Source organism: Pseudomonas sp. CAN1 (assembly GCF_030462585.1).
Lineage (GTDB): Bacteria > Pseudomonadota > Gammaproteobacteria > Pseudomonadales > Pseudomonadaceae > Pseudomonas.
Window position 1 is genome coordinate 55700 of the sequence record NZ_JASMRU010000016.1, and the last position, 56177, is coordinate 111876.

Here is a 56177-nt window from a genome sequence, read left to right on the forward strand (position 1 = left end):
CACCAGCTCACCGAGCTTGGCCTGGTCGCCGTCGACCTTGATGTCGCCGGCGGACTGGGCGTCCTTCAGCGTGGTCTGCTTGAGCATCAGCTTGTTGAGGGTGTCGCGGCTGAGGGTGATGGTGGCGTCGGCGTCCTTGGCCTGCAGGCCCTCGGTGTGGTTGAGCACGCCGTTTTCCATCTGCACCAGGTACTTCTGCTTGAGGTCGGTGAAGTCGAAGTTCAGGGTGATCTTCTTGTCCTCGACTTCCGGGCCTTTCAGGCGCATGGCCAGGTAGTCGAAGAACAGGTCGAGGTCCATCGCCTTGACGGTGTCGGGGCTGGCGGTGTCCGGCGTCGGCAGCTTCTGCACGCCGTTGCGCAGCTCCTGCGCGCCGGTCAGGTAGAAGTTGCGCCACGGGCCGCTCTCGGCCTGGTAACCCATCTGCTCCAGGGCGTCGGCCTGCAGGTTCTTCGCCGCCTGGTTGCTCGGGTCGGCGAACACCACGTGGTTGACCACCTCGGCGACCCAGCGGTAGTCGCCCTTGTCGTAGTACTCCTTGGCCTTCTTCAGCACGGCGTCGGCGCCGCCCATCATTTCGACGTAGCGCTTGCCTTCCTCATCCGGCGGCAGCTCGTGCAGGGTCGCCGGGTTGCCGTTGAACCAGCCCAGGTAGAGCACGTAGGTCGCCTTGACGTTGTGGTTCAGCGAGCCGTAGTAGCCACGGTTGGAGAACTTGCTGGCGATCGCCTTGGGCAGTTTCACCTGCTCGGCGATCTCGGTCATGGTGTAGCCCTTGTTGGCCAGGCGCAGGGTTTCGTCGTTAATGTAGCGGTACATGTCGCGCTGCAGGCCGATGTGCTCGTTGACCTCCTTGTTGCCCCAGACCGGCCAGTGGTGCATGGCGTACATCACCTGGACGTCGTCGCCCCACATCTTCAGCGCCTCGTTGAGGTACTTGGACCAGGGCAGCGGCTCGCGGATCTTCGCTCCGCGCAACGAGTAGGTGTTGTGCAGGGTGTGGGTGGAGTCCTCGGCGGTGTTCAGCGCCTTGAGTTCCCTGATGTAGTACATCATCTCGGCCGGTGCCTCGCTGCCCGGCGCATAGAGGAACTCGTAGTGCAGGCCGTCGATGACGTGCTTCTCGCCGGTTTCGGAGATGATGTCGGTGGGCGGGATCAGCGTCACGGTGCCGGCGGAGGTGGTGGTGCCCAGGCCTGCGCCGAGCTGGCCGGTATCGGACGGCGGCAGCAGGTTGCCGTACATGTAGCTGGCGCGGCGGCTCATGGCGGTGCCGGCCATCACGTTCTCGGCCACGGCGTGTTCGAGGAAGCCCTTGGGTGCGTAGATCTTCACCTTGCCGGCCTTCACGTCCTCTTCCTTGACCACACCCTTGACGCCGCCGTAGTGGTCGACGTGGCTGTGGGTGTAGATCACCGCCACCACCGGTTTTTTCGGCCGGTGCTGGTAGTACAGCTCCAGCGCGGCGCGGGCGGTTTCCTCGGAGATCAGCGGGTCGAAGATGGTGATGCCGTCCTTGCCTTCGACGATGGTCATGTTCGACAGGTCGTAGTTGCGTACCTGGTAGAGGCCCTTGGTGACCTCGAACAGACCGGAGATGTTGATCAGCTGCGACTGCCGCCACAGGCTGGGGTTGGTCGAGTCCGGCGCGGTTTCACCTTCCTTGATGAAGTTGTACTTGGCCGGGTCCCAGATCAGGTTGCCTTTCTCGCCCTTGATCGGTTCGGTGGGCAGCGGCGCGATGAAGCCCTTGTGTGCCAGTTCGAACGAGGTCTTGTCGTTGAACGGCAGCTCCTTGAGCAGGGCGTCGTTGGCAGTCTTGGTCGCCTCGGTGGCGGGCTTGGGCGTCTCGGCGGCCCAGGCCTGGGTGCTCAGCGAGACGGCCGCGGCGAGGGCGAACGAGGCGCTGAATTTCCACAGGCTGCTGGCGGGCAGGTGGCCGAGCGGCTTCGAGGCTCTGGCAGTTGCTTTCATTTCAAGCTCCTTCTTGCGGGATGCGCTGTACCTGCGGGGCAACTGCCAGCGTTGTTTTTCGATGGTTTCCTCACGCTATGAGGCGGTGCGTCGGGGCCAGGGTAGCGGAGCCTGCCGGCGGCAGGCTCCGCCGAAGGATCACTTGTGCTTGAGCTGTTCGTAGGACTTGACCATGTCCCGCGCCCAGCCATCGAGCACGGCCTTGGCGTCGTTGGCGGTCATCACCTGGGAGGAGTTCTCCAGCTCGGTGCCGGCGCCCTTGCGTACGACTTCGGCGACCACCTTGCCGTCGCTGCCGTCGAGGAAGGCCGCTTCGGTGGCGATGCTGGTGTCCTGGTCGCGGATGCCGGTGGCGGTGCTGACGCCGGCGGCAATCAGCGCGATCGGGATTACCTCGTAGGGTTGCAGGCCCTTGGTCGCGGCGCTGACGGCGGTGATCGCCGGGCGCACGATCAGCACGCCCGGGCCGGGGCCATTGGCCAGCGGCAGGGCCTTGGCGAATTGCGTCTGCAGGGCCTGGTCGTAGTATTTGGTGATGCCGTCCAGGGTGCTCTGCGGGATCTTCTCGCTGGGCTGCGGTTGCGGGTAGAGCTGGCTCGGCTCGACGTAGACGCTGGTGAAGGTGCTGACGTCGATGCCGGGTTTGATCCAGCGCATCACCGGCGCGCCCGAGGGTGATTTCTCTTCCTTGAGGACGCTGTAGTCCTTGAGGAATCCGGAGTAGTTCTCCGGCTCCACGTATTTACTGGCGCAGCCGGCGAACGTCAGTGAAGCCAGGCACAGGGCCAGGAGTTTGACTTGCATGGTATTGCTCCTTGTGGATGTTGCAGTCGGGCGCGTTCTTGATCGACGCGTGGTTCAGAAACGCCAGGTCGCACCGCCGCCGATGATGTGCAGGGCAGCATTCTTGTAGGTGCCGGATAAGGTCTCGCCGGAGCGGGATTTGGTCTGCTCGACGTCCATGTCGCCGAGCCAGACCAGGGTGTAGGCTAGGTGCAGGTCGAGGCCTTCCTCGACCTGGTAGTTCACCCCGGTCGCCAGGCGCCAGGTTTCGGCCATGGGGTTGTCGACGGTGCGGTCCTTGTCGTCCACCGCCGAGCTGTCGTAGCCCAGGCCCAGGCTCCAGCGCAGCTGCCGGGTGGCCTGGTACTGGGTGCCGACGGAGGCGTGCCAGGTGTCCTTGTACTTGCGGTCGACGGTGCGGTCGACGCCGCCGGCGCTGGCATCCACGTCGACGCCGATCTCGCCGAACTCGCTCCAGTCCTGCCAGCCCAGGCTGCCCAGCAGCTTCCACTGCGGGTCGAGCTGGTGGGCGATGCTCAGGGTCGCGGTCTGCGGGATGTTCACGTCCAGCTCCAGCGAATTCACGTCAAGGCGGTTCAGCGCGGCATTGATGATCGGGTTGCTGACCTTGCTGACCTTGCTGACGTCCGGGCTGTCCTCGAACTCCAGTTTCACCTTGCTGGTATAGGCGAGGCCGATCTGCGTGCTGTCGTTGAGGTTGTAGAGCAGGCCCAGGTTGACCCCGACGCCGACGTCGGTGTCCTCGAACTCCAGCTGGCCGTCGGGGCTGTCGCGCAGGCCGAGCAGGTTGTTGTTGATCGCCATCTCGGTGCGGTAGTAGCCGTAGACGATGCGCGGGCCGATGCCGATGGAGAGGTCGTCGGTGAACTGGTGGGCGAGGGTGGGCTGGAAGGACACACCGATGATCGCCGTCTCCTGGCTGAAGTAGCGGCCGGCCCAGTCGTCGTCGTAGTTCAGCGCCAGGCCGAAGTTGCCGTACATGCCGAAACCGATGGCCGACTTGTCGTCGATCTGCTGGCTGACGAAGAAGCTGGCGCCGGGCAGCCACTGCAGGGCGTTGCCGCCTTCGTTGCCGTCGAACTGGTTGTTGTCGTCGCGGGAGAAGCGCAGGTCGCCGAGGATGACCTGGGCGTTGGCGCTGATCTGCGTGCCCTTGAGCTTCGCCATACCCGCCGGGTTGCTCATCAGCACGCTGGGGTCGCTGGCCAGGGCGGCGGAACCGGCGTTGGCCAGGCCCATGCCTTCCTGTCCGGCCTCGTAGATCATGATGCCGCCAGCGCTGGCCTGGGTGGAAAACAGGATACAAAACGATGTCGCGGTGAGGGCGGAGAGTGCCGCTGCGGCTGGCTTGCCGTGCTTGGTCATCGAGCGTCCCCTGCTGATCCCTGATCGGCTTTCACGGTGAGAAGACGCCGTGAAGGCATTCGCTCCGAATGCGCGCTGGAGACATCCGGCTCGCTACCCGTGGGGGCTGCAGGCCGTGAGGGAGAGCCTAGATAGCGATAGGGGATATGCAACCCGGATTGACGTCAAAATCGCGATCAATGCACTTTTGACGACACAATGGCTGGCATGAAACGTATCCAATTTTTTGACGGAGGGCGGCATTCGGCGCTCCTTCTGTGGTTGCGTGGCGGCGAGTTCGCCGTGCGCTCCGGCCGTTGTCGCGAAATGAGTGGTACTGACGTGCAAGGAGTGGGGTGCGCGGCGCGCCTTGCTTCAGCTCCGCCCCTCGGTCAGCATGCCGGCTGCCCGCCTTGCGCCTCATTTCCAGCGAAGAGACCGTCCATGCGCCGCCTGCCCTCGCTCACTGCCTTGCGCACCTTCGAATCCGCCGCGCGGCACGCGCATTTCGGCCGTGCCGCCGCAGAGCTGTGCGTCACCGACAGCGCGGTGAGCCACCAGATTCGCCAGTTGGAGGAGCAATTGGGGGCCACGCTGTTCGAGCGCCAGGGTCGCCAGGTGCAGCCTACCGCCCAGGCACGGCGGCTGTTGCGCAGCCTGCAGCAGGCCTTCGAGCTGATCGGCACGGCGTGCGACGAGCTGCGTGACCCCGGCTCCCAGGCGCAACTGCATATCGCGGTGACCGTCGAGTTGGCGCAGAAGTGGCTGGTGGGGCGGCTGGCGGATTTTGCCGAGCGCTATCCGGAGATCGTCCTGCACCTGCACGAGCAGCCGCTGGAAGCGCCGGGGCCGGCCGCCGAGATGGACCTGGCGATCACCTACGGCACCGGTCCGGCGGATGCCAGCACCTACTTCGTGCGGCCGCTGCCGACCCTGCAGTTCTTCCCGGTGTGCAGCCCCGGCCTGTTCAACCAGTCGCTGCTCAAGCACCCGCGCGACCTGGCCCGCCACTGCCTGCTGCACGACGACCAGGACGGCAAGTCCTGGACCGCCTGGCTGACCACCCACGCCAGCGACATCCGCCCCAGCCGCCACGTCTACCTCGGCCACGCCGGGCTGACCATGGAGGCCGCGGTGCGCGGCCAGGGCGTGGCCATCGGCGACAACCTGACCAGCGCCGAGGACCTGGCCAGCGGCCGCCTGGTGCGCCCGTTCGCCGCGCAGATCACCTCCCTGGGGCAGTACGCCCTGGTCTGCGAACGCCTGCGCCTGGACAAGCCGGCGGTGGCGCAGTTCATCGAGTGGGTGACGGATCAGCTCAACGACATGTGATGCAGGTGGGTATTGCGTAGGAGCGGACTCCGTCCGCGATGGTATCCGGCGCGATGCGGGGCCGATCGCGGACGGAGTCCGCTCCTACGATCCCGGTTAATTCATTGGTCATGCCTGTGATCGATGAATCCAATTCAGCTATTCCGCGAAATTCATCAATGGTTTCCCCTGCGGTGGGGCGGCAACCTTGCGCTCATTCCTGCCGCTGATTCTGGAGAACCCCCCATGTCCCGCACCCACTCGACAATGCCCAAGGCCGATGGCTTCCGCCTGCCCGGCGAATTCGAACCCAAGGCCCGCTGCTGGCTGGGCTGGCCCGAACGCTCGGATGTGTGGCGCAACGGCGGCAAGCCGGCGCAGAAGGTCTGGGTCGAGGTGGTCAGCGCCATCGCCAGCAGCGAGCCGGTGACTGTCTGTGCTTCCGCCGCGCAGTACGCCAACGCCCGGCGCATGCTCCCCGAGAATGTGCGCGTGGTGGAGATGACCTGCAATGACACCTGGTTCCGCGACAGCGGCCCGGCCTTCCTGGTCAATGACGACAGCGGCGAGATGCGCGGCGTGGACTTCCAGTTCAACGCCTACGGCGGCCTCGACGGTGGCCTCTACTACCCCTGGGACAAGGACGACCAGATCGCGCAGAAGATCCTCGAGATCGAAGGCTTCGATCGCTACCGCGCGTCCATCATCGCCGAGATGGGCAGCATTCGCAGCGATGGCCAGGGCACCCTGCTGACCACCGAGCAATGCCTGCTCAACCGCAACCGCAACGCCCACCTGGGCAAGGAAGAAGTGACCCGCCGGCTGTGCGACTACCTGGGCGCCGAGCAGGTGATCTGGCTGCCGCGCGGCTGCAAGTTCGACGAGACCGATGGCCACGTCGACGACCTGGCGTGCTTCGTGCGCCCCGGCGTGGTGGTGATGCAGTGGACGGATGATCGCAGCGACCCGCAGTGGGAAATCTACCAGGAGGCCTACGACGTCCTGCGCAGCGCCCGCGATGCCCGTGGCAATGCGCTGCAGGTGTACAAGCTGCCGCAGCCGCAGGTGCTCGAATGGACCGCCGCCGAAGCCGAAGGGCTGGACCAGGTCGACGGCAGTTTCGACCGCCAGGCCGGGACGAAGATCTGCGCCTCGTACATCAACTTCTATACCGGCAACTCGGCCATCGTCATGCCGTTCTTCGACGACCCCAATGATCGCATCGCCCAGGGCGTGCTGGCCGAACTGTTCCCGGACAAGCGAGTGATCGGCATCGACAACTCGCGGGAAATCCTCCTTGGCGGCGGCAACATCGGCTGCATCACCATGCCGCAGTACGCCGCGCCCGCGCGCAGTCGCTGAGCGGGCCCGCAGGCTTAGGCGCGGGGCGGCCGGTGCAGTAGACTGCCAGCCCCGCCCAGTGCCGGAAGCCCGTCATGCTCAGGAATTTCACCGACCTCGATCTGCGCCTGCTGCGCATCTTCGCCTCCGTGGTGAAGTGCGGCGGCTTCACCGCGGCGCAGGCCGAGCTGAACATGAGCCAGTCGAACATCAGCATGCACATCGGCAGCCTGGAAAAACGCCTGGGCTACCGGCTGTGCGAGCGCGGCAAGGGCGGCTTCCGCCTGACCGCGAAAGGGCAGCGCATCCTCGATGCGTCCCAGGCGATGTTCGACGCCATCGGCCTGTTCCGCGACCAGGCCCAGGCGCTCTCGGGGCGCCTGGTCGGCGAGCTGTACCTGGGCCTGGCGGACAATGTCACGACCCTGCCGCAGGCACGCTTCGACGAGACCCTGGCGGCCTTCCACGGCCGCGAGCAGGACGTGCAGCTGAATCTCTACGTGAACTCGCCCACCGAACTGGAACTGGCGGTGATCGACGGCCAGCTGGACCTGGCGATTTCCTACTTCAGCCGCACGCGGCCGACCCTGGATTACCTGCCGCTGTATACCGAGGAGATCGGCGTGTTCTGCGGCGAACGCCATCCGCTGTTCAGCGCGCGCAAGCCGACGCTCAAGCAGATCGGCGACTACAACTGGGTGCGCCACGGCTTCCTGCCGGCGGACCAGGAACTGCCGTTCCGCCCCGAACGCAGCAGCGCCACCGCGCATCACATGGAGGCGGTGGCGCACGCGGTGCTGGCCGGTACCCACCTGGGCTACCTGCCGACCCACTACGCGAACATCTGGGTCGAGCGTGGACGGATGAAGCCGCTGCTGCCGGAGAAGCTCTGCTACGATGTGACTCACAGCATGATCACCTACGCCGGGCGGCCCCGCAGTGAGGCCGCCCGCGCCTTCATCGAAGACCTGCTGAGCGTGCACGGCCTCGGCGGTTAGCCCTCAGCCGAGGATGCCGTTCACCGCGTTGAGGTAGATGCGCGAGTAATCCTCCGCCTGCAGTGGCAGGGCGTTGGTCTCGGAGGAGGAAATGTCTGCCACGGCCTGCTCGCCGACCCACTGTGCGTCCTCGCCATTGAGGTCCAGCTCCTTGAGGGTGTGGGGAATGGACACCGCCGAGCGCAGCTCCAGAATCCAGCCGAGCAGACCGTCGAAGCTCGCTTCCGGCAGCTCCAGGTAGCGCGCCAGACGCGTGGCGTCCGCCTCGATGGCCGAGCGGTTGGCCACCAGCACATAGGGCAGCAGCACCGCGTTGAGCAGGCCGTGGTGCTTGTGGTGTTTCGCGCCCAGCGGGTGGGCCAGCGCGTGCACGCCACCGAGGCCTTTCTGGAAGGCCACGGCAGCGCTGGCCGAGGCCACCAGCATGCCTTCGCGGGCGGCCAGGTCGGTGCCGTTGTGCACCGCGCGCTGCAGGTGCTCCTTCACCAGACGCACGCCTTCGATGGCGACGCCGGCGGACATGGGGTGGTAGAGCGGCGAGAACAGCGACTCCAGATGATGGGTCAGCGCGTCCATGCCGGTGGCGGCGGTGAGCGACTTCGGCAGGCCGACGGTCAGCACCGGGTCGAGGATCACCGAGCGCGCCAGCAACTCGCGGTGGCCGACGACGATCTTGATGCCTCTTGCGCTGTCGGTCAGCACCGCCTCGCGGCCCAGCTCGGAACCCGTGCCGGCGGTGGTGGGGATGGCGATCAGCGGCGGCAGGGCGAGGGCCGGGTGATCGCCCAAAGTCGGGTAGTGCTCGATCAGCTGCGACCACTCGAAATTGTGCAGACCATCGGCGTCGCGGCTGAGCAGGGCGATGCCCTTGGCCGCGTCCAGTGCACTACCGCCACCCAGGGCGATCAGCGAGTCGTGGCCGCCTTCGGCCAGGGCCAGGGCGCCGCTGGTGACTTCCTCCAGCGCGGGGTTGCTGGAGAAACCGTGGAACAGCGCGTAGTCGATGCCCGCGGCTTCCAGGCGTCGACGCACTTCGTGCAGCGGCGGCAGTTCGAGCATGCCGGGGTCGGTGACCAGCAGCGGCTTGCGCATCCCGGCGAGGCGGCAGCGCTCGGCCAACTGGTCGAGGGCGCCGACGCCGCAGAGGATTTCCGTGGGGTAGTTCCAGTAGTTCAGGGTGGACATGGGAAGCTCCGGATTGCAGGCATGAGCTGCCCGTGCCGGGGCGCAGGGCGGCCCGGCCGGGCAGGAAGGAAAGGAGGGCGCCGGTTACTGCCGGCGCCGCTGATGGACTAGCTGAGGTTCAGCCGACGGCGCGGCCGGCGAAGCTCAGGCTGGTGGCGATGCGGCGGTGCGGCTTGGCGATGAACAGGTAGGCCAGGCCGAACAGGGCGAGCACGGAGAACACCACGACCACCGCCCACACCTGGAACCAGGGCGCGCCGGGCGGGGCGAGCATTTCCCGCGGCCAGGCCACGTTGATCGCCTCGAACACCAGCCAGACCACGGCAATGACGTTGACCAGCAGGCCCTTGCGGCCGAGTTTCAGTGCGCCTTTTTCCGGGTCCCAGCGGCCGCTGAGGCGGGCATACAGCGCGCTGGCGGCGACGATCAGGAAGACGAAGAAGAAGCCGCCGCTGCCGAAGGCGATCAGCGTGCCGACCGCGGTGGCATTCAGCCCCAGCGCCAGGCCCAGGCTCGCCAGCAGGGTGCTGCAGACCATCGCGGCCATCGGCACCTTGCGCTTGTCCACCCGGCGCAGCAGGGCGGAGCCTGGGAGGATGCGGTCGCGGGCCATGCCGAAGATGGCGCGACCGATGTAGGTCTGCACCGACACCACGCAGGCCACGAAGGCGACCAGCACGATGGCCRMGAACGGCCGCTCGGCCCAGGCGCCGAAGGCGTCCACCACCGCCGGCGTTACCGGGTCGATGATCTGCCCGCTGACCACGGCGGCCGGGTCCTTGTACGACAGGGTGACGGCGAACGCGGTGAGCATCACGGTCAGCCCGACCACCAGCATCGAGCGCAGGATGGCGCGCGGCGTGGAGACGCGGGCGTCGGTGGTTTCCTCGGAAATCTGCGAGCAGGCGTCGAAGCCGAGGAAGGCCCAGCCGCCCACCGCCAGCGCAGTGAGGAAGCCGCTCCAGTAGGAACCGCCGGAAGCCTCCAGGGCGCCGAGGCTGCTGAACAGCATCTCGAAGGAATGGTTGCGGAAGAACAGCAGCAACAGCACGCCGATGCCGATGGAGGCGATGGCCTCGGCGAAGATACCAGCGTTGACGAAGTACTTCAGCGGGTTGATGCCCAGCAGGTTCACCCCCAGCCCCAGGGCCAGTAGCGCGGCGCCGCAGAGGACCTGGGCGTTGGCCGACGGCGGCTCGCCGATCACCAGCAACCCGAGCCAGAACCCGCCCAGGTAGGCGACCGTGGTCAGCGAGGCGAGGGCGGAAGCGAGGTAGAGGAAGCCGGTGAACCAGGCCGCGCGGTCACCGATCAGCCGGCGCACCCACTGGTAGCAGCCGCCGGCCAGGGGGAACTGCGAGGACAGTTCGGCGTAGACCAGCGCTACGGTCAATTGCAGCAGCAGGCACAGCGGCACGATCCACACCCAGGACGGCCCGACGCTCATGGCGCCGAGCGACATCACCGAGTAGATGCCGACCACCGGGGAAATGGTGGCGAAGCCGACGGAGAAGGACGACCACAGGTTCAGCCCGCGGTCCAGTTCCTGGCGGTAGCCGTGGCTGGCGAGCAGGCTTTCGTCGCCGTTTCCGGCGGTTGCGGTGGAGCTGCGAAGGTCAGACATGCCGGCCTCCGGTATTCAGTGCAAAGGGGAATTCACGGCCAGGCATGAGGGGGCGACGGCGCATGGGAGATCCTCGGGGCAGTTGGAGTTGTTATCGAGAACCCGCGTCTCTTTAGGACGGCTGAGTAGCTGGCGCTGTCAGTGCAGCGCGGAGCCAGAGTAGGGCGCTGCCGCATCAGGGAAAATTCATATTTGATTGTGCTGACATCAGTCATGGCTGATGTTTGAGTGGCGGTTGCCGGAATGATGCCAGGGTAGGCGGCGGATTGCCCTTTCAGAAACGCTGGCGAGGCGGTCGATGGGGGAAGTCGGCAAGGGCACGACGTAGGATGGCGTGGAGCGCAGCGATACCCATCAACGCATGCATACCCGCCAGCATGGGTATCGCTGCGCTCCACCCATCCTACTAAGCGGGCAGGCCGGTGCCCTGTGTCGGCCACTGTCCCGGCTGCGCCGGGATTTCGCGGAGAAGCTCCGCTCCTACGAAAGCTGCGGCGAACCGTAGGGCGAATAACCCGGAACGGGTTATCCGCCGGATGCCACCGCGGCGGATAACGCTGGCGCGTTATGCGCCCTACCAAAGCGGGCACGGCGTGCTCTTCGTAGGAGCGAGCTTGCTCGCGAAGAGGGTAGGCGCCCACAGGGATAGGAAGGAGGGATGCGGGTTCGCGAGCAAGGCGACGGGGTCGCCGGGAGGAACCGGGAGCGACAGCGCGCTCCCGGTGTACAGCGGTATCAGCAGTGCTTGTCCTGCTCGGCCTTTTTCTCGGCGTTGGGCTGGGCGTTCTGGGCGGTCTGCTGTTCGGCGTCGGCCTTGTCGCGGCTGGCCTGCATGGCCTGATAGTTGGCTTGGGTCAGGCGGTTGGCCATCAGCGGCGATTCTTCGGCCATGGAGGCCTGGCTGGCGAGCAGGGCGGCGACGGTCAGGACACTGGCAGTGAGCAGTTTCATGAAGGAATTCTCGGGTAGTGGACTTCTGATAGGTGATTGCTCGCGAGTGGCCACAGTCTACGGGGCCGCCCCTGGCGCGACCCATGAGGAAAACTGCTGGGATTGATCGAATTGCCATTTGCCCTGTGCAGCGCCCTTTCGCCGGTGGCGCATGGAAATCCGCCAAATCCCTGCTGCGTGCGGCGTACAACTGAATACCGAATCCCGGCGGATGGCATCGGACTGAGCAGAAAACAACCGATCATGAAGCCTGGCTAACGAATCCATGCCGTTCGGCTAATGAGTAACGGCAGGTTGCCAAGGGGTCGATTACCCGACCGGCGTGACACTTTCTTCACAAACTCCTGCTAAGATCGCCGCCTCTTTGGGGAGTAGCCTGGCTTCACACCTGCGTGAAGTCGCCCTGGTCAACATGATCGGCAACCTGCCGTGGCCAGTGCATCCAACCGGATTGGCGAGACCAACGACATGACTGCGCTCAAGCCGGGCTCGCAGTGTCTTGTCGTTGTCTCGTGCCCGGCTGGAGTTGTACGTGAATCCCATCTCGCTGATCTTCCTGGCCTTCGCCATGTCCACCGACGCCTTCGCCGCCGCCATCGGCAAGGGCTCGACCCTGCACAAGCCGCGCCTCTCCGAAGCCCTGCGCACGGGCCTGATCTTCGGTGTCATCGAAGCCATCACTCCGCTGATCGGCTGGTTCATCGGCCAGGCCGCCAGCAGCTACGTCGTCGAGTGGGACCACTGGATCGCCTTCGGCCTGCTGCTCGTGCTCGGCCTGCACATGATCTACAACGGCGTGCGCCAGGACGACGAGGCCGAGGATGAAAAGCCCTCGCAGCACTCCTTCTGGGTCCTCGCGGTGACCGCCGTGGCCACCAGCATCGACGCCCTGGCGGTCGGTGTGGGTCTGGCCTTCGTCGACGTGAATATCTGGGTTGCCGCGGCTGCGATTGGCCTCGCCACCATGACCATGGTCACCATCGGCACCATGCTCGGCCGCGTGCTTGGCGCGGTGGTCGGCAAGCGCGCCGAGATCATCGGCGGCGTGGTGCTGATGCTGGTCGGCGCCACCATCCTCTACGAGCACCTGTCGGCGGTCTGAGTCGACGATCCGAACAAGAAAGGGCCGCATCGCGCGGCCCTTTTTCATTGCAGTGAATCTTCCGGTGCCCTCGAACGTAGGGCGAATAACGCGCAGCGTTATCCGCCGTCGGGCTGATCGGCGGACAACCCGTTCCGGGTTATGCGCCCTACGTTCAGGCATCCCCAGCGCCGTAGGAGCGGACTCCGTCCGCGATGTTTCCCGGCGCGCAGGGGACCTATCGCGGACAGAGTCCGCTCCTACGCACCTGACGATCCCACGCTCTGCGGCTTGCTTTCATTCACGCACGTTGCGGTACAGCATCACCCGCGAGGTCTCGTGCATGGCGCGGGTGAGTGCGGCGAGGCGCTGGAATTCCTGCGGATGCTGTGCGGCAACGTCCTCCATCGGCGTGGGCGAGTAGATGTCGTGCAGGGTCGGCGAGCTGCCATCGTGCTGCATCTGCAGGAGGAAACGTTGGGTCACGCCACCGATGATCGGGAAGGTGCCCTCGCGCAGCACCAGCGGCACTACGCGTTCGCCTTCCGGAGCGGCGAGTTGCAGGTCGCGGCCCATGCCGCCGTTGGCGTAGGGCTTGCCGAGCAGGCCAAGCACGCTGGGCAGCAGGTCGGCCAGGCCGACGGCCTCGTTGAACACGCGGGGCTGCAGCAGGCCCGGTGCGTAGATCATCAGCGGTACGTTGTTGCTCTCCAGCCCGAGCTGTTCGAGGCCCGGCGCCATGTGCGGAATCTGGCTGATGCGCGTGTTGTGGTCGCCGAAGAACACGAAGATGGTGTTGTCCAGGTAGCCGTCGCGCTCGGCCATTTCCAGCAGTTTGCCGATGTTGAAGTCGAGCAGGCGCACCGCGTTGAACTGTTCCACGCTGCGTGAGCCGGCGCTCTGTACCTTCTCCAACGGAAAGTCGAGGGCCTGGAAGCCGTCGTTGTCACGGGGGATGGTGAAGGGCCGGTGGTTGCCGGAGGTCTGCAGGTAGGCGAAGAACGGCTGGTCCTTCGGCAACTGGCGCAGCACCGCGGTGCCTTCCTTGAAGAAATCCAGGTCGGAGATGCCCCAGACGTCCACCAGCGGCGCCTGCCAGTGGCGTTCCTCGTACAGCTGCACGTCGTCGATGCTGCGCTGGATCAGCGCGTTGATGTTCGCCCAGCCGGCGTTGCCGCCGATCATGTAGAACTTCTCGTAGCCGTCCAGGGCATTGATCAGGCTGTGCTGGCGGGAGATCAGCGGGTTGCGCGTGGCGGTCTGTTCGCGGGTCACGTCCGGCACGCCGGTGATGCTGGCCCAGACGGTCTTCGCGGTGCCAGTCACCGGCACGTAGAAGTGGCGGAAGAACCAGCCTTCGCGGGCGATGCGGTCGAGGTTCGGCGTCGGGTTCAGTGGGTTGCCGTAGGCGCCGACGGCGCTGGTGCCGAGGGATTCGAGCATGACGAAGACCACGTTGGGCTGTCGCCCGCTGGCCAGCGCTGCCGGTTGTGCGGGCTGCTGGCGGCGGTAGTCGAGGGCCTGCCCGTCGGGGGTGTCGATGCCCAGGTAGTTCGCCATCAGCGGGTAGTGCTTGCGCGCCTCGGCCTCGTCAAAGGCGACCGGGTCGACGCGCAAGGTATCGTAGAGGAATACCACCGGGTTCAACCCGAGCGCGGCGATCTGCGCATCGCCGCTATAGAAAGCGTCGCTCCAGCGCAGTGGCACCGGATTCTCCAGGTTGAGGTTGTCGACGCGGCCGAGCAGGCCGAGGAACACCAGCACGGTGACCAGCGCGGAAGCGGCGGCCACGGACCAGCGCGAGATCGGCGTAGCAGCGCGCTGCAGCGTCCGCCGTTCGAGCTGCCAGAGCACGGCGAGCGTCAGCGCCAGGCAGGCCAGCCAGCCCAGGCTGATCCAGACCACCGGGTAGGTCTGCCAGACCATGCCGGTGGAAATCTGCGCGTCCTCGATGAAGCGCAGCACCGTGGCGTTGATGCGCACACCGAGGTAGGCGTAGTGGCCGAAGTCGATGATGTAGACCAGCAAAACCAGCCCCACGGCGAGCGCCAGGTAGGCGCGGGCGAGGTGGCGAATGGCACGGCTGCGCAGCAGGTTCAACCACGGCAGCCAGGCCAGCAGCATCAGCGGTAGCGCGACCAGCAGCGCCAGGCGCAGGTCGAAGCGCAGGCCGATGCCGAGGGTGCGCAGGACGTCGCCATTCTCCCCCAGCGCCTGCAAGGGCAGCCCGGAGAAGCCGAGCAGGAACACGCCGCGCAGCAGGGTGAACAGGACGAACAATACGGCGACGACGCCGGCCAGGTAGTGCAGGCGTCGGGAGCGAATCCAGCTCATCGATCAGTCTCGGCAAAGTCCATAAGGCGGCGCGCATTGCGCTCGCCGGAGAGAAGGGTGCGGGCACGGCGCAGCAAGGTCTGGCCCGCCCACAGGAGGCAGAAAACCAGGGCGTAGAGTGCCAGCAGCGGGTCGATCAGGTAGTTCCAGTAGTTGCCGGAACCGTCGCCGCGCAACGCGTAGGCCAGGGTCGCGATCAGCAGCATCGCCGCGCCGAGGCCGTTACCGCGCAGTAGGAAAACCAGGGTCAGTGCGGCCATCGCCAGCAGCAGCCAGGTCGGCTCGTAGCCCCAGCGGAACGGGTCCAGGTAGCTCAGGCCCAGGGAGGCCGGATAGAGCACCAGCGCCAGCACCGCCACGGCCAGCAGCACCTCGCGCAGGTGGACGGCGCGAACCTGCACCACGCCGAAGCGCGCCAGGGTGAAGCCCATGAGCAGCACCAGCAGGCTGCTGGACAGGTCATGGGTGAAGCTGCGCACGACCATGGCCAGCGGCAGGCCGTCGACGGGGACGAAGGTCAGCCCGGCTGCCATGGCGAGTTTCAGCGCCTGCCAGTGGCGGGCGCTGCCGAAGGGCGCGATAAGCAGGAACAGCGCAAGGGCCAGCGCCAGATGCGCCTGCCAGAGTCCGAATGTCATGGTTGGCCCTCGACCCAGGCGTCGCTGAAGCTGACGTGCTTGATGAAGGTGTCGTTCCACGAATAGACCAGGTGATAGGCACCGGCCGCGTCGCGGGCGAAGTAGGGGTACTCGTATTCGAAGCGGCACTGGCCGGACTCGCACATGCGCTGGCTGACGCTGGCGAGGAAGTTCTGCTCCAGGGTCTTCTGCTGCCGCGCGTCGACCTCGTCCCAGGTCGCGCCGATCAGCGCGCGGAAGACTTCCGGCGGCACCGGGTCGCCCCAGGGATCGGGGGATTCGTCGAGCTGCGAGACCAGCCGCCAGTTGCGCAACTGCGCGTCGGTTTCATAGAGGGTGAGGCGGAAACGGCCGTCCTCCAGATCGTTCATCGCTACCAGCAGGTTGCCGTTGCTGCGGCCAACAGCGGCCAGTGACGAGTTGGGGTTGCTCGGTTCCACTGGTTGCGGCTCGCTCCAGGTCTGCCCGGCGTCCGTGGTGCGGCTGGCCAGGACACGGTGGTGTTGCTCGCCGGCGTAGCGCAGCAGCGCGACCGCCTGCCGCCCATCCTGTGCCACCACGGTTGGCTGCAGCGAATGCTTGCCCTTGCTGATGCGGAATTTGTCGAGCACCTCGCCGTCGCAATTCAGGTAGAGGTACTCGGCGAACTTGCCCATGAACTCGTGGTAGACCGGCAGGCCGATTGAGCCGTCGCGGTGGAACACCGGCGCGCCGCGCACCAGGGTGCTGAGGTTGAGGAAGGGTGTGGTCACCAGTTGGCGTGGCGCGCTCCAGGTCTGTCCGAGGTCGTCCGAATGCATGGCGTTGATCGCGCTGCCGGCCCAGCCGCCCACCGAGACGGAGACGTAGAACAGCCACAGGCGGTTGTCCGGCGACAGGGCGATGACCGGGTTGCCGAGCTTGCGGATGTTCTTCTGCACCGCCTGTTCGGTGCCGATGCGCGTGGCCAGCACGCGCTCGGCCGACCATTGACGGGTGGTGGCGTCGAACTGCGCGGCGCGGATCTGCACGTCGGCGGAGCCCTCGCGGGTGCCGGCGAACCAGGTCGCCATCAAGGCGCCGTCGGGCAGGGTGGCGAGGGAGGCGGAGTGTACGAAGTCGCGCATGTCCGAGGAAGCGAAGCGCCGGGTCAGGCCGGTGTTGTCGGCAGTGGCGCGGGAGTCACCGGTTTCGACGGCGAAGTCGGCTACTTCGAAGGAAGGCGACTGGTACCAGGCGAAACCGAAGATGGCGGCCACCAGCAGGCCGCCGGCGGAGCGGAGGGCGAGGGTGTTCATCGTCGCAGTACCGGCTCAGCTTTCACCAGGGCGAAGGTGACGGGGTGGAAGTACAGCTCGACGCGGTCGCTCTGCGGGTTGAAGCCGTAGATCTCATAGCAGTTGCCCGGCGTCACGCGGAACTTGGTGATGCGGTAGCCCTGCTGCTTCATGGCGGAGCGGAAGATCGACTCCTGCTGCCAGGTGGAGCGGTCCGCGCGGGTGCATTGGGCGTCAGCGAAGGCGAGGTTGGCGCTGCCGAGCGCCGCAAGGAACGAAATGAGCTTCCACATGGGGCCTGTCCGGTGGGTCGAAGGCGCCAAGTTAAAAAGCGAAATGTGAATAAAATGTCAAAAATAACAAGCAGTTACATTGATTCTGAGGAATCGTCTGAAGGAATTTTCCGGCTGCTTTCCGGCGAGCGTAGCGGCAGTTTCGGCGTTGCGCCAAAGCGCTTTTGATGACTTTCTGTGTCGTTGCCGGGGGAGAGAGGCATTCGGTGGGGTGCGCGATGGCCGATCAGCGTGATCGGCCATGGCAAGGGAGCGTCGGCTGACGCTCCGCGTGAGCAGGTCAGGCCGGCACGCCGAGGATCACGTGGGAAGCCTTGATCACCGCAGTGGCGCTGACGCCCGGGGCCAGGCCCAGTTCGCTCACGGCATCGCGGGTGACGATGGAGAAGACCTTGGTGCCGCCGGCCAGCTCGATCACCACTTCGGCGTTGACCGCGCCGTCAGTGACGCTGACGACCTTGCCGTTCAGGCAGTTGCGTGCCGACAGGCGGATGTCGCTGGCTTCGGTCATCAGCATGACCCACGGCGCCTTGACCAGGGCGACTGCTTCAGCGCCGGCGGCCAGCTTCAGGCTGTTGACGCTTTCCACGGTGACCACGGCCACCAGGGTCTCGCCGCCGGCCAGTTCAAGGACGACTTCGCTGTTGACCGCGCCGGCGCGGACTTCGCGGACCTTGCCTTTGAAAACGTTGCGTGCACTGACTTTCATTGTTTTTCTCCACGTAGGGCTTCAGAAAATTCTGACCAGCGTGTCAAAAAACGCTATGAACTTGCCACCACAACGCCTGCGTCAAGCTTTCACATAGACCCACGCCTGCAAGCCCGACTGCAGGCTGGCGTTGATCCGCTGGTAGTCGGACACCTCGTAAGCGTCTGCCGCCAGCAATTCCTCGTGGCTGATCTCGAACACGGTGCCGGGCACCCGGTCGGCGTCTTCGCCGCTGTAGTGGACGATGGGGTGGTGGGTCTTGCCGCTGGTAGCCAGCACGGCCGGGTCGGTGATTTCCACCCAATCCTGGCGGAAGCCCACCAGGGCATCGGCGTGGCCCTGCAGCTCGCGGCCGAAGCTGGAGAGCTGCACGGCCTTGTCCTGCAGGGTGCCGTAGGAGAACAGCAGTACGGTTTCACTCATTGCAACGCTCCGGGTCAGGCCAGCAGGTCTTCGTAGAAGGCGCCGTAGGCCTTGCTCGGGTGGGCGATCTGGATTTCCAGGATCCACAGGCCGCCATGGGGTTGCTCGGCGTAGTCGCCCAGGTCACCGGCACGGTAGATGGCGTGGGGGAAGTCGCTGACGCGGTGGCCCTTGATGTCGAGGTTGAGCTTCCAGCCCATGGCCTCGGCCTGCTGGTGGGCAAAGTCGTACAGCTCGACGCCGCTGCAGCCGGTTTCGCGCCAGCGCGCCTCGACGCGCTCGAACAGCGTCTTCGCCGCTGCCGCGCAGGCGGTCATCTCCGGGTCGTCTCCGGTGACGAAGGTGGCGCCGGCGTCGCCTTCATGGCCGCGCCAGACCACGCCCATGTCGATGAAGTAGATGTCGTTGTCGCCCAGCACCGGGTTGCCTTCGGAGCGCTGCTTGAAGGTCTTCAGGGTGTTGGCGCCGAAACGGATCAGCAGCGGGTGCCAGATGCGCTCCATGCCCAGGTCGGTGAGGACCTGCTTGCCGATGGCAACGGCTTCCAGCTCGGTCAGGCCGGGGCGCATCGCGGCGGCGATGGCGTCCACGGCTTCCCAGGTGCGGGCCTGGGCGTATTGCATCGATTCCAGCGCGTAATTCGCGCCGACGGCTTCCTTGGCATACACGGCGGTATTCATGGGGCTCTCTCTATGAAGAACTTGGGCTTTAAGAAGAACTATGGGTCTTTAAGAACAAGTGGCTGTCGAATGCACTGTGTCGCCATATAGATTTCTACATAGCGATGGCGATGTGCAACCCGTTTCGCGCATGCCTCTTCCCGCGAGGCATGCGGCCTTGCCTTGGACTGGCCGGGTAGTTGTCGAGGTCGTGTTGCTGTGGCAGCAACGCAACCTGCGAAAAAAGCATTAGGTTATGCCTTCCGGCGATTTGTCCTGCGCTGTAGGACCGATCAGGATAGGCAACCGTGATTGAAAGCCCCGTCTTACCAAGGAACACAGCAAGCGATGAATGACGCCAAGCGACTGAACGAAAACGGCCCGGTGAACTGGCAACTGGCGCAGATCGTCGAGGACCTGCGTGGCGCGCGCAACGAATGGCGCAGCCGCACCGGCCGCCACCCGGAGCAGGGCGGCCGCGAGCTGCCGTCGCGCCAGTCCATCGAGGAAGTGGTGGAGCGCCTGGCCAGTGCGCTGTTCCCCATGCGCCTGGGCCCGAACGACCTGCGCGAAGAGAGCGAAGACTTCTTCGTCGGCCACACCCTCGATGCGGCGCTGAATGCGCTGCTGGTGCAGGCCCGCCTGGAACTGCGCTACAGCGCGCGGCAGCGCGGCGACGTGGTCGACAGCCGAATCGACGAGCACGCCGTGGTGCTGGTGCGCGACTTTGCCCGCGCGCTGCCCGAGATGCGCAAGCTGCTCGATGCCGACGTGCTCGCCGCCTACCAGGGCGACCCGGCGGCGCGCAGCGTGGACGAGGTGCTGCTGTGCTATCCAGGAGTGGTGGCGGTCATCCATCACCGCCTCGCGCACCACCTGTACAACGCCGGCCTGCCGCTGCTGGCGCGGATGATCTCGGAGCTGGCGCACTCGGCCACCGGCATCGACATCCACCCCGGCGCACAGATCGGCAGCAGCTTCTTCATCGACCATGGCACCGGCGTGGTCATCGGCGAAACCGCGATCATCGGCAAGCAGGTACGCATCTACCAGGCCGTGACTCTGGGGGCGAAGCGCTTCACTTCCGACGAAACCGGCCAGCTGCACAAGGGCGAGCCGCGCCACCCGATCGTCGAGGATGAAGTGGTGATCTACGCCGGCGCCACCATCCTCGGCCGCGTCACCATCGGCAAGGGCTCGACCATCGGCGGCAACGTCTGGCTGACCCGCAGCGTGCCGCCGGGCAGCCAGGTCAGCCAGGCCAGCCTGCAGCATGACGAGAGCCGTTGCGGCAAGGACTGACGCCTCACAGGTTGGCGACGCCGCCGTCCACCAGTAGCTCGCTGCCGACCATGAAGCCCGACTCGTCGGACGCCAGGAACACTGCGGCGCTGGCCAGTTCCCAGACGCTGCCCAGGCGGCCGATGGGGACCAGCTGGCGAATCTGCTGGCGCATCGCGGCCTGCTGCTCCGGCGGCAGGCCAAGCTTGCCCAGCGCCGGGGTTTCGGTCGGGCCGGGGCTCAGGCCGTTGACCCGGATGCCGCGTCCCGCCAGTTCCCCCGACAGCGTGCGCGCCAGTGACAGCAGACCCGCCTTGCTCGCCGCGTAGGCGCTGCTCTGTGGCAGGCCGATGTGCGCGCTGGTGGAGCCGCAGAGGATCACCGAGGCGGGGTTGGCCAGCAGCGGCAACAGAGCCTGGATCAGGAAGAACGGACCCATCAGGTTGGTTGCCATGAGCTGGTTCCAGGTCGCTGCGTCCCAGTCCTCCAAGGGGCGGTGGGTGACGTCGCCGGCGTTGACGAACAGCACGTCCAGGCGCGGCCAGCTTTGTATCAGTTCATCGGCCAGCTGCCGTTGCGCGGCGATATCGCCGGCGTCGCTGCGCAGGGTGATGACCGCGTCGCCCAGCTCATCCTGCACCTGTTCCAGTGCCTTTGCGTCGCGCCCGGTCACGGCCACTCGGGCGCCTTCGGCGACGAAGCGGCGGGCCGTTTCCAGGCCGATGCCGCTGCTGCCGCCAGTGATCAGTGCGTACTTGTCCTGCAAGCGATTCATGCTCTCGTGTCCTCGTTGAGATGGCTTGCAGGCCAGTATTTTCACAATGGTATCCTTTGCCTAGTAGGCACCGATTGGATACCAGGCAACCCCGAGGATCGCCATGAGCAACGACGCGCTGTCGCCGCCTGAAGAAAAAAACTGCCCGATGCTGCGCTTCGTCAGCCTGATCTCCGGCAAGTGGGCAATTCCGATCCTCTACCGGCTGATCGTCACCGATACGCCGATCCGTTTCAGCGAGCTGCAGCGCGCTGTGGCGCCCATCACCCAGAAGGAGCTGACCCGCCAGCTGCGCCTGTTCGAGCAGCGCGGGCTGGTGCAGCGCAAGGTGTTCGCCGAGGTGCCGCCACGGGTGGAGTACCGCATCACCGTGCTGGGCAGCAGCCTGCGCCCGACCCTGGACTCCCTGGCCGGCTGGATGCGCAGCCACGGCCATCGGCTGAAGGGCGACTAAGCGAAGCGGGGGAGTTGACAGTGGCCCCGGTCCTTCAGCAGTATCCGTCAGACGTTTCGCGCAACATCTTCCTGCGCAACGACGTATTCCGAGCCTCGCACTCAAGAGAAACCCATGTTCTCCATCCACGACCATTCGCTCTCTGCTTCGGGCTCCGCTGCCCGGGCTTGCGCGTGCGTCGTGGTTGCCAAGAAATCGAAGAAACAGTCGCTCATTTGACCGGGGCGCTGTCCCGTCAGATGGGCTGACTGGACACAAGGCGCAAGGTCGAACCTCTACCCCCGCTTGATTCCCGCACCCTCCCTGACGGCGACCCGACGGTCAGCCACAAGGAGTTTTTGCATGTCCAGTTTTCGCGGTATCTGGGTGGCCCTGGCCACTCCCTTTCGTTCTGGTGAAGTCGATTATCCCGCCCTGCAGGGGCTGGTGAGCGGGCTGCTGGAAGACGGCGTCGCCGGCTTCGTGGTCTGCGGCACCACCGGCGAAGCCGCCGCGCTCAGCCACGACGAGCAGCTCGCCGTGCTCGACGCGGTGCTGCAATGGGTGCCGCCGCAGCAGGTGATCATGGGCCTGGCCGGCAACAACCTGCGCGAGCTGCTGGCCTTCCAGCAGGAAGTCCAGCGCCGCCCGCTGGCCGGCGTGCTGGTGCCTGCGCCGTACTACATCCGCCCGTCGCAGCAGGGCCTGGAGGTGTTCTTCCAGACCGTTGCCGATGCTTCCAGCGTGCCGGTCGTGCTCTACGACATTCCTTACCGCACCGGCGTGCGCATCGAGCGCGAGACCCTGCGCCGCATCGTCCGCCATCCGAACATCGCGGCGATCAAGGACTGCGGCGGCGACGTGGAAACCACCCTGGCGCTGATCGCCGACGGCCACATCGAAGTGCTCACCGGCGAGGACCTGCAGATCTTCGCCAACCTCTGCATGGGCGGCGCCGGCGCCATCTCGGCCTCGGCCCACGTGCGCGCCGACCTCTATGTGCGCATGCAGCGCGAGATGGAAGCCAACGACATCAACGCTGCGCGGCGCACCTTCCAGCGCCTGCTGCCGTGGATGCAGGCCGCCTTCGCCGAGCCCAACCCGGCCGCGGTAAAGGGCGCCCTGGCCCTGCAGGGGCTGATGGCCAACGAGCTGCGCGAACCGATGCAGGCCTGCTCGGAAGCGACCCTGGAGCGCCTGCGCCGGGTGCTGGCTGACCTGGAGGCGTGCGACTAGGCGCCGCGTCGGGGCGTGGGCGGCGCAGGATGCAGTAGGATCACGCCGTCACGACCCGCCAAGGAGGCGCCCATGGGTATTCGCGGAAACGACCGCCAGATCGACAACATCGAGTTCAACGTCAGCGACATCGCGCGCAGCAAGGCTTTCTACGGCAGCGCCTTCGGCTGGACCTTCACCGACTACGGCCCCACCTACAGCGAATTCAGCGACGGCCGCCTCACCGGCGGCTTCACCACCGGCGAACCGGTGCGCCCCGGCGGCCCGCTGGTGATCCTCTACGCCGACGACCTGGCGCAGGCCCAGGCGCGCCTCGAAGCCGCCGGCGCCACCATCAGCCGCGCGACCTTCGCCTTCCCCGGTGGCCGGCGCTTTCACTTCATCGATCCGGACGGCTACGAGCTGGCGGTGTGGTCGGCGGACTGAGCCCTGACCTGTTCGATATAGCGCCGCACCAGCGGTGATTTCTCGAAGCGCCGGTGCAGCAGCGACAGCCACGAGCGCGGCGCGCAGTCGGCCAGCGGGCGGTAGTTCACCTGTGGCAGCTGCACCCGTTTCACCACGGATTCCGGGACGATGGCGATGCCGCGGCCCAGCGACACCAGGGCGATCACCGCGACCAGGCTGCCCGGCTGCTGGCCCAGGTGCGGGGTGAAGCCGCCAGCGCTGGCGACTTCCAGCGTGCCGGACATCTGCTCGGGGAGAATGAAGGTTTCCCCGCTCAGCCGCGCCGCGCGAATCTCCGGCAGCTCGTTGAGGCGCGAGGAGGCGGGCAGGGCGAGGACGAAGCCTTCCTCCTGCAGCGCGATGGCTTCCAGCTCTTCCGGCAGGCTCATGGGCGAGCGCACGTAGGCGAGGTCCAGCACACCGTCGCGCACCTGCGCTGGCAGCTGCGCCATGGGCGCTTCGCGGATGTCCAGGTCCACCGCCGGCAGGGCGCGGGTGAATTGCTCGACATGCTGCTGCAGCACGCCGGAGTAAGCCGCCGAGGCCACGTAGCCCAAACGCAGGTGGCCGGTTTCGCCGCGGCCGGCGCGCTGCGCGCCCAGTTGCGCGGCGTCGAACTGGCGCACCGCGAGTTCGGCCTCGGCCAGCAGGGCCTCGCCAGCGGCAGTCAGGCGCACCTCGCGCTGGCTGCGCTGGAACAGCAGCACGCCCAGCTCCTTTTCCATGTCCTGGATCTGCCGGCTCAGGGTCGGCGGGGCGATGCCCAACTGCTCGGCCGCGCGGGTGAAGTGGCCGTGGCGGGCGACGCTGAGGAAGTAGCGGAAATGACGGATTTCCATGTTCGTTAGTCGCAGGCTAATGACGAAGGCCGCCGTGGCTAACAAGCCCGGCGCGGGTGGGCGTTACCGTGGAGGCAACACTACAAGGCTGGCGCGGCGAGGGCAAAACCCTGCACGTCGGCCAGCGCTGGAAGCCCTGCCATGTCCGACCACGTGATTCGCCAACGTCCCTCCGCCCGTTTCACCCTGCTGACTGCCTCGGCGGTGTGCGCGCTGATCATCCTCGATACCAATATCGTCGCCGTTTCGCTGCCGAGCATCGCCCGCGACCTGTCCGGCTCCTTCGCCGATATCGAGTGGGTGGTCAGCGCCTACCTGCTGGCCTTCGCCGCCTGCCTGCTGCCCGCCGGCAGCCTGGCCGACCGTTTCGGCCGGCGGCGCATGCTGCTGCTCGGGCTGGTGCTGTTCGGTGCCGCCTCGCTGGCTTGTGGTGCTGCGCCGAGCCTGCTGTTCCTCGATATCGCCCGCGCTGCCAAGGGCGTTGGCGCTGCGCTGTTGCTGACCTCGGCGCTGGCCGCCATCGGCCACCGTTTCCACGAACCCGAGGAGCGCCTGCGCGCCTGGGCCTTCTGGGGCGCGTGCATGGGCGCCACCATCACCTTTGCGCCGCTGCTGGGCGGGGTGATTTCCGCGACCCTGGGCTGGCGCTGGATCTTCTACCTCAACCTGCCGCTGGTGGTGCTGCTGGGAGCGATGGCGCTGCGCAGCATCGAGGAGTCCCGCGACAGCGCGGCGGCGCGCCTTGACCCGCTGGGCAGCCTGACCTTTGCCGGCGGCCTGGGCTACCTGATCTGGGCGCTGATCGACGGCAATCGCGTCGGCTGGGACAGCCCGCCGACCCTCGCGCGGCTGCTGGTCAGCGCCGGCCTGCTGGGCCTGTTCGTGCTGGTGGAGCGCAGCCAGGCGCGACCGATGATCGACCTGCGGCTGATGCGCAGCGGCCGCTTCATCGGCGCCTTGCTCGGCATGTTCGCCTACGCCGCCTGTGCCCAGGTGATGATGACCCTGCTGCCGCTGTACCTGCAGAACGGCCTGCAGCTGTCGGCGGTGGCTGCGGGTGCGGGGATGTTGCCGTTTGCCCTGGCGATGCTGCTGGCGCCACGGGTGGGCATGCGTCTGAGCACGCGCTTCAGCCCGGCGCAGATTTTCGCCTTCGGTCTGGTGCTGGTCGGTGCGGGCAACCTGCTCTGCGCGCTGGCGGCCGGGCAGGGCGGTTACCTGGCCTTCGCCCTCGCCAGCCTGGTACTGGGCGCCGGCGCCGGGCTGCTCAACGGCGACACGCAGAAGAACATCATGGCCTGCGTGCCCCGTGAGCGCACCGGCATGGCCTCGGGGCTGAGCACCACCACGCGCTTCGCCGCCATCGTGCTGGCCATTGGCGCTCTTGGCGGCGTCCTGGCCGCACACAGCGCCCAGCTGCTGCGCGATGCGCTGGCACGGCTGGCGCCGATGCAGCTGGACAAGGCTGCGGAGATGGCGACCCGCGCGGCGGCCGGCGACTTCACGGCGGCGCTGGCGCTGGTCGACCCGGCCCTGCGCGATGCGCTGGCGCCGGCCGTGCGCCAGGCCTTCGTAGGTGGTTTCCAGAGCGTGCTGCTGGCGGTGGGCATCGCTGCCCTGGTGTTCGCCGTGCTGGTGGGCGTGCTGCTCGGTCGGCCGATGCCGGTGCACGAGCCGCTACCGGCCTGAAACGGCCGTTTGTCTGCCAACTGATGGCAGGGCGGCAGTTGCCGGAACTGTCGTTTGCCCGCTCGGGTCAGGAATCAGGAAGAGTGCGCGCTGTGCGCCTCGTTGCCGCCATCCTGAGAACCGGCCAGCCAAGGCCAGGGGGAAACCGCATGCAGCAGTCAGCCGAGCCGGAGTTCATGGCACCCAGTGAATACCTGACCTCCAGCGGCGTCGCCGTGTTGATGTCGCCGCGTTACATCGCCCCGGGCAAGGTCGGTGAAGTGCTGCTGTCGCTGGCGAAGATGCCGGCCGGGGTGTCGCCGCTGGACGTGGTGGTCGGCCCGTGGGAGTCCCACGAGGAAGCCTTCCAGGCGTCCCATGACGCAGCCGAGCGCTGGGTCGAGGGGCTCGACGACGCCTGAGCAGGCGCGGCCGTCAGCGGTAGCGCTGGCGGTCGGCCTCGCTGATCGGCCGGATCACTCGCGCCGGGTTGCCCGCCGCCAGCACGCCAGCGGGAATATCGCGCACCACCACGGCGCCGGCGCCGATCACGCTGTCCGCGCCGATGCTCACGCCGGGCAGGATGTTCACCCCGGCGCCGATCCACACGTTGTCGCCGATGCTCACCGGGTGCGCGTATTCCAGGCCCTGGTTGCGCCGCTCGGCGTCCAGCGGGTGGCCCGCCGTGTAGATGCCGACGTTGGGCGCGATGAACACGTTGTCGCCGATAGTGACCCTGGCGCCATCGAGGATCACCAGGTTGACGTTGGCGTAGAAGCGCGCACCGATCTCGATGTTGAAGCCGTAGTCGCAATGCAGCGGCCCTTCGATCACGAAGCCTTCGCCGATGCGCGCGAACAGCTCCTTGAGGATTGCCTCGCGGCATTCGGTAGCGTCCGGGTGGCTGTGGTTGAACTCGAACAGCTTGGCCTTGGCCTCGGCGCGCTGGCGCAGCACCTGCGGGTCGTGGTTGGCGTCGTAGAGCAGCCCGGCGGCGGCCTTTTGCAGTTCGTTCATCGCGGTGTTTCCTGGCGGCATTGAGGGAGGTTCGACGCGTCCGCGCTGGACGCAGTTCCCTGTCGAAGATATCCCGCGGGCCTCTGGATCGCGGGGCGGAGGAGTGCGTTGGCGATTTGTAGTGAATGCTACAAAAAATACGTATTGAAAGTTTCTGAAGCACATTATACAAATGGCGCCATAACAAGAGGCGCCTCCATGCTCACACTCAAAGATCGCCTGAACACCCCGGAAGTCGAGCTCACCAAGGCCGAGCGCAAGGTCCTGCGCGCCTTGCTCGACGACTACCCGCGCGCCGGCCTCGGGCCGATGTCGCGCCTCGCGCGCCAGGCCGGCGTCAGCGACCCGAGCATCCTGCGCCTGGTGAAAAAGCTCGGCTTCAGCGGCTACAGCGACTTCCAGAACGCGCTGATGGCCGAGGTGGACGACCGCCTGCGCTCGCCACGCACCCTGCTCGCCGGGCGTCGCGAGGGCATGAGCCGCGACGACGTCTGGTCCAATTACCTGAGCGACGCCAGCGAAGGCATCCAGCGCACCCTGGCGCTGACCCAGGCCGACGACGTGCGTCTGCTCGGCGACTGGCTGCTCGACCCCAAGTTGCGCGTGCTCTGCCACGGCGGCCGCTTCAGCCGTTTCCTCGCCGGCTACCTGGTGGCGCACCTGCGCATGCTGCGCAGCGGCTGCCTGCTGCTGGACGATGGCGCCGCACTGCCCGATCAGTTGGGCGACATCGACCGCCAGGCCCTGGTGGTGGTGTTCGACTACCGCCGCTACCAGGCCCAGGCGCTGGGTGTGACCCGCGCCGCCAAGGCCCGCGGCGCCCGCGTGGTGCTGTTCACCGACATCTATGACTCGCCGCTGCGCGAGTTCGCCGACCTGATCATCAGCGCCCCGGTGGAGTCCCCATCGCCCTTCGACACCCTGGTGCCGACCATGGCCCAGGTCGAGGCGCTGATCGCCAGCCTGGTGGCGCGCATGGACGGCCAGCTCGACGAACGCCTGGAAGGCATCGACCACCTGAGAGCTGCCTTCGGCAGCCATATCCTCGAGGAATGACCGTGTTCAGCTTGCCCCACCAATCTCCCCGTGACCTGCCGTTCACCCGCGGCCAGACTGCCATCCTGTTCGTCGACATGCAGAACGCCTGGGTCATCCCCGGCCGCGACGCCCATGTCGACCCGACCACCCACCGCTACTTCTACGAGCGCGTCGAGGCGAGCGTGATCCCCAACCAGCAGCGCCTGCTGGCGGCGATGCGCGAGGTCGGCGGCGAGGTGCTGCACACCATCATCGAGAGCCTCACCGCCGATGGCCGCGACCGCTCGCTGGACCACAAGCTCTCCGACATGCACCTGCCCAAGGGCAGCCCGGACGCCCAGGTGATCGACGCCCTGGCGCCGCTGGAAAACGAGATCGTGCTGCCGAAGACCTCCTCGGGGGTCTTCAACTCCACCGCCATCGACTACGTGCTGCGCAACCTGAATACCCGTCACCTGATCATCTGCGGCGTGGTCACCGACCAGTGCGTGGACATGGCCGTGCGCGACGCCGCCGACCGCGGCTACCTCGTCACCCTGGTGGAAGACGCCTGCGCCACCCACACCGCCGAACGCCACCAGGCCTGCCTGGACGCGATCAAGGGCTACTGCTGGATCGCCGACACCGACAGCGTGCTGGCCCGCATCGCCGCGCTGGCCTGAGGCCGGGAGAACGTCATGAGTCAGAACAATAACAATGCCGCACCGATGCGCCTGACCAGCTTCGTCACCACCGACCTCTGCGGCATCACCCGCGGCCGTTCGCTTCCCGAATCCGAAGTCGCCGAGCAACTGGCCACCGGCTGTGGCTGGGTGCCCGCCAACAGCGCGCTGACGCCCCAGGACATCATCGCCGACGACAACCCCTGGGGCAGCCACGGCGACCTGCGCCTGCTGCCCGACCCGAGCAGCCGCGTCCGCCTGGAAAACGGCCCGGACGCCCAGGCCGCGCCGCTGGATTACCTGCACGGCGACCTGGTGACCACCACCGGCGCGCCCTGGCCGGTGTGCCCGCGCACGTTGCTGCGTGAAGAGATTGCCCGTTACCGGGAGCTCGATCTGCAAGTCACCGCCGCCTTCGAGCACGAGTTCAACCTGCTGGGCCTGGCGGACGAGCACGCCGCCGCCTTCTCCCTGCAGGCCCAGCGGCAGACCGGCAACTTCGGCGGCTGGCTGATGAGCGCGCTGGAGCAGATTGGCGCCGAGCCGGAGATGTTCCTGCCCGAGTACGGGCGCAACCAGTACGAAGTGACCTGCCGGCCGACCCAGGGCGTTGCCGCTGCCGACCGCGCGGTGAACGTTCGCGAAGTCACCCGCGAGATCGCCCGCCAGTTCGGCTGGCGCAGCACGTTCACACCGCTGCTGGCGCCCGGCGCCGTGACCAACGGCGTGCACCTGCACCTGAGTCTGCAGCGCCTGGATGGCACCCCGGTGTTCTACGACGAGGCGGCGCCGACCAACCTGTCGAAGCTCGCCGAGCACTGGGCCGCTGGCGTGCTGCGCCACCTGCCGGCGCTCTGTGCGCTGACCGCGCCGACGTCGGTTTCCTACCTGCGGCTGAAGCCGCATCACTGGAGCGCTGCCTACGCCTGCCTCGGCCTGCGCAACCGCGAAGCCGCGCTGCGCATCTGCCCGGTGGTGGAGATCGGCGGCAAGCCCAAGGCGCGCCAGTTCAACCTGGAATTCCGCCCCATGGACGCCACTGCCAGCCCGCACCTGGCCATGGCCGCGGTGCTGATCGCCGGGCGCCTGGGCATGCAGCAGGAGCTACCGCTGTCGGCGGTCACCGATGTCGATCCGCACAGCCTGAGCGATGCCCAGCGCGAAGAACTCGGCATCAAGTCGCTGCCCGGTTCGCTGGAGGAAGCCCAGCGCCTGCTTCTGAGCGACGCGGACCTCTGCGCCCAGCTGCCGCCCGCGCTGCTGGAAACCTACGCCGCCATGAAGCGCCAGGAACTGGCGCTGACCCGCGAACTCAGCGAGGAGCAACTCTGTGAGTCCTATGCCACCTTCTACTGAGGCCGGCCTCTACCGGCGCCCGCCTTTCGAGATCGTCAATCCGCAGGGCAAGAGCGCGGTGCTGCTGGTCTGCGAGCACGCCAGCCGCTACATCCCCGAGGAACTGGCGCAACTGGGCCTGGACGATGCCGCCGCCGCCGAGCACATCGCCTGGGACATCGGCGCGCTGGACCTGGCCCGCGAGCTGTCGGCGCGCCTGGACGCCACGCTGCTGGTGGCCAACTACTCGCGCCTGCTGATCGACCTCAACCGGCCGCTGTCAGCGTCGGACCTGATTCCCGAGCACAGCGAGATCTACCCGATCCCCGGCAACCGCAACCTGAACGCAGCGGCCCGGCAGGAGAGGGTGGCGAGCCTGTTCGAACCCTTCCACCAGCAGCTGACCGCGCTGCTCGACGAGCGCCTGGCGGCCGGCCGGACGACTCGACTGGTCGGCGTGCACAGCTTCACCCCGAGCTATCGCGGCGAGCCGCGCCCGTGGGTCGCCGGGGTGCTCTATGCGAAGGCCGAAGCCTATGCCCAGCGCATGGTGGCGGGCCTCAGGGAGAGCGGTGAAGAAATCGGCGCCAACCAGCCCTATGTGATCGACCCGCTGGAGGACATGACTGTCCCGGTGCATGGCGACGAGCGCGGCGTGGATGCCGTGCTGATCGAAATCCGCAATGACGGACTGCGGACCCCGCAAGGGGTGGAAGCCTGGGCAACACGCCTGGCTCCCTGGCTCTGAGGACCCAGGCCCGACCTGGTGCGTTCGGCCGGGGCGGGCGGGTTCTGAAAACAACAACAATTCAGCGCATGAGCGCCGAACCCTGAATGCTGCCTTTCCCAGAGGAAGTGCCCCGTGGCTATCGAACAGTTCGGATACAAGCAACAACTCCGCCGCAGCCTGACGCTCGGCGACCTGGTGATCTACGGGATGATCTTCATGATCCCGATCGCCCCCTTCGGCGTGTACGGCTGGGTGCATGCCGACGCCCACGGCATGGTGCCCATGGCCTACCTGGTGGGCATGGTGGCGATGCTGTTCACCGCGCTGAGTTATGGCGCGATGTCCCGCGCGTTTCCCATCGCCGGCTCCGTGTACTCCTACGCCCAGCGCGGCATCCACCCCAACGTCGGCTTCATCGCTGGCTGGGTCCTGCTGCTGGACTACCTGCTGATCCCGCCGCTGCTCTACGTGTTCAGCGCGCTGGCGCTGAACCACCTGTTCCCGGCGATCCCCAAGCTGGTGTTCATGCTGATCTTCCTGGTGTCCGCCACGCTCATCAACCTGCGTGGCATCACCCTGGCGGCGCGCTTCAACCTGCTGTTCCTGATCGCCGAACTGGCGGTGCTGGCGATCTTCCTGGCGGTGGGTTACCACGCGCTGGAAGGCGGCCTCGGCAATGGCCGGCTGACCCTGGAACCGCTGCTGCAACCGGAGCATTTCAACCTCGGCCTGGTGATGAAGGCGGTGTCCATCGCGGTGCTGTCGTTCCTCGGCTTCGACGCCATCTCGACCCTCGCCGAAGAGGTCAAGGGCGACCCGGCCAAGCAGATCGGCCGCGCCTCGCTGATCGCGCTGTTCGTCATGGGCGCCATCTTCATCGTGCAGACCTGGCTGGCCACTGACCTGGCCGCCGGCATGACCTTCAAGTCGGCCGACACCGCCTTCTACGAGATCGCCGAAGCGGCCGGCGGCAGCTGGCTCTCCACGCTGACGGCGGTATCCACTGCGCTGGCCTGGGGTGTGACCGTATCGATCACCTCGCAGGCGGCCGTTTCGCGCCTGCTGTACTCCATGGCCCGCGACGGCAAGCTGCCGCGGGTGCTGGCCAAGGTGCACCCGAAGTACCAGACCCCGCACATCAGCCTGTACCTGGTGGGCGTGCTGTCGCTGGGCATCGGCATCTACTTCCTCGACTCGCCCGATGTGCTCACCTCGCTGGTCAACTTCGGCGCGCTGACTGGGTTCTGCCTGTTGCACCTGGCGGTGATCAACCACTACTTCATCCGCCAGAAGAGCGGCCAGGTGCTGCGCCACCTGGTGTTCCCGCTGGTGGGTCTGGTGATCATCGCCTACGTGCTGTTCAGCATGAGCCGCGAGGCGCAGGAGCTGGGCGCAGGCTGGATCGCCATCGGCCTGGTGTACCTCGCGGTGCTCAGCCGACGCGGCAATGGCAGCGAGCTGGCACGGGAAATCTGAGTGGGTGCGCCGTGCTGTCGCAGACGGCACGGCGCGCTTTGACAGACGGCGGGGCGTGCCCCATAAAGATCGGGCGGTGCAGGGACGCCGCCTCTATTAATGAACCAGCGCGAAGCAGCATGAGCAGGAAAGATCAGGACAGCAGCACACCCTTCACCCTGGACCGTATCGACGACGAGATCATCCGCATCCTCCGTCACCAGGGGCGCATTACCTACGGCAAGCTGTCCGCGCTGGTTCACCTTACCCCGCGCCCCTGCCAGGAGCGCGTCCGCAAGCTGGAGCGGCACGGCATCATCCGTGGCTACGGCGCCGTCATCGACGAGCAGAAGATTGCCTCGGGCCTGTCGCTGCTGGTGCTGGTGGCGCTGTCCAACCAGAGTGGCCGCACCGCGCAGAAGGCCTTCGAAGCGCGGGTGGTGGCCTGCCCGGAAGTGCTGCACTGCCAGCTGATCAGCGGCACCTTCGACTACAGCGTGCGCATGCGCTGCCGGGACATGGAGCACTACCGCGCACTCACCGAAACCTGGCTGAACGATGAGAGCCTGCACATCGACAAGCTGGTCGCCCATCCCGAGCTGACGACCATCAAGGAGTCGCTCAGCTAGCGCTTTTTCCTCTGTTTTTCTCCCGCCATATCGCCGCGTAGACGGCTGCGTGATCTACAGCCGAATCGGCTGTCAGCGCGCCGCAATACAGCCGTATCGGCCGACGCAGATCGCCATTACAGCCGGGATTTCCGCCTGGCCGGTGGGAGAATCGTGTTGCCCCTCTCCTGAAGTGCAGACCTGATCCAGGGCCTCTGCGACGTTGTTGTGCCCGCTGTTCGAGGCATGCTGGAGCGGGGCGGTGCCGTTCGAGAACACCGACAGAAAAGTCCAATCACAACAATCGGAGGTCCCACCATGACTCGCTTCGTCGACGTCCCCACGATGTCCCAACTGGTCCAGCAGATCGGTGTCGCCCGCTTCATCGGCGAACTCGCCGACACCATCGCCCAGGACTTCATGCGCTGGGAATCCTTCGACAAATCCGCCCGCGTCGCCAACCACTCCGAGATCGGTGTCATCGAACTGATGCCGGTGTCCGACACCGCCCGCTACGCCTTCAAGTACGTCAATGGCCACCCGCAGAACACCCAGCGCGGGCTGTTCACCGTCATGGCCTTCGGCGTGCTGGCGGATGTCGAGACAGGCTACCCGGTGCTGCTGTCCGAGCTGACCGTGGCCACCGCGCTGCGCACCTGCGCCACCTCGCTGATGGCCGCCCGCGCACTGGCCCGCCCGGAGTCGCGACGCATGGCGCTGATCGGCAATGGCGCGCAGAGCGAGTTCCAGGCGCTGGCCTTCCATCACCACCTGGGCATCGAGGAAATCGCCGTCTACGACATCGACCCGCAGGCCACCGAGAAGCTGATCCGCAACCTGGCGGACGTCCCCAACCTGAAGATCATCCGCGCCAACTCCACCGCCGAAGCAGTGCGCGGCGCCGACATTGTCACTACGGTGACCGCCGACAAGGCCTACGCGACCATCCTCACCCCGGAGATGATCGAGCCGGGCATGCACATCAACGGCGTGGGTGGCGACTGCCCGGGCAAGACCGAGTTGCACGCCGACGTCCTGCGCGCTGGCAAGGTGTTCGTCGAGTACGAGCCGCAGTCCCGTGTCGAGGGCGAAATCCAGCAGATGCCGGCGGACTTCCCGGTAAATGATCTGTGGCGCGTGCTCACCGGCCAGCTCGCCGGGCGCGACAGCGTTGAGCAGGTGACCATCTTCGACTCGGTAGGCTTCGCCCTCGAAGACTATTCCGTGCTGCGCTACGTGAACGAGCAGGCCAGCCGCCTGGGGCTGGGCGAGCGCATCGACCTGGTGCCCTGGAGCGAGGAAGAGGACAACGATCCCAAGGACCTGTTCCGCTACACCCGCTCCGCCAAGGCGCGCAAAGGGCTGCGGCGCATCGCCTGAGGCTCAGCGCGCCAGTCCCGCCTCGTGGGCAATCTCCAGGGGCGGGCGGCTGAGGTCGCTGGCGCTCTGCGTGGTGGCGGCGACACGGGCCTTCAGCCATTGGCTGAAGGCCTTCACCACTGCACGTTCGGCCTTCACCGGGTCGGTCACCAGGTAGTAGCCACGGCTGGACTGGATGGTGATATCGAACGGACGCACCAGCAGGCCGCGGGCCAGCGCATCGCCGCTGAGCAGGTTGTCGCCGATGGCCACGCCCTGGGCGGCGATGCACGCGGCGATGGTGCAGGGCGCATCGGCGAACAGCACGCCGGAGCGGTGATCGATGGCGCTCGCGCCCACCGCGCCGAGCCACAGGCGCCAATCGGCGAAATCATTCATGTGCAGCAGCGTGTAGTGGGCCAGGTCAGCCGGCTGCTGCAGGCCGCCGCGCGAGTGGATCAGGCGCGGGCTGCAGACCGGGAAGAAGTGCAGCGCCACCAGCTGCTCCACCGTCTGGTTCGGCCAGTCGCCGTTGCCGTAGGCGATGAACAGGTCGGCGTCGCTGGCGCTGGTGTCCTGCGGCACGCGCGGCGTCACCACGTGCAACTGCACCTGCGGGTACTGCGCGAGAAAGTCGCCCAGGTGCTGGCACAGCCAGTAGGTGGCGAAGCCGGGGTTGCAGCTCACGCACAATGGGCCGCTGACCTGCTGCTCGTCGAAGCTGCTGCCGGCCAGTTGCACCTCCGCGAGGATGCGCCGCACGTCGCGGGCATACCTTTCCCCCCGATAGGTCAGGCGAATGCCGCGCCCGGTGCGCTCGGTGAGGGCGAAGCCGAGGCGCTCCTCCAGCGTGGCGATGCGGTGGCTGACCGCGCTGCGGGTGAGGTTCAGCTCCGTTGCGGCGGCAGAAACGCTGCCCAGCCGGGCCACGGCATCCAGCGCCCGCAGGGCGGTCATCGAGGGAAAGTGCATGGGGCGCTCGCTGCTCAATTGGTGAAACTAACCGGACATGGGGTGGCGAAATCCTGCGCTTGTTGCAAATTTCGCTTCACCAATACTAGGCCACACGACAACAACAACAGGCAACGATGAGGAAGCCGCCATGTCGAAATTCAAGGCCTACGTCCAGCAGTGGATCGACGAGCACCGCCAGCAATTGTCCGACTGGCACCAGGTGATCTGGCATTTCGCCGAGCCGGCGTTCCGCGAGTACAAGTCCTGCGCCTGGTACGTGGAGCTGCTGCGCCAGGAAGGCTTCACGGTGGAAGAGGGTAGCGGCGGCATGCCCACTGCCTTCGTCGCCACCTTCAGCAATGGCGACGGCAGCAATGGAGACGGGCCGGTCCTCGCCACCTACGCCGAATACGACGCGGTGCCCGGTAACTGCCAGGCAGCGGCGACCAAGCCGATGCCGCGCGAGGGCCTGTCGAAGTACGCGCCGGGGCACACCGACCCGCACTCAGCGCTGGGCATCAGCGCCCTGGGCGGCGTGCTGGCGGCCAAGGCGGCGATGCTGGAATTCGGCATCGCCGGCACCATCAAGTTCTTCGGCGAACCGGCGGAAAAGCTGCGCGCCTCCAAGCCGGTGCACGCCGCCAAGGGCTACTACGACGACCTCGACGCCGCCGTCAGCTTCCACCCCACCTACATGCTGCCGCTGAACAACACCACCACCTGGGACACCCACTGTGGCATCGCCTACTCGTACATCTACACCTTCACCTGCGAAGACCCGCAGAACTGGATCGCCGCCGACCGCTACAGCCCGATTCCGCAGAACCACCTGGCCGCCCGTGCCCCCGGCGCCAACGATGCGCTGGTGCACTTCTACACCCTGAACGAGAGCCTGCGCCGCTCGACGCTGCCGTTCACCGGGCTGTGGAGCTTCAACGAAGCCATCCTCACCGCCGGGCAAGCCACCGCCGACAACCTGCCGCCGCACATCTCGCAGATCCAGTACCTGCTGCGCTGCGACTCCATCGAGCAGGCCGAGACCATCTCCACGGTGATGGACAACAACGCCGCCGCCGCGGCCATGGCCACCGGCTGCCAGTGGAAGAAAACCTGGGTCTGCAAATCCCGTGGCGGGCTGGCCAACCACGCGCTGGCCCAGGCCTGCTACGACAACCTCGCCGCCATCGGCGCGCCGAGCTGGGGCGAACAGGCCATCGCCGTGGCGCGGGAAATTCAGGTGAACCTCGGCCTGGAGCCCATGGACGAACCCTTCCTGCCGGCCACCCAGGCGCTGATCGAGCCCCAGGAATGCGAACGGCAGATGCGCCTGCAGATGCCAGCGTGGCAGAAGTACCTGACCTCCGACGACTACCCCGAATACACCTGGCACTGCCCGACCGTGCGCCTCTACGTGGCCCGGCCGATGCTCAGCGCGCCCGCCGGCTTCACCTATCCGGACTGGGTTTCCAACGCCCTGGGCGGTATCCGCGAGACCATCGACCCGATGATCGACGTGGCCTCGAAAACCATCGGCAGCACCCTGATCGAGCTGTTCACCGATGCCGACCTGCTGGCCGAGGCGACCCGCGAGTTCAACCAGCGCACCGGCGGCGGAATCGGCGGCGAACAGTGGCAGGCGCCGCTGCTGCCCAAGGACTTCAAGGTCCCGCACCGCTTCCGCTGGCCGGAGTACATCCGCACCGTGCGCGGCGAGGAGTGGTGGATTCCGGCGCGGGAAGACGAGTGACCCCAAGCCCCGAAGCCAACCGGGAAATGCGGACGTAGGATGGGTGGAGCCTGCGATACCCATGCTGTATCGCAGGCACGGGTCGATGGGTATCGCTGCGCTCCACCCATCCTACTTTTGCGCTTCCGTATGCATCGGCGTGGTTTGTTGAGTGCGTTTGGGCCGGCGCACCAGCGCAGCAAGGGCAGATAGAAGCGGGCTTGCGCGCGAACTGCACGGCAGACGATTCACTGCGAACCAACGATTTCCGCGCAGGGCTACAGCAGCAGATACCCCTGCGGCGCCTTGAATCTTGGCGGGTCGGCGATGAACTTCAGGCGCTCCGGCTTCCACCACCCCGGCAGCAACTTGCGCACCGCCGGCTGGCTGAAGCGGTCGTCGAGCAGATAGATCACCCCGGAGTCGGTGGGTGTGCGGATCACCCGGCCGGCGGCCTGGACGACCTTCTGCAGGCCGGGGAACAGGTAGGTGTAGTCGTAGCCGTCGCCGAACATCCCCTGCATGCGCTGCTTGATCTCCTCGTTGACCTCGTTCACCTGCGGCAGGCCCAGCGTGGCGATGAAGGCGCCGATGAGACGGTCGCCCGGCAGGTCGATGCCCTCGCCGAAGGCGCCGCCGAGTACGGCGAAGCCGATGCCGCGCGAGCCGGTGGTGAAGCGGTCGAGGAAGGCCTGGCGTTCCAGTTCGTTCATGCTGCGCGACTGCGCCCAGTGCGGGATGTCCGGGTGCTCGGCAGTGAAGCGCTCCAGCGCCTGTTGCAGGTAGGCGTAGCTGCTGAAGAAGGCCAGGTAGTTGCCGGGTCGCGCGCGGAACTGGCGGGCCATCAGCGTGCTGATCGGCGTGAGGCTGGCCTCGCGGTGCTGGTAGCGGGTGGACAGGTTGCTCAGCGCATGGACTTCCAGCTGTTCGGCGTGGAAGGGCGACTCGACCTCTCGCCAGCCGGTGTCTTCGGGCAGGCCGAGCAGGTCGGCGTAGTAGTGCGCCGGGGTCAGGGTGGCGGAGAACAGCGTGGTGCTGTGGGCCACCTTGAAACGCTCGGCGAGGAAGGGCGCCGGCACCACGTTGCGCAGGCACAGGGTCGAGAGCACGCGACGCGCGCTGACGTCGTGGCGGGTGATGTCGAACAGCGAGTGCGGCCCGTAGGCCTCGGCCAGCCGGCAGAACAGCATGGCGTCGAGGTAGAAGTGCAGCAGCTCGGCCTCGTTGCCGGTGGGCTGGTCGGTGAGGTGGTCGGTGATGGCGCTGACGGCCTTCTGCAGCGCGGCGATGAACAGGTCGGGGATGGTCGGGTAGATCTGGTAATCCACGTCCTGGTCCTGGTGCAGCTGGTTCCAGTGCCGGCCGACGCGCTCCAGCGCGCTTTTCAGCTTGGCCGGGGCAACCTTGCGCAGGGCGTTGAATTCTTCCTGGTCCAGCTCTGCGCTGTACATGCCGCGGCCGCGCTCGATGAGGTTGTGCGCCTCGTCCACCAGCAGGGTGACCTTCCAGTCGTTGAGCACGGTGAGGCCGTAGAGCAGGGCGGTCATGTCGAAGTAGTAGTTGTAGTCGCCCACCACCACGTCGGACCAGCGGCACAGTTCCTGGCTCAGGTAATAGGGGCAGACCTGGTGCTCCAGCGCCACCTGGCGCACCGCTTCCTGAGTCAGCCAGCACTGCTGGAGCGCGGCCTCGCGGGCGGCGGGCAGGCGGTCGTAGAAACCCTTGGCCAGCGGGCAGGATTCACCGTGGCAGGATTTGTCCGGGTGTTCGCAGGCCTTGTCACGGGCGACGTGCTCCAGCACCCGCAGCGGCTGGGCGGCCTCCTGCTGGCGCAGGGTCGCCAGGGCGTCCAGGGCCAGGCGCCGGCCGGGGGTCTTGGCGGTGAGGAAGAACAGCCGGTCCAGCTGCTGACCGGGGAAGGCCTTGAGCTGCGGGAACAGCGTGCCGAGGGTCTTGCCGATGCCGGTGGTGGCCTGGGCCATCAGCGTCTGGCCGTCGCGGGCGGCGCGGTACACCGACTCGGCGAGCGTGCGCTGGCCCTGGCGGAAGTCGGCGTAGGGGAAGCGCAGCGCCTCCAGCCCCTGGTCGCGTTCGACGCGGTGGGCGCTTTCCTGCTCGGCCCATTGCACGAAGCGCTGGCACTGCAGCTCGAAGAAGGCGCGCAGGTCGGCGGCGGCGAAGCGCTCACGGAACTCGGTTTCCTTCTGGGTGATGACGTTGAAGTAGACGACGGCGAGATCGATGGCGTCGATCTCCAGGGTCTGGCACAGCAGCCAGCCGTACACCTTCACCTGCGCCCAGTGCAGCAGCCGGTGGTTCTGCGGGATGCGCGCAACGTCGCCGCGGTGGGTCTTGATCTCTTCCAGCAGGTTTTCGCTGGGGTCGTAGCCGTCGGCGCGGCCGCTGACCACCAGCCCCGGATATTCGCCGCGCAACGGCAGTTCGGCGATGTAGCCCAGGCCCCGGCGGGAGACCACCGTGGCGTGCCCGGCCATGCCTTCCTGCGCCGTCGGTGCGGGGGTAAAGCGCAGGTCGAGGTCACCTTCCTTGGCGGTGAATTCGCACAGCGCGCGCACGGCGATGGCGTAGCTCATTCGGCCTCGTCCGCCTCGCCCTGCCAGCGCACGTAGCAGACTTCCACTGGCATGCCGTGCTCGGCGCAGAAGGCCAGCCAGCGCTTCTGGTTGTCCTGCAGGCGGTCGCCGGGGCCTTTCACCTCGATCATCCGGTAGCGCGCCTCGGTGGGCCAGAACTGGATCAGGTCGGGCATGCCGGCGCGGTTGGCCCTGGGGTCGGCCAGCAGACGTTCGAACCACAGCTTCAGGTGCGCTGCCGGCAGGCAGTGCAGGGCCTGCTCCAGCAGGTTTTCGTCGAGCAGCTCCCAGTGCACGAAGGGCGACAGGATGCCGGACTTGGCGGCCCAGGTTTCGCGGATCGCCGTCAGGTAGGCATCGCTGTCGAGCAACGCCAGGCGTGCGGCGAAGGCGTCCGCGCGGCGGCTGACGAAGTCGCTGCGGTTGAGGTCGCTGGGCCCGGCCTGGAAAGGGTGGAAGAAGGCGCCGGGCAGCGGAGCGAAGATCACTTCCCAGCAGAGCAGGCCGAACAGGCTGCAGATCAGCGTGTTCTCCACGTAGTGCACCGGCGCTTGGTCCTGGTGAAGCACGGCCCGCACGGCGAACTCGACATTGACGTCCGGGCGCGGCAGCTCCAGGTCGATGCGCAGCGGTGGCGCGGGCTTGGCGGCTTTCTCCTTCGGCAGGCCGAGCTGGCGGACCAGCCGGGTCAGCGCGCGCTCCACCAGCTGCAGCTCGCCGTCGCTTTCCGGCGCGGCCAGGGCGGCTTGCACCAGCGCGTGGGCTTCCTCGAAGCGTTGCAGGCGCTCCAGCACGCGAATCTGCCGCTGCCGCGAGCCTCCGGTGGCGGTGCGCTGGTACAGCGCCAGGGCGGCGTCCAGCTCGCCTTCGCGCTCCAATTGGTAGGCCATGCGGTACAGCAGGCGGCCGTGGCGGGCTTGCAGGTAGCTGTTGTCGCTGTGGAAATCGCCCAGCTCGGCCAGCAGTTCGGCGATGGGTTCGCCGGTTTCGAAACGCACTGCGCCATTCCACAGGTGGATGTAGGCCTCCAGGTCGTCGCGGCGGCGGAAGGCTCGGGAGTCGGCGGTGAAGGGGACGGTTTCGTAACGGAAGATGCCGAGGTCGGCGAGGACGAACTCGGACCAGTCCTGCTGCAGGTTGCCGAAGAACAGCAGGCGCAGGCGGTCGCACAGCGGCGTTGCCATCAGGGTGTAGAGCTGGTCGAGGTCCGGGTACCAGCCGGCGAAGGGCTGCACCTGCTCGTGGTAGGCGTGCAGGTGCTCGTACAGCTCGGCTTTCTTCAGCGCGCCGCGCGACAGGTCAGTGCGGAAGCGTGCGAGCAGTTCGTCCTTGAGCAGCAATGGCAGCAGATCTTCCAGGGCCAGTGGGTAGGTGTCGTCCAGCCAGCCCAGTGCCAGCAGCGGCGCGGCGGCGCTGGGGATGTCGCCGATCTCCGCGTAGCTCAGCTTGCCGGCGCGAAAGTGCGGCCCCTTGCGCATCACCAGCCGCACCAGCAGCGCCCGCGACGGCTGCGGCAGCGCGCGGAAATCGGCGATGAACCGGGCTTCCTCGGCGTCGAGCAGGTCGGCGTAGCGTTCGTCGATCCAGTCGAGGGCGCGGTGGAAGTTGGTCAGGTAGTAGAGGCTGGGATCGAGCGGCGCGGACATCGGCGGGCACTGGTTTTACATACAGTGGCAAGGATGGCGTGATGGGGGCCTGGCCGCAAGGGTTAGTGCGGCCTTTCATCGGGAGAGATGGGGCTTTTCTGTAGGAGCGAGCTTGCTCGCGAACGCATTGCACCGGCTGGTCCGGCGTGAAGCGGGGTTCGCGAGCAGGCTCGCTCCTACAGGGGACGCCGGGTTTGCGTTAGGGCGGCGGATAACGCGGTAGGCGTTATCCGCCCTACGACTGGTTCAGTCGGAGCGCTCGTTCGTAGGGCGGATAAGCGTTTACGGTTATCCGCCGTCCGATGCCATTGCGATGTGAGGTCGGGGATCAATCCAGGCGGAACACCAGCGCCTTGAGGCCGCTGTCTTCCTCGATATCGGCGAACTCCGGCGGGTTTTCCAGGCGTTCGATGAAGCGCAGCTGCGGCGCCTCGGCGGCCATGCCCTGGAGGAGGAAGTCGACGCCGATGCCGGGGTCGTTGACGCAGGCCAGCACGGTGCCGGCGCCGTCCAGCAGTTCCGGCAGGCGCCGCAGGACGCGGGCGTAGTCCTTGTCGAGGACGAAGCTGCCTTTCTGGAAGCTCGGCGGGTCGATGATGATCAGGTCGTAGGGGCCGGATTTCTTCACCTTGCCCCAGGACTTGAACAGGTCGTGGTCGAGGAAGCTCACCTTCGACAGGTCGTGGCCGTTCAGGCGGTGGTTGTCGCGGCCGCGGCTGAGTGCGGCGCGGGCCATGTCGAGGTTGACCACCTTCTGCGCACCGCCGGCCATCGCTGCCACGGAGAAGCCGCAGGTGTAGGCGAACAGGTTGAGCACGCGCAGGCCTGCGGAGTTGGCCTGCACCCACTGGCGGCCGTAGCGCATGTCGAGGAACAGGCCGTTGTTCTGCTTGCGGCCCAGGTCCAGTTGGTAGCGCAGGCCGTGTTCGCTGATCTGCCAGCCGTCGAACGCTTCGCCGTGGATCACTTCCATGGTGCTTTCCAGGGTGTAGCGGTGCTGCAGCATCAGGCAGCGGGCGCCGGTGGCGCGCCAGATGTCGCCCTGCGCCAGTTCCACCAGCATCGCCCGCAGCGCGCTCAGCCCGTCTTCGCCCGGCTCGCGGAACAGCGACACCAGCAGCACGCCTTCAAGCCAGTCGGCGGTGACCTGCTCCAGCCCCGGCCAGCGGCGGCCGCGGCCGTGGAACAGGCGGCGGGTTTCCGCGGGGGCGGGGTTCAGCGCGGCGAGCAGTTGCTCGCGCAGGGTGGCGATGGCTTCGGTGTTCATCTTGGCGGTCTTTCTGATTCAGGCGATTGGGGCAAATCGGGGCGGCGATTCTACGCGCTCAGGCGCCATGGCGCTGCACCTGGAGTTTTTCCTCCGGGCGCGGGGCGACGAAGTAGCGGTTCAGCGCCTCGTAGCCGGCCGGGTCCAGCGGCGCCGCCAGTGGGGCGACGGCGTGGCGCGCCAGCAGGCGGCTGCGGCAGGTGGCCGGGTCGATATCGAGAAAATGCAGGCAGTGCGCCGCGCCGGCCTGTTGCGCCAGGTCGATCAGCCAGCGGCGGTCGGCCAGGGTGTTGGCGGGGATGTCCAGCACCACGCTGGTGCCGGCGCGCAGCAGGCCGACCACGTGCGGGCCCATGACCTTGCGCACGCGGCGGGCGTAGAGCTGGTAGTCGTCGGGGTTGCTGATGCCCCAGGGGAACAGCTCGGCAAGCCATTGTTCCTCGGCCAGCATCACCGTGCCCGGCGCCTCGGCCAGTTCGCGGGCCAGGCGGGATTTGCCCGACGCCGCCTTGCCGCACAGCAGGTGCAGCGTGCCTGTCTGGGTGCTCATGGGGTTGCCTCCAGCAGGTCGGTGCCATAGGAATTGTCGACCGCGCAAAGCCAGGTGCCATCGGCGTCACGGCGGAACACGTAGGTGGCGCGGCGACTCAGCTTGCCGTGGCTGGTGTCGAGAAGGGTCTGCGCGACCACCAGGGCGGTGTCGCCGGTCTCGAGGATTTCCAGGTGGCCCTGGCGCACCCGCAGGTTGTGGCCGAAGTACTCGGCGATGGCGACGAAGGCCTGGCGGATCTGCGCCTTGCCGCGCGCCAGCAGGCCGGGCTTGACCACCAGCACGGCGTCGTCGCTGTAGAAACCGAGCAGCGCGTCGAAATCCTCGCGGCCGATGGCTTCGTCGGCGGCCTGGATGAGCGCCTGCAGGGGATGCTGCAATTCGTGGGGTTCTGCTTGGAAAGCCTGGTCCATCAGTGTCTCCTCGATCGGGAGCCTCGGACGGCGGGCATTAAAAAACCCGCCGGGAGGCGGGTTTGGTTGTTCGCGGAATGCGCTAACCCACCATCGGAGCGATGGTGGTAATAATCTGCTGGAAGGTGCGGTTGGCGGCATTCATGGGGTCAGAAGCTATCAGAAGATTCATACGTCGCGCCAGTGCTCTTTTTTTGCTGGCGGCGTGGCATGATCGCGCCGCGCCACGGTCCAAACGTCGTGCGTCAGCCCATGCCTTTCTCCTCGCTGTAGCGGAGCCTTCCATGCCTTCCCCGAATCCGACTCGCTTCCTGCGCGCCCTGGCGCTGCTCGCCGGGTTGGCTGCGTTCGTCGATACACAGGCGGCGACCTGCCCGCAGGGGCAGCGCCAGGTGTGCCTGGACAGCTGCGTGTGCCTGCCGGACCTGGGCAGCGTGCTCGGCCCGGTGCTCGCCGACACCCGCAAGGCTGCCGCCCAGGCGCTCGGCGTCTGGCTGCAGCAATCCCGCGACCAGGCGGAGCAGGGCGGCACCCAGCCGATCCCGCTGGAGATCCGCGCGCAGCTGCAGCCGTACTTCTCCGATGACGTGCTGATGGCCGCGCGTTATTCCACTGGTGCGCTGGACGAGCTGAACGCCGCCCAGGCGATGATGCAGAACCCCGACACCGAGGCCGTCACCCTGGTGGACGTGATTGTCTTCCGCCGCGAGGAAGACGCGCAGAAGGACGTCGCCCTCTGGGCCCACGAGCTGTGGCACGTGAAGCAGTACCAGGAGTGGGGCGTGCAGGGTTTCGCCACGCGTTACACCGACAACTTCGACGCCGTCGAAGCGCCGGCCTACGAGATGCAGCGGCGGGTCGCCAAGGACCTGCGCGATGGCAAGGTTGCCGCGCCGAGCCCCAGTACCAGCCCCTGACCCTCAGCGACTGGCGCTGGCCTCCGGCGCCGGCGTGCCGCCGCCGAGGGCCTTGCACAGGGCGATCAGCGTCAGGCGCAGCTGGGTATCGCTGTCCACCACGTCACGGCGCGATTGCAGGTAGGCGCGCTGGGCGTCCAGTTCCACCAGGAAGTCGGTCATGCCGCCGGCATAGCGCGCCTTGGCCATGCCGTAGGCGGCGTCGCTGCTGTGCAGTTTTTCCTGCAGGCGCTGATTGCGCTGGCGCTCGGCGCCATAGTCGTTCAGCGCATCGTCCACTTCCTGCCAGGCCTTGAGCACGGTCTGCTGGTAGGACACTGCCGCCTCCTGCTGTTCCAGCTTGCGCAGGTTGATCTGCGAGCGTCGCCGGCCGTTATCGAAGATCGGCAGCGACAGGCTCGGGCCGACGCTCCAGGTGCGGCTGCCCCAGTCGCTGAACTTGCCGTCGTCGGCCGATTCATAGCCGAACTTGGCGCCCAGGCGGATCGACGGGTAAAGGTCGGCCACGGCCACGCCGATGTTGGCGGTGGCGGCGTGCAGTTGGGCTTCGGCGGCGCGGATGTCCGGCCGGCGGCGGGCCACTTCCGAGGGCAGGCCGAGGCTCAGGTCCGGCGTTTGCGGGGCGCCTTGGGCAACGGGTCTGAGATCATCGCGCAGGCTGCCCGGCTCGGCGCCGATCAGCACCCCGATCTGGTTGATCGCCGCGCTTTCGCTGGCGTGCAACTGCGGCAGGCTGGAGCGCAGCTCGGCAAGCTGGCCGCGCTGGCGTTCGACATCGAAGTCGTCCACCAGCCCGCCGTCGGCGCGCACCTGGATCAGTTGCAGGGATTCCTCGGTGGCGCTGATGTCCTGGTTGGCCACGGCGATCTGCTGCTGTACGCCGCGCAGCTCGAAGTAGGCGCGGGCCAGTTCGGCCGAGACGCCCAGGCGGGTTTCCTCGAACATCGCCTGCTGCGCCGCCACGCTGGCGTCGGCGGCTTCCACTGAGCGGCGGATGCGGCCCCACAGGTCGGGCTCCCAGGAGGCATCGAAACCGGCCTGGTAGAGGGTGAAGGGCTCGGCCAGCACCTTGCTGATCTGGTCGCTGTCACCGCCGGGGGCGATGCGCTGGATCATCAGCGCGTTGGCGCCGTTCTCGCTCATGCGCTGACGGGTCACGCCGCCGGAGGCGTTGACGTCCACGCTGCGCTGGGCCGCCACCATCTGTCGCTGCATGCGGCTCTGGGCGAAGCGCAGCACGGCGCTCTGCAGGTCAGGGCTGGCCTTGTCGGCGCGGCGTTGCAGGTTGTTCAGCACCGGGTCGTTGAACAGCGTCCACCAGTCTTCGCCGAGGCGGACCTCCCCCTGCGCCGGATGCAGCTGCGCATCGCCGGCATGCGCGGCCTGCCAGCTGGCCGGCGCCTGGGTCTGCGGCGCTTCGTAGTCGGGCCCCACGGCGCAGCCGGCGAGGCCGGTGCCGAGCAGGGCGAGGGAGACGAGGCGGGATGTGCGGTTCATCGATGGCACCTTTTCAGAATTGCACCTTTTCAGATTCGCTGGGCGCTAGTCATCGGACGAGCCCTCGAAACGTCGCGCGACATAGCCCATCAGCAGACCGCCGAAAATGCCGATCAAGCCGCAGGCCAGGCCCATGGAACGGTTGGTCACCATGCCGACGTTCTTCACGTGGGTCGGCAGGCCGAGCAGGCCGATGAAGAACAGCATCGCCAGCGACAGGGCGATCAGGTAGATGCCGCCGGCGCGCCAGGAGTTGCTGGGGATGCCCTTGCGGCGGCAGTACAGGTAGCCCAGCCAGAACGGCAGGGCGAGCTGGGTGACGGCGAAGACGATGAACTGGCTGGTTTCGCTCATGGCGGGGGCTTCTTCCTTGGTTGCTGCTGCGTGTTCCGGGGCAGGATATTGCATCGCCTGGCCATCTCCAGTGATCGACTACGCAAGCCGGTGGCGGAACAGCCACGAGGCCAGCGGCAGGGTGACGCCGGCCACCACCAGCATGGGGATCAGGTTGTGGCCGACATCGGCCAGGGTGGCGCCTTCGAGGTAGACACGCTGGATCAGGTCGATGCCGAAGCGCAGCGGGTTGGCGTAGGTCACCATCTGCAGGAACTCGGGCATGTTGCGCACCGGCGTGGCGAGGCCGGAGAGCAGCGTCAGCGGCATGATCAGCACGAAGGTATAGAGCATCGCCTGCTGCATGTTCAGCGACACCGCGCTGATCGACATGCCCAGCCCGACGCAGGCGATGGTGAACACCGTCAGCCCGCCGTAGAGGTTGAGCAGCGAGCCGGCCATGGGTATTCGGAACCAGAACAGCGCCATCAGCAGCACCAGGGTGGCCTGCAGCATGCCGATCAGCAGGGGCGGGATGGCCTTGCCGAGCATGATTTCCAGCGGCGTGTAGGGCGTCACCAGCAACTGGTCGAACGTGCCCTGTTCGCGTTCGCGTGCCACCGAGAGCGCGGTGAGCATCAGCGTCTGCATCATGCTCAGGGTGGCGATCAGCGCCGGGATCAACGGCCAGCGGGTCTCCAGGTTGGGGTTGTACCAGGAGCGGCTGACCACGCTGATGGGCGCCGCGGCCAGGCCCTGTTCCTGGTTGAACTGCTGCACCACCACGGCCAGCCCGGCGGCGGCGGATCCGGCGGTGTTGGAGTTGCGTCCGTCGAGGATGACCTGGATCGGCGCCGGATCACCCTGGGCCAGGCGGGTCTGGAAGTCCGAGGGGATGTGGATCACCAGCAGCGCTTTCTGCTCGTCGATCACCGTCTGGATTTCCTCCACGCGGGTCAGTGTCGCCACCCGGTGGAAGATGCCGCTGCCGTCCAGGCGCGAGGCGAGCTGGGTGGAGGATTCGCTGTGGCTGAGGTCGAGGATGGCGTAGGGCGCGTCGTTGAGGTCGAAGGTCACCGCGTAGCCGAACAGCACGCTCTGCATCAGCACCGGCGCCACCAGCACGATGCGGTTGGCCGGGTCCTTGAGGATTACCAGCAGTTCCTTGCGCCACAGATTGAGGATGCGCCAGAGAAATTCCATGGAAGTCAGTCCAGCCGTTTGCGCGTCACCAGCCGCGCCAGGCCCAGCAGGGCGATGGCGTAGGCGGCGAGGATGGCGCAGTTCTTGAGGATCATCGGCCAGAAGTCACCGGCCAGGAACAGCGATTTCACCAGTTCCATGAAGTAGGTCGCCGGCAGCAGGTTGCCGATCACGCGGATGGCGGTGGGCACGTTGCGCAGGTCGAAGATGAAGCCCGAGAGCATCATCGCCGGCAGGAAACTGGCGAGCAGGGCGATCTGGCTGGCGAGGAACTGGTTCTTGGTCACCGCCGAGATCAGCAGGCCGATGCCCAGCGCCACCAGCATGTAGAGCATGGAGGCGATGACCAGCACGAAGAACGAGCCGTAGATCGGCACATGGAACAGGAAGCGTGCGGCGAGCAGGCACAGGGCCAGGCCGATCATGCCGATGCCGAAGCAGGGGATGATCTTCGCCAGGAGGATTTCCACCGGCCGCACCGGCGTGACGAACAGCGCCTCCAGCGTGCCGCGCTCCCACTCGCGGGCCATCACCAGGGCGGTGAGGAAGGCGCCGACCAGGGTCATGATCAGCACGATCAGCCCCGGCACCAGGTACCAGGTGCTGGTGTTGGCGGCGTTGAACCACATGCGCTGGACGATGGTGACCGCACCACCTTGGCTTGATGAGCTGGCACTACGGTCGGCCTGCTTCTCGGCGTAGCCGGCCAGGGCGCTGCTGACATAGGTGGAGACGCTGGCGGCTCGGGTGGCGTCCGAGCCCTGCACCAGCACCTGGGTCTGCGCGTGGCCGTCGTTGAGGTTGCGGGTGAAATCGGATGGGAACTGCACCACGGCATCCACCTCGCGGGCGCGCATCAGCCTCTCGCCCTCGGCGAAGGAGCGCACCAGGTGCGGCTCCAGGTACTCGGTGCGGCTGATCCCGGCGGCCACGTCGCGGGCCACGGGGGACGGGTCGTCGAGGACGATGGCGACGATGGCGCGCTTGACGTCCAGCGACAGGCCATAGCCGAAGATCAGGATCAGCGCGATGGGCAGGCCGATGCCGATCAGCAGGTTGCTGCGGTCGCGCACCAGCTGCCGCACTTCCTTGCGGGTCAGCGAGGCGAGGCGTCGCCAGAAGCCGCCGGCGCTCATGCGGCGCCTGCCTTGGCCTGATGGCGGTTGCTTTCAACGATTTCGATGAAGGCCTGCTCCATGTTCAGCGTGCTGCCCTTGCCGCCGGCCTGCTCGCGGACTTCCTGCGGGGTGCCCATGGCCAGCAGCTTGCCGGCGTCCTGGATGACGATGCGGTCGCAGTACTCGGCCTCTTCCATGAAATGGGTGGTGATGATGATGGTGGTGCCGGCAGCCGCCAGCGCCGTGATGCGTTGCCAGAAGCCGCGGCGGGCGAGGGGATCGGCGCCGCTGGTGGGTTCGTCGAGGAAGAGGATTTCCGGCTCGTGCAGCAGGCCGACGGCCATCGCCAGGCGCTGCTTGAAGCCGCCGGGCAACTGGCCGCTGGGAGAGTCTTCCTGGCCGCTGAGGTCGAACTGGCGGGACACCGCGTCCATCCGCTGGCTCAGGCGCTTGCCGCCCAGGCCATAGGCGCCGCCGAAGAAGCGCAGGTTCTCGGCCACCGAAAGGTTGCCGTAGAGGGAGAACCTCTGCGACACGTAGCCGACCTTGCGCCGCGCCTGGGCCCGCGCGTGGCGCAGGTTGACCCCGGCCACCTGCAGCGTGCCGCTGGTGGCCGGCAGCAGCCCGCAGAGCATGCGGAAGGTGGTGGTCTTGCCGGCGCCGTTGGGCCCGAGCAGGCCGAAGATTTCCCCGCGGCGCACGCTGAAGCTGGTACTGGCGACAGCGGTGAAGTCGCCGAACTTGCGCACCAGGTCCTTCACTTCGATCACCGCTTCGTTGCTGTCGTCGTGACGGTGCGTACCGGCTTTCAGGGATTCCATGTCGACCGCCTCGGCATCGCTGCGGGCGCGCAGGAGGAACATGAAACCGTCTTCCAGGCGTGCGTCTACCTGGCGTACCGGTGCCCCGTCCAACATCTGGTCTAGCTTGCCCTGGTCCGCGTCCGGCTGGCGGATGAAGCGCACCTCGCCGGACTGTGGCACCGCGTCGACGATGTTCTGGTGGTCGTCCAGCAGCCGCGCCTGCAGGGTGCGCGCGGGCTGGTCGGCGGGCGGAGTGGCGATGAAGCAGAGGTTGTCGGCATGCTCGCGGATCGATGCCGGGTCGCCCTTGGCCATCAGTTGGCCCTGGTGCAGCAGGAAGACTTCGGCGCAGCGCTCGGCCTCGTCCATGTAGGAGGTGGAGACCAGCACGCTGAGCTGCTCCTGCTCGATCAGCTGCTGGATGATCTCCCACAGTTCGCGGCGCGACAGCGGGTCGACGCCGACGGTGGGCTCGTCGAGCAGCAGCAGGTCCGGCGAGCGCACCAGGGTGCAGGCCAGGCCGAGCTTCTGCTTCATGCCGCCGGAGAGCTTGCCCGCCAGGCGCTCGGTGAAGCGCGCCAGGTCGGTCATCTCCAGCAGGCGCTGGTAGCGCTCCTGGCGCTGCTGGTGCGGGACGCCGTGGAGGTCGGCGTAGAGGTCGAGGTTCTCCTGCACACTCAGGTCCTCGTAGAGGCCGAAGCGTTGTGGCATGTAGCTGATGCGGTCCTGCACCTGCTGCGGGTGGGCGTGGACGTCCACGTCGAGGACCGTGAGGGTGCCGGCGTCGGCCTGCAGCAGCCCCGCGACCAGGCGCAGGAAGGTGGTCTTGCCGGCACCGTCCGGGCCGACCAGCGCGGTGAGCTGGCCGCGCGGGATGTCCAGGCTGATGTCCTTGAGCGCCTGTACGGTCTTACCCGACTCCTTGACCAGGAACTGCTTGGCCAGACCTTCGGCACGGATTACCGGAGCCTCGGCCATCAGCGCGGCTCGTCGGCGAAGCGCACCGTGGCCGGCATGCCCAGGCGCAGGCGGTTGTCCGGGTCGGCTACCAGCACGCGCACTTCGTAGACGAGGCTGGTGCGCAGCTCCTCGGTCTGCACCGACTTGGGCGTGAATTCGGCCACCGAGGAGATGAAGCCGACGTGGCCGTCGATAGCCTGGTCCGGGTGGCTGTCGGTGAACACCTGGGCCTTCATGCCCGGCTTGATGCGGCCCAGGTTGGTTTCGCTGACGTAGGCGCGAATCCATTTCGGGTCGGTCAGCGCCAGGGAGTACACCGGGCGCTGCGGCGAGGCCATGTCGCCGGGTTCCAGCAGGCGCGAGCGCACGGTGGCATTCTGCGGCGCCTTGAGGTCGGCTTCGTCGAGGTTGTGCTGCAGCAGCGCCACGTCGGCGCGGGCGGCGGTGAGCTGGGCCTCGGCCTGGGCGATGTCTTCCACGCGCGGGCCGATCTGCGCCAGGCGCAGGGACTTCTGCCGGTCTTCCAGCTCGGCCTGGGCGACCTTCTGCTGCGAGGTGGCGCTGTCGATGTCCTGCTGGCTGACGGCGCGCCCGCCCGGGCTATTGGCGCGGATGCTTTGCAGGCGGCGCAGCTGGGTATTGGCGAGGTCGAGCTGGGCGCGGGCGGCCTTGTCTTGTGCTTTGGCGCGGTCGATGTCCTCGGGGCGCGAGCCGTTCTTCAGGCGCAGCAGGTTCTGCTCCTGGGCGGCGATCTGCGCCTGGGCCTTGTCGATCTGCAGGCGCAGCGTGCGGGTGTCGAGGCTGGCGAGCACGTCGCCGGCCTTCACCACGTCGCCTTCCTCGACATTCATCTTCGCGATGCGCTCGCTGCCGATGAAGGCCAGCGACACCTGGCGGATGTCCACGTTGCCGTAGAGCACCAGGCGTTTGTCATCGTTTTCGCGGGACTGCAGGTACCACCACAGTCCGCCCCCGAGCAGCAGCGCAACCAGCGCTACCAGCAACAGCTTCTTCGGCATGAGCCCATCCCTGATTCGTGACAGCCCGGTGAAGGATAGACAGTTACGCGCCAGGTACGAGGATCTGGGTCAAGGGTGGGGTGCTCTGGCCGGACGCTTCCATGCCGGCAGTGACCGTTCGGCGGATGCGAATGGCCTGCAATTCAACTTGCCGGAGGGGCCGTCTATACAGAATTCAGTAGCCGTCCCACGCAGCGCAGTTCCGACCTTTCGGGCGACGGCTGGAGGCCCTTGCGGGTGCTCCGGTCAGCAGCCCATCACCGTCGGGGTCGATCATGTCCAGACTGCGCCTGCCGTTTGCCGCGTTGTGCCCGCTCGCCGTGCTTCCCCTGGGGGCGTCCTTCGCCGCGCCCCTGCAACCCCCGCCGGAATTCAGCTACGACGCCAACGGCACCACCACGGCAACCCTCACCGCCGAGCGCCGCGAGGTGGCGGTGGGCGATGCGCGCTACGACACCCTGGTGTTCAACGGTAATTACGACGCGCCGCTGTTGCGCCTGAAGCCCGGCGGGACCCTGGCCCTGCGCCTGGACAACCGCATGGACGACATCACCAACCTGCATTTCCACGGCATGACCGTTTCGCCGCTGGACGAGGGCGACAGCATCTTCCGCGAGACCCGCCCGCACCAGGTCGGCGTCTACAACATCAAGCTGCCGGCGGATCACAGCCCCGGCGCCTACTGGTACCACAGCCACTTCCATGGCGGCGCGCAGTACCAGGTGTCCGCGGGGATCGCCGGGCCGATCATCGTCGACGGCATGCTCGATCCCTTCCCGGAACTCAAGGGCATCCGCGAGCGCGTGCTGGTGCTGCGCAACTTCCAGAAGACCGTGACCGGGCGCAACGCCACCGAAGTGATCACCAGCGCGCCGTCGATCCGCACCATCAATGGCCAGGCCGAGCCGACCATCGACATCCGCCCCGGCGAGACCCAGCTCTGGCATTTCCTCAACATCGCCGCCAACCAGTACTTCCGCATTTCCATCGACGGGCAGTCGATGCAGGTGCTGTCCCGCGATGGCAACACCGTGACCCGGCGGGTCGATGCCAAGGAGGTGCTGATCGGCCCGTCGGCACGCTTCAGCGTATTGGTGGTGGGGCCGCCAGCCGGGCGCCATGACGTGACCATGGGCGCCGCGAATACCGGGCCGGCAGGGGACACCTATCCGGCCGCACGCCTGGCGATCCTCGAATCCTCCGGTGTGCCGGTGGCGACGAAGCAGATCACCAGCGCCTATCCCCCGGCCGAGGATTTCCGCCAGGAGAAGGTCGCCAAGGTGCGCCAGTTCGCCTTCCAGGATTCGGATAGCGATGACAACACCTTCCTCATCAACGGCACGCGCTTCGATGCCGGCAAGGTCAACACCACGGTGAAGCTGGGAGACCTGGAGGAGTGGCGGCTGTACAACCCGTCCCAGGAACTGCACCAGTTCCATATCCACCAGGTGGACTTCCAGGTCACCGAAATCAATGGCAGGCCGGTGCGCTTCAGCGGCTACCGGGACAATGTCTACATCCCGGCCACCGGCTCGATCACCCTGCGCATCCCGTTCCGCGATCCGGTGATCCTCGGCAAGTTCGTCTACCACTGCCACATCCTCGAACACGAGGACGGCGGCATGATGCAGGCGATCCAGGTGGTACGCCCGGAGGACTACGAGCAGGCGGTCAAGCTCGAACCCCTGGGCGGCATCTACGGCGACAACCAGATGTGCGCCTATCTGCGAAACACCGGGCGGGAGGCTGACAAGGCCAACCCGCTGGCCAAGTGACGGGGGCGCCGCCATGACTTCCAATCGCCTGACCCTGCCGATCCTCGGAGCGCTGCTTGCCGCTCCCGCCGTCCACGCCGACGACGGCCAGTACCCCAACGTCGGCCTGGATTACGACGCTACCTTCCAGTACGACTACACGCGCGCCGACCACTCGCAGCCCGGCGGACGGGAGACGCTGGACGGCTACCCGGACATCAACAGCACCTTCTACTTCCGCTTCAGCCGCGACGCGCAGATTCGCTTCTCCACCGAGATCAATCCGATCGAACCGCCCAACAACGGCGAGAAGCGCTTCTTCGAAGACGTCGGCATGGTCATCAACGAGCTGAACTACTACCAGCAGTTCGACAAGCAGGCATTCGTCGTCGGCAAGTACCACGTGCCCATCGGCCGCGCCATGGACCAGGCGCCGGGGCTCTATACCAGTGATTTCGTCGACACCTACGACATGGATGGCATGCTCGGCGGCACCTATTCGTACCGCTTCTTCAGTCAGAGTCTGGGCAACATCGAGCCGAACCTGAGCCTCTACAGCGCCGACAACTCCTACCTGGGGCGGCCGTACTTCCGCCATGGCGAGATGCTCAAGAAGAGCGACGGTGGCCCGGCCAATACCGGCAAGCTCGACTCCTACGCGTTGATGGTGAACTGGCTGGCGATCCCGGCGATTCCCTACCTCGAACTGCAGGCCGGCTATGCGCGCAGCCGCGAGGGCGATGAGGTGACGGGGCAGGGCACGCCGGACGACGAGATCATCCGCCTGGCCTCGGCTCGCTACATCTGGGCCTTCCACGGCAACACCCTAGGGCCGACCCTGGGCGAGAAGTACATGGACCTGGTGCCCTTCATCGAATACGCCGACGTGGACAACGAGGATGCCATCCAGGGCAACGACACCAAGTACCTGACCACCGCGCTGACCTTCGACTGGGGGCTGTGGGCCTTCGGCCTGACCCGCACCAACAAGAGCTACCGGCTGAGCGATACCCCGGACGACTACCTCAACGAGTTCAGCGTGGTCTACAACATCACCGGGCAGCTCAAGCTCGACGTCTCCGCCGGCACGCAGAAGCAGCAGGGCGAGAACTCCAACATCGTCGGCCTGGCGCTGACCTATTCGGGAGGTTATTGAGCATGCGGCTGTGGCTGATCGGCCTGGCGCTGTGCGCCGCTTTGAGCGTCGCGGCGACGCGCAGCGATGTCGGCGGGCCATTCAGCCTGACCGACCAGGACGGCCGGCGCGTCACCCAGCAGGATTACGCAGGGCGCCCGGCGCTGCTCTATTTCGGCTTCACCTCCTGCCCGGACATCTGCCCGACGGACCTGGCAAAGATGGCGCGTATCGCCCGCGCGGTGGAGCAGGAAAAGGGCATCAAGCCGCGGCCGATCTTCGTCACCCTCGACCCCGAGCGCGACACGCCGCAGCAGCTCAAGGGCTATGTCGGGCACTTCGATCCGGAGTTCGTCGGCCTCACCGGCACGCCGCAGCAGATAGTCGCGATCACCGACGAGTACCACGTCTTCTACAAGAAGGTGCCCTACGGTGACAAACCCGGCGACTACACCGTGGACCATTCCACCATCCTCTTCCTGCTGGACAGGGACGGCGGCTATCTCGATCACTTCGGGCGGGGGTTGCCGGAGGACGAGATCATCCGTCGGATCAACTCCCGCCTGACGCCCTGACCTGCTGTCGTAGGGCGCATAACGCCTACGGCGTTATCCGCCGCCCGCCGCAGGCACGGCCCCCTGTAGGAGCGAGCTTGCTCGCGAACCTCGCTTCACGCCGAGCCACCAGTGCATTGCAATCGCGAGCAAGGACTGGACGTTCCCCTCAGTCCTACGAAGAGCTGCTTTAGCGCAGCAGGATGCAAAACGGCGGATAACCGCGAACGGTTATTCGCCCTACGAACTGTGGCCGATTGCCGTGGGGCTGGGGCTGTTCGCGAGCAAGCTCGCTCCTACGAAAAGCAGGCACAGATGCCGGGGCGCTCTGCGCGGAGCTGACCTGTAGGAGCGAGCTTGCTCGTGAACGCTCTTGCCGCCGATACCGCGACGGCGGATAACGCTGGCGCGTTATGCGCCCTACGGTTGGGATCGGTCTGCGATACCCCGAAAAGCCGCATCAACGCCGCGGGATCGACTGCACCTGCGGCTGTATCTGCTGCTGCGGGATGCGCCCGTAGCCCATCTGGCCGTCATTCATCGGCGGCGGTGGCGGGGCGTCGTCGTGGCTGCCGCAGGAGGAGCCGCCGAGCAGCACGGCCAGCGCGCCAATGAGCAGCAGGAAAGTGGTTTTTCGCATGACGCTCGCTCCCCGGTAAGTCGTCCTTTCAGTGAAAGCGAAAACCCGCCCGCGAGCCGATCGGCCTGACGAATGGGGGGCGCCGGCAGTTGCCCGCGGGGTGTCCTGGCCATTGCTCGAAACCTCAACAATCGGGCGTTTCGACGATCGTGCAGATTGCCATGGCTCGACCATACTCAGGCGACTCGCTCCGGCGTCGTGCTCGGGGGAACAAGGAGGGCGGGATGCTTGACTATGTAGCATTGGGGATACTGATTTTCGCGGCGGTGGTGCTGTTCTACGGGATCATCGTGCTGCACGACATCCCCTACGAGATCGCGGTACACCGCAAACACCCCCACCAGGACGCGATCCACGCGGCCGGCTGGGTCAGCCTTTTCACCCTGCATGCGCTGTGGCCGTTCCTGTGGATCTGGGCCATGTTGTACCGCGAGGATCGCGGCTGGGGTTTCCACCACGGCAAGACGCCGGCACAGGAGGCCGAATACCTCGAACAGCAACTGGCGGAGCTACGCCGGCGCCTGGAGGTGCTGGAAGGCCGCAGCCCGGCTATGGCAACGACTACGGCTGCCGCGCCACCGCCGGCACCGGCAAACACACAACCGGGCGGGGAGGGCTGAGCCATGGACCTGTTGCTGATCCTCACCTACACCGCCTTCTGCGTCGCCATCTTCAAGATCTTCCGCATCCCGCTGAACAAGTGGACGGTGCCCACCGCCGTGCTCGGCGGCATCGTGCTGATCGGCACGCTGATCTTCCTGATGAACTACAACCACCCGTATTCCGAGGTGGCGCGTTCCTACTACGTCACCACCCCGGTAATCCCGGTGGTCACCGGCCAGGTCATCGAGGTGCCGGTGCAGGGTAACGAGATGATCGAGAAAGGGACGGTGCTGTTCCGCATCGATCCGAAACCCTTCCAGCTCAAGCTGGATTCGCTCAAGGCGCAGCTGGTGTCGGCGCGCGCCGACCAGGGTCGCGCCCGCGAACTGGCGCTGCGCAATGTCGGCAACAAGCGCGACGTCGACCTGACCACCGCCCGCGTCGATGACCTCAATGCGCAGCTGGCGCTGGCCCAGTTCAACCTGGACAACACCGTGGTGCGCGCGCCCTCGCGCGGCTTCGTCAGCCACGTATCGCTGCGTCCGGGGATGATGGCCAGCCGCTTGCCGCTGCGCCCGTCGATGGTCTTCGTGCCGGATGAAGGGCCGTACTTCACTGCCTGGATGCGGCAGAACAGCCAGCTGCGCCTGACCACCGGCGACGAGGCCGAAGTCGCCTTCGAC

Annotated in this window: 53 protein-coding genes (2 of these 53 running past the window's edge); 24 read left to right on the forward strand and 29 right to left on the reverse strand. The window is 66.7% G+C overall.

Going from position 1 to position 56177, the window contains the following annotated elements:
- The 3 genes from QO207_RS19955 to QO207_RS19965 all read right to left on the reverse strand — a co-directional run.
- Positions 1-1974 carry the 5' portion of an alkyl/aryl-sulfatase gene (locus tag QO207_RS19955; protein WP_301534053.1) on the reverse strand. The gene continues 48 nt to the left of window position 1, outside the view, so 1974 of the gene's 2022 nt are visible here — the first part of the coding sequence; it begins with the start codon at positions 1972-1974; the stop codon falls past the left edge of the window.
- Positions 1975-2112: 138 nt separating this feature from the next.
- Positions 2113-2778, reverse strand: a complete 666-nt coding sequence (locus tag QO207_RS19960; RefSeq protein ID WP_301534054.1) for a DUF3313 domain-containing protein — start codon at positions 2776-2778, stop codon at positions 2113-2115.
- A gap of 54 nt (positions 2779-2832) precedes the next feature.
- Positions 2833-4143 (reverse strand): OmpP1/FadL family transporter, encoded by a 1311-nt coding sequence (locus QO207_RS19965; protein WP_301534055.1) that lies wholly within the window; start codon positions 4141-4143, stop codon positions 2833-2835.
- Positions 4144-4566: 423 nt separating this feature from the next.
- Here QO207_RS19965 and QO207_RS19970 point away from each other — a divergent pair, with 423 nt between their 5' ends.
- From QO207_RS19970 to QO207_RS19980, 3 genes are all read left to right on the forward strand, one after another.
- Positions 4567-5454: a LysR substrate-binding domain-containing protein gene (locus tag QO207_RS19970; RefSeq protein ID WP_301534056.1), complete on the forward strand. Its 888-nt coding sequence runs from the start codon at positions 4567-4569 to the stop codon at positions 5452-5454.
- Between the two features lie 225 nt (positions 5455-5679).
- Positions 5680-6795, forward strand: coding sequence for an agmatine deiminase (gene aguA / locus QO207_RS19975; protein ID WP_301534057.1), 1116 nt, complete (start codon positions 5680-5682; stop codon positions 6793-6795).
- Positions 6796-6869: 74 nt separating this feature from the next.
- Positions 6870-7772 (forward strand): LysR family transcriptional regulator, encoded by a 903-nt coding sequence (locus tag QO207_RS19980; RefSeq protein ID WP_301534058.1) that lies wholly within the window; start codon positions 6870-6872, stop codon positions 7770-7772.
- A 3-nt stretch (positions 7773-7775) separates the two neighbouring features.
- Here the strand turns inward: QO207_RS19980 and QO207_RS19985 are convergent, their stop codons facing one another.
- The 3 genes from QO207_RS19985 to QO207_RS19995 all read right to left on the reverse strand — a co-directional run bounded on the left by QO207_RS19985 (position 7776) and on the right by QO207_RS19995 (position 11532).
- The gene (locus QO207_RS19985) at positions 7776-8957 is read right to left on the reverse strand and encodes an iron-containing alcohol dehydrogenase (protein WP_301534059.1); all 1182 of its coding nucleotides are present in this window, start codon (positions 8955-8957) and stop codon (positions 7776-7778) included.
- Positions 8958-9075: 118 nt separating this feature from the next.
- Positions 9076-10581 carry an APC family permease gene (locus tag QO207_RS19990; protein WP_301534060.1) on the reverse strand — a complete coding sequence of 502 codons (1506 nt, stop codon included), beginning with the start codon at positions 10579-10581 and terminating at the stop codon, positions 9076-9078.
- A 735-nt stretch (positions 10582-11316) separates the two neighbouring features.
- Positions 11317-11532 carry a hypothetical protein gene (locus tag QO207_RS19995; RefSeq protein ID WP_301534061.1) on the reverse strand — a complete coding sequence of 72 codons (216 nt, stop codon included), beginning with the start codon at positions 11530-11532 and terminating at the stop codon, positions 11317-11319.
- A 532-nt stretch (positions 11533-12064) separates the two neighbouring features.
- Here QO207_RS19995 and mntP point away from each other — a divergent pair.
- Positions 12065-12634, forward strand: a complete 570-nt coding sequence (gene mntP, locus QO207_RS20000; RefSeq protein ID WP_301534062.1) for a manganese efflux pump MntP — start codon at positions 12065-12067, stop codon at positions 12632-12634.
- A gap of 276 nt (positions 12635-12910) precedes the next feature.
- On the opposite strand, the gene QO207_RS20005 is transcribed toward mntP, so the two are convergent.
- From QO207_RS20005 to QO207_RS20035, 7 genes are all read right to left on the reverse strand, one after another.
- Entirely contained in the window at positions 12911-14947 is a 2037-nt protein-coding gene (locus tag QO207_RS20005; RefSeq protein WP_301534063.1) for an LTA synthase family protein, read from the reverse strand.
- Positions 14944-15585, reverse strand: a complete 642-nt coding sequence (locus QO207_RS20010) for a hypothetical protein (protein WP_301534064.1) — start codon at positions 15583-15585, stop codon at positions 14944-14946. Before QO207_RS20010 ends, QO207_RS20005 begins: the two co-directional genes overlap by 4 nt.
- The gene (locus tag QO207_RS20015) at positions 15582-16862 is read right to left on the reverse strand and encodes an exo-alpha-sialidase (RefSeq protein WP_301534065.1); all 1281 of its coding nucleotides are present in this window, start codon (positions 16860-16862) and stop codon (positions 15582-15584) included. Before QO207_RS20015 ends, QO207_RS20010 begins: the two co-directional genes overlap by 4 nt.
- A complete protein-coding gene (locus QO207_RS20020; RefSeq protein WP_301534066.1) occupies positions 16859-17134 on the reverse strand; it encodes a PepSY domain-containing protein in 276 nt (91 codons plus the stop codon). Before QO207_RS20020 ends, QO207_RS20015 begins: the two co-directional genes overlap by 4 nt.
- 280 nt (positions 17135-17414) lie before the next feature.
- Positions 17415-17843, reverse strand: a complete 429-nt coding sequence (locus tag QO207_RS20025) for a molybdopterin-binding protein (RefSeq protein WP_301534067.1) — start codon at positions 17841-17843, stop codon at positions 17415-17417.
- Between the two features lie 81 nt (positions 17844-17924).
- Positions 17925-18266 carry a gamma-glutamylcyclotransferase family protein gene (locus tag QO207_RS20030; protein WP_301534068.1) on the reverse strand — a complete coding sequence of 114 codons (342 nt, stop codon included), beginning with the start codon at positions 18264-18266 and terminating at the stop codon, positions 17925-17927.
- 14 nt (positions 18267-18280) lie between these two features.
- Entirely contained in the window at positions 18281-18946 is a 666-nt protein-coding gene (locus QO207_RS20035) for a M24 family metallopeptidase (RefSeq protein WP_301534069.1), read from the reverse strand.
- Positions 18947-19273: 327 nt separating this feature from the next.
- Here QO207_RS20035 and epsC point away from each other — a divergent pair, with 327 nt between their 5' ends.
- Entirely contained in the window at positions 19274-20227 is a 954-nt protein-coding gene (gene epsC / locus QO207_RS20040) for a serine O-acetyltransferase EpsC (protein WP_301534070.1), read from the forward strand.
- 4 nt (positions 20228-20231) lie between these two features.
- Here the strand turns inward: epsC and QO207_RS20045 are convergent, their stop codons facing one another.
- Complete coding sequence (locus QO207_RS20045; protein ID WP_301534071.1) at positions 20232-20981, reverse strand: SDR family oxidoreductase; 750 nt, start codon at positions 20979-20981, stop codon at positions 20232-20234.
- 103 nt (positions 20982-21084) lie between these two features.
- On the opposite strand from QO207_RS20045, the gene QO207_RS20050 reads away from it, so the two are divergent.
- From QO207_RS20050 to QO207_RS20060, 3 genes are all read left to right on the forward strand, one after another.
- Positions 21085-21435, forward strand: coding sequence for a helix-turn-helix domain-containing protein (locus tag QO207_RS20050; RefSeq protein ID WP_301534072.1), 351 nt, complete (start codon positions 21085-21087; stop codon positions 21433-21435).
- A 342-nt stretch (positions 21436-21777) separates the two neighbouring features.
- Positions 21778-22650 carry a 4-hydroxy-tetrahydrodipicolinate synthase gene (gene dapA, locus QO207_RS20055; protein WP_301534073.1) on the forward strand — a complete coding sequence of 291 codons (873 nt, stop codon included), beginning with the start codon at positions 21778-21780 and terminating at the stop codon, positions 22648-22650.
- 72 nt (positions 22651-22722) lie between these two features.
- On the forward strand, positions 22723-23076 hold the full coding sequence (locus QO207_RS20060) for a VOC family protein (protein WP_301534074.1): 354 nt from the start codon (positions 22723-22725) through the stop codon (positions 23074-23076).
- Here the strand turns inward: QO207_RS20060 and QO207_RS20065 are convergent.
- The gene (locus QO207_RS20065) at positions 23046-23936 is read right to left on the reverse strand and encodes a LysR family transcriptional regulator (protein ID WP_301534075.1); all 891 of its coding nucleotides are present in this window, start codon (positions 23934-23936) and stop codon (positions 23046-23048) included. The genes QO207_RS20060 and QO207_RS20065 overlap by 31 nt on opposite strands.
- A gap of 141 nt (positions 23937-24077) precedes the next feature.
- On the opposite strand from QO207_RS20065, the gene QO207_RS20070 reads away from it, so the two are divergent.
- Positions 24078-25625 carry an MFS transporter gene (locus QO207_RS20070; protein WP_301534076.1) on the forward strand — a complete coding sequence of 516 codons (1548 nt, stop codon included), beginning with the start codon at positions 24078-24080 and terminating at the stop codon, positions 25623-25625.
- A 149-nt stretch (positions 25626-25774) separates the two neighbouring features.
- Positions 25775-26026, forward strand: a complete 252-nt coding sequence (locus tag QO207_RS20075) for a hypothetical protein (protein WP_301534077.1) — start codon at positions 25775-25777, stop codon at positions 26024-26026.
- Between the two features lie 13 nt (positions 26027-26039).
- On the opposite strand, the gene QO207_RS20080 is transcribed toward QO207_RS20075, so the two are convergent.
- Positions 26040-26621: a sugar O-acetyltransferase gene (locus QO207_RS20080; RefSeq protein ID WP_301534078.1), complete on the reverse strand. Its 582-nt coding sequence runs from the start codon at positions 26619-26621 to the stop codon at positions 26040-26042.
- Positions 26622-26819: 198 nt separating this feature from the next.
- Here QO207_RS20080 and QO207_RS20085 point away from each other — a divergent pair, with 198 nt between their 5' ends.
- From QO207_RS20085 to QO207_RS20115, 7 genes are all read left to right on the forward strand, one after another.
- Complete coding sequence (locus QO207_RS20085) at positions 26820-27677, forward strand: MurR/RpiR family transcriptional regulator (RefSeq protein ID WP_301534079.1); 858 nt, start codon at positions 26820-26822, stop codon at positions 27675-27677.
- 2 nt (positions 27678-27679) lie between these two features.
- Positions 27680-28321 carry an isochorismatase family cysteine hydrolase gene (locus QO207_RS20090; RefSeq protein WP_301534080.1) on the forward strand — a complete coding sequence of 214 codons (642 nt, stop codon included), beginning with the start codon at positions 27680-27682 and terminating at the stop codon, positions 28319-28321.
- Positions 28322-28336: 15 nt separating this feature from the next.
- On the forward strand, positions 28337-29677 hold the full coding sequence (locus QO207_RS20095; protein ID WP_301534081.1) for a glutamine synthetase family protein: 1341 nt from the start codon (positions 28337-28339) through the stop codon (positions 29675-29677).
- Positions 29661-30404 (forward strand): N-formylglutamate amidohydrolase, encoded by a 744-nt coding sequence (locus QO207_RS20100; protein ID WP_301534082.1) that lies wholly within the window; start codon positions 29661-29663, stop codon positions 30402-30404. Before QO207_RS20095 ends, QO207_RS20100 begins: the two co-directional genes overlap by 17 nt.
- A 114-nt stretch (positions 30405-30518) precedes the next feature.
- Positions 30519-31862, forward strand: coding sequence for an APC family permease (locus tag QO207_RS20105; RefSeq protein ID WP_192382689.1), 1344 nt, complete (start codon positions 30519-30521; stop codon positions 31860-31862).
- A 119-nt stretch (positions 31863-31981) separates the two neighbouring features.
- On the forward strand, positions 31982-32470 hold the full coding sequence (locus QO207_RS20110) for an Lrp/AsnC family transcriptional regulator (protein WP_301534083.1): 489 nt from the start codon (positions 31982-31984) through the stop codon (positions 32468-32470).
- A gap of 297 nt (positions 32471-32767) precedes the next feature.
- On the forward strand, positions 32768-33829 hold the full coding sequence (locus QO207_RS20115; RefSeq protein WP_301534084.1) for an ornithine cyclodeaminase: 1062 nt from the start codon (positions 32768-32770) through the stop codon (positions 33827-33829).
- Between the two features lie 3 nt (positions 33830-33832).
- On the opposite strand, the gene QO207_RS20120 is transcribed toward QO207_RS20115, so the two are convergent.
- Positions 33833-34780, reverse strand: a complete 948-nt coding sequence (locus QO207_RS20120) for a LysR substrate-binding domain-containing protein (RefSeq protein ID WP_301534085.1) — start codon at positions 34778-34780, stop codon at positions 33833-33835.
- Positions 34781-34910: 130 nt separating this feature from the next.
- Between QO207_RS20120 and QO207_RS20125 the strand changes: the two genes are divergently transcribed.
- Positions 34911-36509, forward strand: a complete 1599-nt coding sequence (locus QO207_RS20125) for an amidohydrolase (protein ID WP_301534086.1) — start codon at positions 34911-34913, stop codon at positions 36507-36509.
- A gap of 257 nt (positions 36510-36766) precedes the next feature.
- Here the strand turns inward: QO207_RS20125 and QO207_RS20130 are convergent, their stop codons facing one another.
- The 5 genes from QO207_RS20130 to QO207_RS20150 all read right to left on the reverse strand — a co-directional run bounded on the left by QO207_RS20130 (position 36767) and on the right by QO207_RS20150 (position 42925).
- Positions 36767-39082 carry an ATP-dependent DNA helicase gene (locus QO207_RS20130; RefSeq protein ID WP_301534087.1) on the reverse strand — a complete coding sequence of 772 codons (2316 nt, stop codon included), beginning with the start codon at positions 39080-39082 and terminating at the stop codon, positions 36767-36769.
- Complete coding sequence (locus tag QO207_RS20135) at positions 39079-40728, reverse strand: VRR-NUC domain-containing protein (protein WP_301534088.1); 1650 nt, start codon at positions 40726-40728, stop codon at positions 39079-39081. Before QO207_RS20135 ends, QO207_RS20130 begins: the two co-directional genes overlap by 4 nt.
- A gap of 328 nt (positions 40729-41056) precedes the next feature.
- Positions 41057-41995: a class I SAM-dependent methyltransferase gene (locus QO207_RS20140; protein WP_301534089.1), complete on the reverse strand. Its 939-nt coding sequence runs from the start codon at positions 41993-41995 to the stop codon at positions 41057-41059.
- A 58-nt stretch (positions 41996-42053) separates the two neighbouring features.
- Complete coding sequence (locus QO207_RS20145) at positions 42054-42545, reverse strand: ATP-binding protein (protein ID WP_301534090.1); 492 nt, start codon at positions 42543-42545, stop codon at positions 42054-42056.
- Positions 42542-42925 carry a nuclear transport factor 2 family protein gene (locus QO207_RS20150; RefSeq protein WP_301534113.1) on the reverse strand — a complete coding sequence of 128 codons (384 nt, stop codon included), beginning with the start codon at positions 42923-42925 and terminating at the stop codon, positions 42542-42544. The genes QO207_RS20145 and QO207_RS20150 overlap by 4 nt, the downstream gene beginning before the upstream one ends.
- Positions 42926-43242: 317 nt before the next feature.
- Here QO207_RS20150 and QO207_RS20155 point away from each other — a divergent pair, with 317 nt between their 5' ends.
- On the forward strand, positions 43243-43875 hold the full coding sequence (locus QO207_RS20155; RefSeq protein WP_301534091.1) for a DUF4157 domain-containing protein: 633 nt from the start codon (positions 43243-43245) through the stop codon (positions 43873-43875).
- Positions 43876-43878: 3 nt separating this feature from the next.
- On the opposite strand, the gene QO207_RS20160 is transcribed toward QO207_RS20155, so the two are convergent.
- The 6 genes from QO207_RS20160 to QO207_RS20185 form a co-directional block, all read right to left on the reverse strand.
- On the reverse strand, positions 43879-45372 hold the full coding sequence (locus QO207_RS20160; protein ID WP_301534092.1) for an efflux transporter outer membrane subunit: 1494 nt from the start codon (positions 45370-45372) through the stop codon (positions 43879-43881).
- Positions 45373-45417: 45 nt separating this feature from the next.
- Complete coding sequence (locus QO207_RS20165; protein ID WP_301534093.1) at positions 45418-45726, reverse strand: hypothetical protein; 309 nt, start codon at positions 45724-45726, stop codon at positions 45418-45420.
- A gap of 78 nt (positions 45727-45804) precedes the next feature.
- On the reverse strand, positions 45805-46908 hold the full coding sequence (locus QO207_RS20170) for an ABC transporter permease (RefSeq protein WP_301534094.1): 1104 nt from the start codon (positions 46906-46908) through the stop codon (positions 45805-45807).
- 5 nt (positions 46909-46913) lie between these two features.
- Positions 46914-48044: an ABC transporter permease gene (locus tag QO207_RS20175; RefSeq protein WP_301534095.1), complete on the reverse strand. Its 1131-nt coding sequence runs from the start codon at positions 48042-48044 to the stop codon at positions 46914-46916.
- The gene (locus tag QO207_RS20180) at positions 48041-49807 is read right to left on the reverse strand and encodes an ATP-binding cassette domain-containing protein (protein WP_301534096.1); all 1767 of its coding nucleotides are present in this window, start codon (positions 49805-49807) and stop codon (positions 48041-48043) included. The genes QO207_RS20175 and QO207_RS20180 overlap by 4 nt, the downstream gene beginning before the upstream one ends.
- Positions 49807-50808 (reverse strand): HlyD family efflux transporter periplasmic adaptor subunit, encoded by a 1002-nt coding sequence (locus QO207_RS20185; protein WP_301534097.1) that lies wholly within the window; start codon positions 50806-50808, stop codon positions 49807-49809. The genes QO207_RS20180 and QO207_RS20185 overlap by 1 nt, the downstream gene beginning before the upstream one ends.
- Positions 50809-51083: 275 nt before the next feature.
- Between QO207_RS20185 and QO207_RS20190 the strand changes: the two genes are divergently transcribed.
- The 3 genes from QO207_RS20190 to QO207_RS20200 are packed head-to-tail and all read left to right on the forward strand — an operon-like array spanning position 51084 to position 54272.
- A complete protein-coding gene (locus QO207_RS20190; RefSeq protein ID WP_301534098.1) occupies positions 51084-52583 on the forward strand; it encodes a multicopper oxidase family protein in 1500 nt (499 codons plus the stop codon).
- A gap of 13 nt (positions 52584-52596) precedes the next feature.
- Entirely contained in the window at positions 52597-53718 is a 1122-nt protein-coding gene (locus QO207_RS20195; protein WP_301534099.1) for a hypothetical protein, read from the forward strand.
- Between the two features lie 2 nt (positions 53719-53720).
- Positions 53721-54272, forward strand: coding sequence for an SCO family protein (locus QO207_RS20200; RefSeq protein WP_301534100.1), 552 nt, complete (start codon positions 53721-53723; stop codon positions 54270-54272).
- 439 nt (positions 54273-54711) lie between these two features.
- Here QO207_RS20200 and QO207_RS20205 read toward each other — a convergent pair whose 3' ends face one another.
- Positions 54712-54891, reverse strand: a complete 180-nt coding sequence (locus QO207_RS20205; protein WP_301534101.1) for a hypothetical protein — start codon at positions 54889-54891, stop codon at positions 54712-54714.
- A 224-nt stretch (positions 54892-55115) separates the two neighbouring features.
- Here QO207_RS20205 and QO207_RS20210 point away from each other — a divergent pair, with 224 nt between their 5' ends.
- Positions 55116-55511 carry a DUF3302 domain-containing protein gene (locus QO207_RS20210; protein ID WP_301534102.1) on the forward strand — a complete coding sequence of 132 codons (396 nt, stop codon included), beginning with the start codon at positions 55116-55118 and terminating at the stop codon, positions 55509-55511.
- Between the two features lie 3 nt (positions 55512-55514).
- A protein-coding gene (locus QO207_RS20215; protein WP_301534103.1) for an HlyD family secretion protein crosses the window boundary here: on the forward strand, positions 55515-56177 show its 5' portion. 297 nt of this gene lie beyond the right edge of the window; 663 of the gene's 960 nt are visible here — the first part of the coding sequence; the start codon lies at positions 55515-55517; its stop codon lies beyond the right edge, outside the window.

Coding starts and splice junctions, on each gene's coding strand:
- QO207_RS19960 (WP_301534054.1), bottom strand. CDS start 2,778: ATGCAAGTCAAACTCCTGGCCCTGTGCCTGGCTTCACTGACGTTCGCC.
- QO207_RS19965 (WP_301534055.1), bottom strand. CDS start 4,143: ATGACCAAGCACGGCAAGCCAGCCGCAGCGGCACTCTCCGCCCTCACC.
- QO207_RS19970 (WP_301534056.1), top strand. CDS start 4,567: ATGCGCCGCCTGCCCTCGCTCACTGCCTTGCGCACCTTCGAATCCGCC.
- aguA (WP_301534057.1), top strand. CDS start 5,680: ATGTCCCGCACCCACTCGACAATGCCCAAGGCCGATGGCTTCCGCCTG.
- QO207_RS19980 (WP_301534058.1), top strand. CDS start 6,870: ATGCTCAGGAATTTCACCGACCTCGATCTGCGCCTGCTGCGCATCTTC.
- QO207_RS19985 (WP_301534059.1), bottom strand. CDS start 8,957: ATGTCCACCCTGAACTACTGGAACTACCCCACGGAAATCCTCTGCGGC.
- QO207_RS19995 (WP_301534061.1), bottom strand. CDS start 11,532: ATGAAACTGCTCACTGCCAGTGTCCTGACCGTCGCCGCCCTGCTCGCC.
- QO207_RS20005 (WP_301534063.1), bottom strand. CDS start 14,947: ATGAGCTGGATTCGCTCCCGACGCCTGCACTACCTGGCCGGCGTCGTC.
- QO207_RS20010 (WP_301534064.1), bottom strand. CDS start 15,585: ATGACATTCGGACTCTGGCAGGCGCATCTGGCGCTGGCCCTTGCGCTG.
- QO207_RS20015 (WP_301534065.1), bottom strand. CDS start 16,862: ATGAACACCCTCGCCCTCCGCTCCGCCGGCGGCCTGCTGGTGGCCGCC.
- QO207_RS20020 (WP_301534066.1), bottom strand. CDS start 17,134: ATGTGGAAGCTCATTTCGTTCCTTGCGGCGCTCGGCAGCGCCAACCTC.
- QO207_RS20025 (WP_301534067.1), bottom strand. CDS start 17,843: ATGAAAGTCAGTGCACGCAACGTTTTCAAAGGCAAGGTCCGCGAAGTC.
- QO207_RS20030 (WP_301534068.1), bottom strand. CDS start 18,266: ATGAGTGAAACCGTACTGCTGTTCTCCTACGGCACCCTGCAGGACAAG.
- QO207_RS20035 (WP_301534069.1), bottom strand. CDS start 18,946: ATGAATACCGCCGTGTATGCCAAGGAAGCCGTCGGCGCGAATTACGCG.
- epsC (WP_301534070.1), top strand. CDS start 19,274: ATGAATGACGCCAAGCGACTGAACGAAAACGGCCCGGTGAACTGGCAA.
- QO207_RS20045 (WP_301534071.1), bottom strand. CDS start 20,981: ATGAATCGCTTGCAGGACAAGTACGCACTGATCACTGGCGGCAGCAGC.
- QO207_RS20050 (WP_301534072.1), top strand. CDS start 21,085: ATGAGCAACGACGCGCTGTCGCCGCCTGAAGAAAAAAACTGCCCGATG.
- dapA (WP_301534073.1), top strand. CDS start 21,778: ATGTCCAGTTTTCGCGGTATCTGGGTGGCCCTGGCCACTCCCTTTCGT.
- QO207_RS20060 (WP_301534074.1), top strand. CDS start 22,723: ATGGGTATTCGCGGAAACGACCGCCAGATCGACAACATCGAGTTCAAC.
- QO207_RS20065 (WP_301534075.1), bottom strand. CDS start 23,936: ATGGAAATCCGTCATTTCCGCTACTTCCTCAGCGTCGCCCGCCACGGC.
- QO207_RS20070 (WP_301534076.1), top strand. CDS start 24,078: ATGTCCGACCACGTGATTCGCCAACGTCCCTCCGCCCGTTTCACCCTG.
- QO207_RS20075 (WP_301534077.1), top strand. CDS start 25,775: ATGCAGCAGTCAGCCGAGCCGGAGTTCATGGCACCCAGTGAATACCTG.
- QO207_RS20080 (WP_301534078.1), bottom strand. CDS start 26,621: ATGAACGAACTGCAAAAGGCCGCCGCCGGGCTGCTCTACGACGCCAAC.
- QO207_RS20085 (WP_301534079.1), top strand. CDS start 26,820: ATGCTCACACTCAAAGATCGCCTGAACACCCCGGAAGTCGAGCTCACC.
- QO207_RS20095 (WP_301534081.1), top strand. CDS start 28,337: ATGAGTCAGAACAATAACAATGCCGCACCGATGCGCCTGACCAGCTTC.
- QO207_RS20100 (WP_301534082.1), top strand. CDS start 29,661: ATGCCACCTTCTACTGAGGCCGGCCTCTACCGGCGCCCGCCTTTCGAG.
- QO207_RS20110 (WP_301534083.1), top strand. CDS start 31,982: ATGAGCAGGAAAGATCAGGACAGCAGCACACCCTTCACCCTGGACCGT.
- QO207_RS20115 (WP_301534084.1), top strand. CDS start 32,768: ATGACTCGCTTCGTCGACGTCCCCACGATGTCCCAACTGGTCCAGCAG.
- QO207_RS20120 (WP_301534085.1), bottom strand. CDS start 34,780: ATGCACTTTCCCTCGATGACCGCCCTGCGGGCGCTGGATGCCGTGGCC.
- QO207_RS20125 (WP_301534086.1), top strand. CDS start 34,911: ATGTCGAAATTCAAGGCCTACGTCCAGCAGTGGATCGACGAGCACCGC.
- QO207_RS20130 (WP_301534087.1), bottom strand. CDS start 39,082: ATGAGCTACGCCATCGCCGTGCGCGCGCTGTGCGAATTCACCGCCAAG.
- QO207_RS20135 (WP_301534088.1), bottom strand. CDS start 40,728: ATGTCCGCGCCGCTCGATCCCAGCCTCTACTACCTGACCAACTTCCAC.
- QO207_RS20140 (WP_301534089.1), bottom strand. CDS start 41,995: ATGAACACCGAAGCCATCGCCACCCTGCGCGAGCAACTGCTCGCCGCG.
- QO207_RS20145 (WP_301534090.1), bottom strand. CDS start 42,545: ATGAGCACCCAGACAGGCACGCTGCACCTGCTGTGCGGCAAGGCGGCG.
- QO207_RS20155 (WP_301534091.1), top strand. CDS start 43,243: ATGCCTTCCCCGAATCCGACTCGCTTCCTGCGCGCCCTGGCGCTGCTC.
- QO207_RS20160 (WP_301534092.1), bottom strand. CDS start 45,372: ATGAACCGCACATCCCGCCTCGTCTCCCTCGCCCTGCTCGGCACCGGC.
- QO207_RS20165 (WP_301534093.1), bottom strand. CDS start 45,726: ATGAGCGAAACCAGCCAGTTCATCGTCTTCGCCGTCACCCAGCTCGCC.
- QO207_RS20170 (WP_301534094.1), bottom strand. CDS start 46,908: ATGGAATTTCTCTGGCGCATCCTCAATCTGTGGCGCAAGGAACTGCTG.
- QO207_RS20175 (WP_301534095.1), bottom strand. CDS start 48,044: ATGAGCGCCGGCGGCTTCTGGCGACGCCTCGCCTCGCTGACCCGCAAG.
- QO207_RS20180 (WP_301534096.1), bottom strand. CDS start 49,807: ATGGCCGAGGCTCCGGTAATCCGTGCCGAAGGTCTGGCCAAGCAGTTC.
- QO207_RS20185 (WP_301534097.1), bottom strand. CDS start 50,808: ATGCCGAAGAAGCTGTTGCTGGTAGCGCTGGTTGCGCTGCTGCTCGGG.
- QO207_RS20190 (WP_301534098.1), top strand. CDS start 51,084: ATGTCCAGACTGCGCCTGCCGTTTGCCGCGTTGTGCCCGCTCGCCGTG.
- QO207_RS20195 (WP_301534099.1), top strand. CDS start 52,597: ATGACTTCCAATCGCCTGACCCTGCCGATCCTCGGAGCGCTGCTTGCC.
- QO207_RS20200 (WP_301534100.1), top strand. CDS start 53,721: ATGCGGCTGTGGCTGATCGGCCTGGCGCTGTGCGCCGCTTTGAGCGTC.
- QO207_RS20205 (WP_301534101.1), bottom strand. CDS start 54,891: ATGCGAAAAACCACTTTCCTGCTGCTCATTGGCGCGCTGGCCGTGCTG.
- QO207_RS20210 (WP_301534102.1), top strand. CDS start 55,116: ATGCTTGACTATGTAGCATTGGGGATACTGATTTTCGCGGCGGTGGTG.